This window comes from Mycobacterium sp. NPDC050041 (genome assembly GCF_049541695.1).
Taxonomy (GTDB): domain Bacteria; phylum Actinomycetota; class Actinomycetes; order Mycobacteriales; family Mycobacteriaceae; genus Mycobacterium.
On record NZ_JBMVDG010000001.1, the window covers coordinates 1014245 to 1068721 of the forward strand.

General features: G+C 68.4%; 56 protein-coding genes (2 of these 56 only partly in view). 32 read left to right on the top strand and 24 right to left on the bottom strand.

Annotated features, from left to right (window positions below; translation table 11 throughout):
- On the top strand, positions 1-1372 hold the 3' portion of the coding sequence (eat, locus tag ACPCHZ_RS04930) for an ethanolamine permease (RefSeq protein ID WP_423483695.1). Its footprint begins 29 nt before the window's first position; the window shows 1372 of its 1401 coding nt (coding positions 30-1401); its start codon lies off the left edge, out of view; it ends in the stop codon at positions 1370-1372.
- Here eat and ACPCHZ_RS04935 read toward each other — a convergent pair.
- Positions 1365-2150: a TetR/AcrR family transcriptional regulator gene (locus tag ACPCHZ_RS04935; RefSeq protein WP_423483696.1), complete on the bottom strand. Its 786-nt coding sequence runs from the start codon at positions 2148-2150 to the stop codon at positions 1365-1367. The two genes, eat and ACPCHZ_RS04935, sit on opposite strands and share 8 nt — an antisense overlap.
- 147 nt (positions 2151-2297) lie before the next feature.
- On the opposite strand from ACPCHZ_RS04935, the gene ACPCHZ_RS04940 reads away from it, so the two are divergent.
- The gene (locus ACPCHZ_RS04940) at positions 2298-3395 is read left to right on the top strand and encodes a ferredoxin reductase (RefSeq protein WP_423483697.1); all 1098 of its coding nucleotides are present in this window, start codon (positions 2298-2300) and stop codon (positions 3393-3395) included.
- A 36-nt stretch (positions 3396-3431) separates the two neighbouring features.
- Complete coding sequence (locus ACPCHZ_RS04945; protein WP_423483698.1) at positions 3432-4826, top strand: fatty acid desaturase family protein; 1395 nt, start codon at positions 3432-3434, stop codon at positions 4824-4826.
- 33 nt (positions 4827-4859) lie between these two features.
- Here the strand turns inward: ACPCHZ_RS04945 and ACPCHZ_RS04950 are convergent, their stop codons facing one another.
- Positions 4860-5228: a hypothetical protein gene (locus ACPCHZ_RS04950; RefSeq protein WP_423483699.1), complete on the bottom strand. Its 369-nt coding sequence runs from the start codon at positions 5226-5228 to the stop codon at positions 4860-4862.
- Between the two features lie 190 nt (positions 5229-5418).
- On the opposite strand from ACPCHZ_RS04950, the gene ACPCHZ_RS04955 reads away from it, so the two are divergent.
- A complete protein-coding gene (locus ACPCHZ_RS04955) occupies positions 5419-5640 on the top strand; it encodes a hypothetical protein (protein ID WP_364978193.1) in 222 nt (73 codons plus the stop codon).
- 75 nt (positions 5641-5715) lie between these two features.
- Here the strand turns inward: ACPCHZ_RS04955 and ACPCHZ_RS04960 are convergent, their stop codons facing one another.
- The 3 genes from ACPCHZ_RS04960 to ACPCHZ_RS04970 form a co-directional block, all read right to left on the bottom strand.
- Positions 5716-6294: a dihydrofolate reductase family protein gene (locus ACPCHZ_RS04960; protein WP_423483700.1), complete on the bottom strand. Its 579-nt coding sequence runs from the start codon at positions 6292-6294 to the stop codon at positions 5716-5718.
- A 96-nt stretch (positions 6295-6390) separates the two neighbouring features.
- Positions 6391-6777 carry a YybH family protein gene (locus tag ACPCHZ_RS04965; RefSeq protein ID WP_423483701.1) on the bottom strand — a complete coding sequence of 129 codons (387 nt, stop codon included), beginning with the start codon at positions 6775-6777 and terminating at the stop codon, positions 6391-6393.
- 107 nt (positions 6778-6884) lie between these two features.
- Positions 6885-8969: an AMP-binding protein gene (locus tag ACPCHZ_RS04970; protein WP_423483702.1), complete on the bottom strand. Its 2085-nt coding sequence runs from the start codon at positions 8967-8969 to the stop codon at positions 6885-6887.
- 155 nt (positions 8970-9124) lie between these two features.
- Here ACPCHZ_RS04970 and ACPCHZ_RS04975 point away from each other — a divergent pair, with 155 nt between their 5' ends.
- Together ACPCHZ_RS04975 and ACPCHZ_RS04980 are read left to right on the top strand one after the other, a co-directional pair.
- Positions 9125-9562 (top strand): hypothetical protein, encoded by a 438-nt coding sequence (locus ACPCHZ_RS04975; RefSeq protein WP_423483703.1) that lies wholly within the window; start codon positions 9125-9127, stop codon positions 9560-9562.
- A gap of 98 nt (positions 9563-9660) precedes the next feature.
- Positions 9661-10149: a DinB family protein gene (locus tag ACPCHZ_RS04980; protein WP_423483704.1), complete on the top strand. Its 489-nt coding sequence runs from the start codon at positions 9661-9663 to the stop codon at positions 10147-10149.
- 34 nt (positions 10150-10183) lie between these two features.
- On the opposite strand, the gene ACPCHZ_RS04985 is transcribed toward ACPCHZ_RS04980, so the two are convergent.
- Positions 10184-11467, bottom strand: coding sequence for a lipase family protein (locus ACPCHZ_RS04985; RefSeq protein WP_423483705.1), 1284 nt, complete (start codon positions 11465-11467; stop codon positions 10184-10186).
- Between the two features lie 138 nt (positions 11468-11605).
- Between ACPCHZ_RS04985 and ACPCHZ_RS04990 the strand changes: the two genes are divergently transcribed.
- The 5 genes from ACPCHZ_RS04990 to ACPCHZ_RS05010 are packed head-to-tail and all read left to right on the top strand — an operon-like array spanning position 11606 to position 14341.
- Positions 11606-12241 (top strand): TetR/AcrR family transcriptional regulator, encoded by a 636-nt coding sequence (locus tag ACPCHZ_RS04990; RefSeq protein ID WP_423483706.1) that lies wholly within the window; start codon positions 11606-11608, stop codon positions 12239-12241.
- On the top strand, positions 12238-13524 hold the full coding sequence (locus tag ACPCHZ_RS04995) for a glycosyltransferase (protein WP_423483707.1): 1287 nt from the start codon (positions 12238-12240) through the stop codon (positions 13522-13524). Before ACPCHZ_RS04990 ends, ACPCHZ_RS04995 begins: the two co-directional genes overlap by 4 nt.
- A gap of 7 nt (positions 13525-13531) precedes the next feature.
- Complete coding sequence (locus ACPCHZ_RS05000; RefSeq protein WP_423483812.1) at positions 13532-13762, top strand: F0F1 ATP synthase subunit C; 231 nt, start codon at positions 13532-13534, stop codon at positions 13760-13762.
- Positions 13763-13794: 32 nt separating this feature from the next.
- Positions 13795-13986 (top strand): hypothetical protein, encoded by a 192-nt coding sequence (locus ACPCHZ_RS05005; protein WP_364978229.1) that lies wholly within the window; start codon positions 13795-13797, stop codon positions 13984-13986.
- A 22-nt stretch (positions 13987-14008) separates the two neighbouring features.
- Positions 14009-14341: a hypothetical protein gene (locus ACPCHZ_RS05010; protein ID WP_423483708.1), complete on the top strand. Its 333-nt coding sequence runs from the start codon at positions 14009-14011 to the stop codon at positions 14339-14341.
- A gap of 39 nt (positions 14342-14380) precedes the next feature.
- On the opposite strand, the gene ACPCHZ_RS05015 is transcribed toward ACPCHZ_RS05010, so the two are convergent.
- Complete coding sequence (locus ACPCHZ_RS05015; protein WP_423483709.1) at positions 14381-16294, bottom strand: alpha/beta hydrolase; 1914 nt, start codon at positions 16292-16294, stop codon at positions 14381-14383.
- A gap of 301 nt (positions 16295-16595) precedes the next feature.
- Between ACPCHZ_RS05015 and ACPCHZ_RS05020 the strand changes: the two genes are divergently transcribed.
- From ACPCHZ_RS05020 to ACPCHZ_RS05040, 5 genes are all read left to right on the top strand, one after another.
- Positions 16596-18365 (top strand): NAD(P)/FAD-dependent oxidoreductase, encoded by a 1770-nt coding sequence (locus tag ACPCHZ_RS05020; protein ID WP_423483710.1) that lies wholly within the window; start codon positions 16596-16598, stop codon positions 18363-18365.
- Between the two features lie 62 nt (positions 18366-18427).
- Positions 18428-23971, top strand: a complete 5544-nt coding sequence (locus ACPCHZ_RS05025) for a type I polyketide synthase (protein ID WP_423483711.1) — start codon at positions 18428-18430, stop codon at positions 23969-23971.
- On the top strand, positions 23968-24816 hold the full coding sequence (locus ACPCHZ_RS05030) for an ABC transporter ATP-binding protein (RefSeq protein WP_423483712.1): 849 nt from the start codon (positions 23968-23970) through the stop codon (positions 24814-24816). The genes ACPCHZ_RS05025 and ACPCHZ_RS05030 overlap by 4 nt, the downstream gene beginning before the upstream one ends.
- A gap of 14 nt (positions 24817-24830) precedes the next feature.
- Complete coding sequence (locus ACPCHZ_RS05035) at positions 24831-25673, top strand: ABC transporter permease (protein WP_423483713.1); 843 nt, start codon at positions 24831-24833, stop codon at positions 25671-25673.
- An 8-nt stretch (positions 25674-25681) separates the two neighbouring features.
- Positions 25682-27043: a cation:proton antiporter gene (locus tag ACPCHZ_RS05040; RefSeq protein WP_423483714.1), complete on the top strand. Its 1362-nt coding sequence runs from the start codon at positions 25682-25684 to the stop codon at positions 27041-27043.
- Positions 27044-27062: 19 nt separating this feature from the next.
- Here ACPCHZ_RS05040 and sodC read toward each other — a convergent pair whose 3' ends face one another.
- Complete coding sequence (gene sodC, locus ACPCHZ_RS05045) at positions 27063-27902, bottom strand: superoxide dismutase[Cu-Zn] (RefSeq protein WP_423483715.1); 840 nt, start codon at positions 27900-27902, stop codon at positions 27063-27065.
- Between the two features lie 119 nt (positions 27903-28021).
- Here sodC and ACPCHZ_RS05050 point away from each other — a divergent pair, with 119 nt between their 5' ends.
- Positions 28022-29680, top strand: coding sequence for an ABC-F family ATP-binding cassette domain-containing protein (locus ACPCHZ_RS05050; protein WP_423483716.1), 1659 nt, complete (start codon positions 28022-28024; stop codon positions 29678-29680).
- Positions 29681-29739: 59 nt separating this feature from the next.
- On the top strand, positions 29740-29883 hold the full coding sequence (locus tag ACPCHZ_RS05055) for a hypothetical protein (protein ID WP_423483717.1): 144 nt from the start codon (positions 29740-29742) through the stop codon (positions 29881-29883).
- Positions 29884-29903: 20 nt separating this feature from the next.
- Here the strand turns inward: ACPCHZ_RS05055 and ACPCHZ_RS05060 are convergent, their stop codons facing one another.
- Both ACPCHZ_RS05060 and ACPCHZ_RS05065 read right to left on the bottom strand, forming a co-directional pair.
- A complete protein-coding gene (locus tag ACPCHZ_RS05060; RefSeq protein WP_423483718.1) occupies positions 29904-30467 on the bottom strand; it encodes a TetR/AcrR family transcriptional regulator in 564 nt (187 codons plus the stop codon).
- Between the two features lie 62 nt (positions 30468-30529).
- The gene (locus ACPCHZ_RS05065; protein ID WP_264012575.1) at positions 30530-31555 is read right to left on the bottom strand and encodes a fused (3R)-hydroxyacyl-ACP dehydratase subunits HadA/HadB; all 1026 of its coding nucleotides are present in this window, start codon (positions 31553-31555) and stop codon (positions 30530-30532) included.
- A gap of 152 nt (positions 31556-31707) precedes the next feature.
- Here ACPCHZ_RS05065 and ACPCHZ_RS05070 point away from each other — a divergent pair, with 152 nt between their 5' ends.
- Entirely contained in the window at positions 31708-32331 is a 624-nt protein-coding gene (locus ACPCHZ_RS05070) for a flavin reductase family protein (protein ID WP_423483719.1), read from the top strand.
- Positions 32332-32346: 15 nt separating this feature from the next.
- Here the strand turns inward: ACPCHZ_RS05070 and ACPCHZ_RS05075 are convergent, their stop codons facing one another.
- Positions 32347-33549 (bottom strand): FAD-dependent monooxygenase, encoded by a 1203-nt coding sequence (locus ACPCHZ_RS05075; protein WP_423483720.1) that lies wholly within the window; start codon positions 33547-33549, stop codon positions 32347-32349.
- A gap of 114 nt (positions 33550-33663) precedes the next feature.
- Complete coding sequence (locus ACPCHZ_RS05080) at positions 33664-33948, bottom strand: hypothetical protein (RefSeq protein WP_423483721.1); 285 nt, start codon at positions 33946-33948, stop codon at positions 33664-33666.
- Positions 33949-34105: 157 nt separating this feature from the next.
- Here ACPCHZ_RS05080 and ACPCHZ_RS05085 point away from each other — a divergent pair, with 157 nt between their 5' ends.
- Positions 34106-35239, top strand: a complete 1134-nt coding sequence (locus ACPCHZ_RS05085) for a cellulase family glycosylhydrolase (RefSeq protein WP_423483722.1) — start codon at positions 34106-34108, stop codon at positions 35237-35239.
- Positions 35240-35250: 11 nt separating this feature from the next.
- Here ACPCHZ_RS05085 and ACPCHZ_RS05090 read toward each other — a convergent pair whose 3' ends face one another.
- Complete coding sequence (locus ACPCHZ_RS05090; RefSeq protein WP_364978277.1) at positions 35251-35835, bottom strand: TetR/AcrR family transcriptional regulator; 585 nt, start codon at positions 35833-35835, stop codon at positions 35251-35253.
- A gap of 77 nt (positions 35836-35912) precedes the next feature.
- On the opposite strand from ACPCHZ_RS05090, the gene ACPCHZ_RS05095 reads away from it, so the two are divergent.
- Complete coding sequence (locus ACPCHZ_RS05095; protein WP_423483723.1) at positions 35913-36752, top strand: alpha/beta fold hydrolase; 840 nt, start codon at positions 35913-35915, stop codon at positions 36750-36752.
- Here ACPCHZ_RS05095 and ACPCHZ_RS05100 read toward each other — a convergent pair.
- Both ACPCHZ_RS05100 and ACPCHZ_RS05105 read right to left on the bottom strand, forming a co-directional pair.
- A complete protein-coding gene (locus tag ACPCHZ_RS05100) occupies positions 36744-38114 on the bottom strand; it encodes a phenylacetate--CoA ligase family protein (RefSeq protein ID WP_423483724.1) in 1371 nt (456 codons plus the stop codon). The two genes, ACPCHZ_RS05095 and ACPCHZ_RS05100, sit on opposite strands and share 9 nt — an antisense overlap.
- Positions 38115-38189: 75 nt before the next feature.
- Positions 38190-39026: an adenylate/guanylate cyclase domain-containing protein gene (locus ACPCHZ_RS05105; protein ID WP_423483725.1), complete on the bottom strand. Its 837-nt coding sequence runs from the start codon at positions 39024-39026 to the stop codon at positions 38190-38192.
- Positions 39027-39121: 95 nt separating this feature from the next.
- Here ACPCHZ_RS05105 and ACPCHZ_RS05110 point away from each other — a divergent pair, with 95 nt between their 5' ends.
- Complete coding sequence (locus tag ACPCHZ_RS05110; RefSeq protein ID WP_423483726.1) at positions 39122-40120, top strand: glycoside hydrolase family 6 protein; 999 nt, start codon at positions 39122-39124, stop codon at positions 40118-40120.
- Positions 40121-40123: 3 nt separating this feature from the next.
- Here the strand turns inward: ACPCHZ_RS05110 and ACPCHZ_RS05115 are convergent, their stop codons facing one another.
- Positions 40124-41365, bottom strand: a complete 1242-nt coding sequence (locus ACPCHZ_RS05115; protein ID WP_423483727.1) for an MFS transporter — start codon at positions 41363-41365, stop codon at positions 40124-40126.
- Positions 41366-41501: 136 nt separating this feature from the next.
- A complete protein-coding gene (locus ACPCHZ_RS05120) occupies positions 41502-42170 on the bottom strand; it encodes a response regulator transcription factor (RefSeq protein WP_423483728.1) in 669 nt (222 codons plus the stop codon).
- 129 nt (positions 42171-42299) lie between these two features.
- Between ACPCHZ_RS05120 and ACPCHZ_RS05125 the strand changes: the two genes are divergently transcribed.
- Together ACPCHZ_RS05125 and ACPCHZ_RS05130 are read left to right on the top strand one after the other, a co-directional pair.
- A complete protein-coding gene (locus ACPCHZ_RS05125; protein WP_364978301.1) occupies positions 42300-42581 on the top strand; it encodes a GlsB/YeaQ/YmgE family stress response membrane protein in 282 nt (93 codons plus the stop codon).
- Between the two features lie 93 nt (positions 42582-42674).
- A complete protein-coding gene (locus ACPCHZ_RS05130; protein ID WP_423483729.1) occupies positions 42675-43037 on the top strand; it encodes an STAS domain-containing protein in 363 nt (120 codons plus the stop codon).
- A 10-nt stretch (positions 43038-43047) separates the two neighbouring features.
- Here the strand turns inward: ACPCHZ_RS05130 and ACPCHZ_RS05135 are convergent, their stop codons facing one another.
- Genes ACPCHZ_RS05135 through ACPCHZ_RS05145 form a run of 3 tightly spaced genes read right to left on the bottom strand, consistent with a single transcriptional unit; the run spans position 43048 to position 45098 of the window.
- Positions 43048-43623, bottom strand: coding sequence for a carboxymuconolactone decarboxylase family protein (locus ACPCHZ_RS05135; RefSeq protein WP_423483730.1), 576 nt, complete (start codon positions 43621-43623; stop codon positions 43048-43050).
- Positions 43620-43940 (bottom strand): hypothetical protein, encoded by a 321-nt coding sequence (locus ACPCHZ_RS05140; RefSeq protein WP_423483731.1) that lies wholly within the window; start codon positions 43938-43940, stop codon positions 43620-43622. Before ACPCHZ_RS05140 ends, ACPCHZ_RS05135 begins: the two co-directional genes overlap by 4 nt.
- A gap of 30 nt (positions 43941-43970) precedes the next feature.
- Positions 43971-45098: an MFS transporter gene (locus tag ACPCHZ_RS05145; RefSeq protein WP_423483732.1), complete on the bottom strand. Its 1128-nt coding sequence runs from the start codon at positions 45096-45098 to the stop codon at positions 43971-43973.
- A 184-nt stretch (positions 45099-45282) separates the two neighbouring features.
- On the opposite strand from ACPCHZ_RS05145, the gene ACPCHZ_RS05150 reads away from it, so the two are divergent.
- The 3 genes from ACPCHZ_RS05150 (at position 45283) to ACPCHZ_RS05160 (ending at position 48917) form a co-directional block, all read left to right on the top strand.
- Positions 45283-46110 (top strand): class I SAM-dependent methyltransferase, encoded by an 828-nt coding sequence (locus tag ACPCHZ_RS05150; RefSeq protein WP_423483813.1) that lies wholly within the window; start codon positions 45283-45285, stop codon positions 46108-46110.
- Positions 46111-46234: 124 nt separating this feature from the next.
- Positions 46235-47584, top strand: coding sequence for an ammonium transporter (locus ACPCHZ_RS05155; protein ID WP_423483733.1), 1350 nt, complete (start codon positions 46235-46237; stop codon positions 47582-47584).
- 58 nt (positions 47585-47642) lie between these two features.
- Complete coding sequence (locus ACPCHZ_RS05160; protein ID WP_423483734.1) at positions 47643-48917, top strand: HNH endonuclease signature motif containing protein; 1275 nt, start codon at positions 47643-47645, stop codon at positions 48915-48917.
- 13 nt (positions 48918-48930) lie between these two features.
- On the opposite strand, the gene ACPCHZ_RS05165 is transcribed toward ACPCHZ_RS05160, so the two are convergent.
- From ACPCHZ_RS05165 to ACPCHZ_RS05175, 3 genes are read right to left on the bottom strand one after another with little or no spacing between them, the layout of a single operon-like run.
- Positions 48931-49197, bottom strand: coding sequence for a F0F1 ATP synthase subunit C (locus ACPCHZ_RS05165; protein ID WP_264012553.1), 267 nt, complete (start codon positions 49195-49197; stop codon positions 48931-48933).
- On the bottom strand, positions 49128-50456 hold the full coding sequence (locus tag ACPCHZ_RS05170) for a glycosyltransferase (protein WP_423483735.1): 1329 nt from the start codon (positions 50454-50456) through the stop codon (positions 49128-49130). The genes ACPCHZ_RS05165 and ACPCHZ_RS05170 overlap by 70 nt, the downstream gene beginning before the upstream one ends.
- Positions 50453-51082 carry a TetR/AcrR family transcriptional regulator gene (locus ACPCHZ_RS05175; RefSeq protein ID WP_423483736.1) on the bottom strand — a complete coding sequence of 210 codons (630 nt, stop codon included), beginning with the start codon at positions 51080-51082 and terminating at the stop codon, positions 50453-50455. Before ACPCHZ_RS05175 ends, ACPCHZ_RS05170 begins: the two co-directional genes overlap by 4 nt.
- A 148-nt stretch (positions 51083-51230) precedes the next feature.
- On the opposite strand from ACPCHZ_RS05175, the gene ACPCHZ_RS05180 reads away from it, so the two are divergent.
- Both ACPCHZ_RS05180 and ACPCHZ_RS05185 read left to right on the top strand, forming a co-directional pair.
- Positions 51231-52151, top strand: a complete 921-nt coding sequence (locus ACPCHZ_RS05180; protein WP_423483737.1) for an ATP-grasp fold amidoligase family protein — start codon at positions 51231-51233, stop codon at positions 52149-52151.
- A gap of 14 nt (positions 52152-52165) precedes the next feature.
- On the top strand, positions 52166-52435 hold the full coding sequence (locus ACPCHZ_RS05185; protein ID WP_423483738.1) for a 50S ribosomal protein L12: 270 nt from the start codon (positions 52166-52168) through the stop codon (positions 52433-52435).
- Positions 52436-52465: 30 nt separating this feature from the next.
- Here the strand turns inward: ACPCHZ_RS05185 and ACPCHZ_RS05190 are convergent, their stop codons facing one another.
- The gene (locus tag ACPCHZ_RS05190) at positions 52466-53059 is read right to left on the bottom strand and encodes a TetR/AcrR family transcriptional regulator (protein ID WP_423483739.1); all 594 of its coding nucleotides are present in this window, start codon (positions 53057-53059) and stop codon (positions 52466-52468) included.
- A gap of 79 nt (positions 53060-53138) precedes the next feature.
- Here ACPCHZ_RS05190 and ACPCHZ_RS05195 point away from each other — a divergent pair, with 79 nt between their 5' ends.
- The 3 genes in view from ACPCHZ_RS05195 to ACPCHZ_RS05205 are tightly spaced (at most 4 nt apart) and all read left to right on the top strand, a layout consistent with a single transcriptional unit that may run on beyond the window.
- A complete protein-coding gene (locus tag ACPCHZ_RS05195; protein ID WP_423483740.1) occupies positions 53139-53570 on the top strand; it encodes a nuclear transport factor 2 family protein in 432 nt (143 codons plus the stop codon).
- On the top strand, positions 53567-54430 hold the full coding sequence (locus tag ACPCHZ_RS05200) for an NmrA family NAD(P)-binding protein (RefSeq protein WP_423483741.1): 864 nt from the start codon (positions 53567-53569) through the stop codon (positions 54428-54430). Before ACPCHZ_RS05195 ends, ACPCHZ_RS05200 begins: the two co-directional genes overlap by 4 nt.
- 4 nt (positions 54431-54434) lie before the next feature.
- A protein-coding gene (locus tag ACPCHZ_RS05205; RefSeq protein WP_423483742.1) for an alkaline phosphatase D family protein crosses the window boundary here: on the top strand, positions 54435-54477 show its beginning. The gene runs 1673 nt beyond the window's last position; only the first 43 of its 1716 coding nucleotides appear in the window; it begins with the start codon at positions 54435-54437; its stop codon lies beyond the right edge, outside the window.

Below are 54477 nucleotides of genomic sequence, written 5' to 3' on the forward strand. Positions count from 1 at the left end.
CCTCGCCAAGCGCACCCTCAAGCAGGGCACCGCGGGATGGCTGCTCCTCGCCGGTCTCGGCGTCGGGTATGTGATCTCGGGGGACTACTCGGGATGGAACTTCGGCCTCGCCGAGGGTGGGTTCGGCGGATTGCTGATCGCCGGTGTCGTGATCGCAAGCATGTACCTCGCGATGGTGCTGGGGATGGCCGAGATGTCCTCGGCGCTGCCTGCCGCAGGCGGTGGCTACACCTTCGCCCGTCGCGCACTCGGGCCATGGGGTGGATTCGCCACCGGCACAGCCATTTTGATCGAGTACGCGATCGCACCGGCCGCGATCGCCACCTTCATCGGCGCCTACGTCGAATCCCTCGGACTGTTCGGCATCACCGACGGCTGGTGGGTGTATCTGGCCGTGTACGTGCTGTTCATCGGCATCCACCTCAGTGGTGTCGGCGAGGCCCTCAAGGTCATGTTCGTCATCACGGGCATCGCACTCGCCGGGCTGATCGTCTTCGCCATCACGGCGATCGGCAGATTCGACACTGCCAACCTCACCGACATCGCCCCCACCGATGCGGCGGGCGCCTCGTCGTTCCTGCCGTTCGGCTACCTCGGGATATGGGCGGCAGTCCCGTTCGCGATCTGGTTCTTCCTCGCCATCGAGGGTGTGCCGTTGGCCGCCGAGGAGGCCAAGGACCCGGCCCGCAATGTGCCCCGCGGGATCATCGCGGCGATGGCCGTCCTCGTGGTCACCGGAGCCACCGTGCTGGTGCTCGCGGCCGGGGCCGGCGGTGCCGAGGTGATCAGTGCCTCCGGCAATCCCCTGGTGGAGGCGCTGGGCGACACCACGATGGCCAAGGTGGTCAACTACATCGGCCTGGCGGGGCTGATCGCCAGCTTCTTCTCGATCATCTACGCGTACTCCCGCCAGCTGTTCGCCCTGTCGCGCGCCGGCTACCTGCCGAAGCGGCTGTCGGTGACCAATTCCCGCAAGGCGCCGACCCTGGCGCTGATCGTCCCCGGCATCATCGGCTTCGTCCTGTCGCTGACCGGCCAGGGCGCAATGCTGCTCAACATGGCGGTCTTCGGCGCCGCCCTGTCCTACGTGCTGATGATGATCAGCCACATCGTGCTCAGGAGGCGCGAGCCGGAGATGCCGCGGCCCTACCGCACCCCGGGCGGCGTCGTCACGACGGGTTTCGCGCTGGTCATCGCGGCGCTGTCGGTGGTGGCCACCTTCCTGGTGGACAGCACGGCGGCCACCTGGTGTCTGGTCGTCTTCGCCGCGTTCATGGCCTATTTCGGGTTCTACAGCCGGCACCATCTGGTGGCCAATTCGCCCGACGAGGAGTTCGCGGCGCTCGCCGACGCGGCGAAGGACGTCACCTAGGGTCGGTGGCGACCGCGCGCACGAAGGCGTCGGCGAAGAAGTCGCACGTCGCCTCCAGTTCAGGCAGGGCGACCTGAGGGAAGTTGACCAATCCGGGCCGCATGATGGCGTGCACGGAGACGGGGCTGATCAGCTGCTGGATGAGCAGGGAACGGGGTAGATCCCGTACCCGGCCCGCGGCGACTTCGCGATCCAGCCAGCTCTCGAGAACCGCGATCAGCCGCAACGCGCCGTGCTCGATGAGTGCGCCCGCGCCGGTGCCCGCCGGACGGGCCAGCGTCTCACCGAGCACGGCGGCCAGCACCCGCGGCTCTCGCAGGTAGAGGTCGGCGAGGGTTCGATGAATGGTGCGGACCGTCTGCCTCAGGTCAGTGCTCGCCGATCCGATGACGTCTTCCATGTCGAGCGCCGGGATGTACCGGTCGTAGACCGCGCGCAACAGGCCTTCACGTCCGCCGAACGTCGCATACAGGCTGTGCACCGAGCACCCGGCATCCTCGGCGATCGCCTCGAGCGTGGCGGACGAAACGCCGCCGGCGCCGATCAGCGCGGCCGCCGATTCGACTGCGCGCACCTTGACCGGCGGGCGCCCACCGGGGTCGACGCCGATGTCACGCACCGCGTCATCGAGGGGGCGACGCGACCCGCCGAGCTGACGCAGCAGTGTGCTGCGCGAAACCCCGAGAGCATGCGCGATCACGACGATCGGCACATCGGCGACGTCGCGGCCGAGGCGTTCCGCGGAACGCAGCGTGGCCCGGATGACGTCTGCGGGCACTGGACCCGACCGATTTGTCTCCCGATCTGACACAGATAGTCAACCTCCCTGTATTAGTGTTTCAGATCACATCGGAGCGGTAACACAGGGTGCTGAGTCGGCCGCTGGGTCGATTCTCGCCGAGTTGAACACGAGAAGCGGGGAATCATGGCGGAACGCGGTGCCGAGCCTCCCGTCCCACGGGGCCGTCGGTTGTTCCTCCGCGCGGTGCGCTACCTGTTCAACCCGTTGCGCCCTGACGACTACCTCGAGATGGTGAATCCGCTGTGGACCACCAAGGAGCTGCGAGGCAAGGTCGAGCGCGTCGAGCGGCAGGGATCGGAAGCGGTCAGCGTGCTGATCCGGCCGGGGTACGAGTGGCCGGGTCACAAGCCCGGCCAGTACGTGCGGCTGGGTTTGGTGATCGACGGTCGTTACCACTGGCGCGCGTATTCGCTCACGTCTGACCCGCAGCCGGAGGACGGCTTGATCAGCGTCACGCCCAAGAAGGTCGACGAGGGCGTGGTGTCGCCGTATCTGGTGGAGAAGATCCAGCCGGGTGAACTGGTGCGGCTCGGCGAAGTGGAGGGTGTCTTCACGCTGCCCGAACCGGTGCCCGCCAAGATGCTGTTCATCAGCGCAGGCAGCGGCATCACCCCGATCATCAGCATGTTGCGCAACCTCGATCACCGGGGCGAGATCGGCGACGTGGTGGTGCTGCACTCGGCCCGCACACGCGACCAGGTGATGTTCCTGGAGGATCTGGAAGGCCTCGACCGCCGCCACGACGGCGTGCGGTTGGACCTGCGGCTCACCGCTGATCGCGGCCGTATGTCGGCCGAAGATCTGGACGACGTGTGCCCGGACTGGCGCGAACGCGACGCGTTCTGTTCGGGTCCGAGCGAACTGCTCGACGCGATGATCGAACACTGGGAGCACCACGGCGACAAGGACCGGCTCCGCTTCGAGCGGTTCCAGCCGAAGATCGACGCCGACGCCGCCGAAGGGGAGGGCGGTCAGATCACGTTCCTCAACAGCGACACGACCGCCGATTGCGACGGGGGGACTCCCATCCTGGAAGCGGGCGAACAGGCCGGCCTGGAGCTCGCGTTCGGTTGCCGAATCGGCATCTGCCACACCTGCGTCGGGACGCTGAAGTCGGGGAAAGTTCGCGACCTGCGTTCCGGGGAAGTCACCGAGCCCGTCGACCAGGACGTCAGGATCTGCATCCACGCTGCCGAGGGTGACGTGGAGTTCGCACTGTGACCGTGAAGGAGCACTGTGACCGTGAAGGAGTCAACTGTGACCACAACCATCGAGAGCCCACTCACCCGCCTCAGCGAGCAAGATCTCGAGAAGCTCGCCAAAGAGCTGGACGCGATCCACGACGAGATCTTCGCCGAACTCGGTGACCGCGACCGGCACTACATCAAGACGGTGGTCTCGGTACAGCGCCAGATCGTCGTCGCGGGACGGGTTCTGCTGCTCGGCTCGCGGTCACGAACGGCGTGGGTACTCGGCACCGCCTGCCTCGGAATGGCCAAGATCCTGGAGAACATGGAGCTCGGCCACAACATCCTTCACGGCCAATGGGATTGGATGAACGATCCCGACATCCACTCCTCGGTCTGGGACTGGGACACCGCATCCTCGGCGCAGGCGTGGAAGCACTCGCACAACTACATTCATCACACGTATACCAACATCCGGGGTAAGGACAAGGATCTCGGCTACGAGATCATGCGGATCGACCCCAACCAGGTGTGGCGCCCGGCCAACCTCGGCCAGCCTTTCTACAACCTCCTGCTCACCCTCCTGTTCGAGTGGGGCGTCGCGATGCACGACACCGACGTGGAGGCGTTGTGGCGGGGCGAGAAGACGATGGCCGACCTCAAGGAGGACTTCAAGAGTATCGCCGGCAAGGCGCGCCTGCAGATCATCAAAGACTACGTCGGCTGGCCCCTGATCAGCGCCGGCGCATTCGCCTTGACCAAACTGGCGCTGGGCGACCGCATCGACCAGCCCACGCATTCCCGTGTCGGACGTCGGCTCCGGCAGATCTCGAGCAAGGGCCGGATCGGTTCCACCGCAACGACGCTCGACCGGCTGCTGCCCGGGGTCGAGAGCACCTTCCTGCGAACCCTGGCCGCAGACGCGCTGGCCAACCTCATCCGCAACGTATGGGCCCACGCCATCATCTTCTGCGGCCATTTCCCGGACCAGACCTACACTTTCAGCGAAGAGGAAGTCGAGAACGAGACCCGCGGCGGGTGGTACGTCCGCCAGCTGATCGGCGCGGCGAACATCGAGGGCAGCCCGCTTTTCCATGTCATCAGCGGCAACCTCGGCTACCAGGTGGAACACCACCTGTACCCGGACATGCCGAGCAGCCGGTACTCCGAGATTGCGCCGAAGATCAAGGACATCTGCGAGCGCTACGAATTGCCCTACAACTCGGGCCGATTCGGCAAGCAGTGGTTCACGGTGCACCGCACCATCTTCCGGCTGGCGTTTCCCGGCGGAAAGCCGAGGCCGAAGCCCGGCCCGTATCGCAGCGGCGAGCGACGGGCGGGGCCGCAGGGTCCGAGTGAAGCCAGCCGCTTCCGCGAGCGGGTGCCCGCCGAGCATCCTGACGCCGGTCCCGAACACGAGTCCGGTGGCGTCGCGGTCGAACCACCGCCGCGCGGCGAGGACTGACCTTTCTCGTGCGGCCGAGGGCGCCGCGCGTTGTCAGGAACCGTTCACGGGTCCTGCCAGGGCGGCGAACTGGAAGGCCGCGAAGATGAGAGCGACGTGGACGACGCAGCCCAGCGCCGGGACGAGGGCCGCCCTGCGCCGCCTGGCGAGGAATACCGTCGACGTGACGATGTCGGCGAGCAGAACCGCCACGTTGCCGTAGAACGCCAGGAACATCGCGACGCCGACCCACTTCTCGTCGCCGCACTCGACGTACGCGCACGAATCGGTGCTCATCGCGATGCCGAAGCTGAGCACGACGAACAGCAGTGCCAGCAGAACGTGCAGCAGCAGCAGCGCCACCGTGCCGGCGATGTCTCCGGTCTTTCGCTGCCGCTGGTCGGCGTCGAGAGTGTCAGACATGCATCCGAGTATTCCGTGCGCGCGGGAGGTGGTCCTGCGCCAATCGGCCCGCGCTCTGCGCTGCGTGGTCAGCAGGTCGACGTCGACCACGCCCGGCCCGGTGGAATCAATGGTCCGATCCTGCCGTTACAGAGAGGGTCCCGGGCGTTCGGCCTGTCGACAGAGCTGTACAGAGGGAAGAGGCGGGACGATGAAGAAATTCGGACTGGCAGGGATTGTTGCCGGCGCATTGTCGGCGGCCGTGATCGGCTTCGCAGGGCCGGCACAGGCTCAGGTACCTGACCTGGCCATCAGCGGACACGGCCACGGCTATCACTACGGCTACGACCGTGACGATCGCTACTACCCATGGCTCGATCAGCTGTACCCCACGGTGAGGGTGCCGCACGTCGACACGTCCGTGCACAACTGATCGGTCACAGTGCAGAGAGGGCGCCCGCTCCGGTGGGCGCCCTTTCTGCTGAGAAAGGTTGTAGCGCCGCGCCTGTCAGCGATGCAGGGTGGGCCGGTAGACCAGCTCCTGGATACCGCCGTCCAGCGCCCGGCTCTCGATGAGTTCCAGGTCGAAGTCCTCCGCGCCCGCGAAGATCGGATCGTCGCCGGTCTGACCGGTGATCACAGGAAAGATCGTCACCTGGAGGCGGTCGACCAGGCCGGCGGCCATCAGCGCCCGGTTCATCGACAGGCTTCCGTGCGAGCGCAACGGCACCGCGGACTCCTGCTTGAGGCGGGCGACCACATCGACGGCGTCACCGCTCACGACGGTCGCGTCCGGCCAGTCGAGAGGTCCGGCCAGGGTGGTCGAGACCACTGTCGCCGGCAGATTCCTCATTCGCGTCACCCATGGGTCGAGCACCGCCTGCTCGGTGCCCGAGGACAGCATCTCCGCGAACATCTGATAGGTCGTGCGCCCGAGGACCATCCGTTGCTCGGTCTGATACAGCGCGAGGCGGTGATCGAGGAGTTCGGGGCCCTGCTTGCCCCAGTAACCTCCCCAGTCGCCGCTGCTGACGCCGCCGAAGCCGTCGAGGCTGGAGAAGACGTCGAAGGTGTAGGTGGCGGTCACGGCTCTCCTCGAGTGGGTGCGTTCGGCTGTTCCTCGATATAGACGAATGTCCCGGCCGGAACTCATCGGCGTGGAACCACCCGAGGCCGCATCGGTCTACAGCCGCGACGCCTGGTACTGCGCTATCTGCCACCGCCCGCTGTTCCGGGTGAGCACGACACCGATCGTGAGCTCCGCCGCGGGCCGGTCGGGGTAGGTGAACGTCGCGCCCAGGTAGCCCACCGCGACACCGTCTGCCGGACTGCGGCTTTCGAGAATACGGTAGGTGACCGCCATGCCGGCGGGCTGGGAATCGTAGTACGCGGCGACGGCGTCAGGTCCGACGCCGTAGGGACGCAGACCCTGGAAGACGGCGTCTTCGGTGAACACGGCGGCCACCCGGGACGGGTCGTGGGCGTCGATGGCGGCTTTCCACTCGTCCATGACGTCGAGGATGATCGGCTCTGCGTTCATGTCTTTCCCCATCTCCTGGTCGATGCCCATGAGAACGCTGTGAAGGGCTGGCGGCAGTCCCCGTACGCAAGACGGGTTGGCTCACTCCTGATAGGCGCACACTCGCACAGCGGCAGCGGCGGCCACGTCTGCCGGCACTAGCCAACTGGCCAGCCGCCCCCCAGCGGAAACTGTCCGTCGACCAGGTGGCGCTTGAGCACCTTTCCCGTCGTGGTGCGCGGAAGTTGTTGAACGAACGTGACGTCGCGCGGAATCGAGAAGCGACTCAGCCGATTGCGGACATAGGTCTTGACCATCTCCTCGTCCAGTGACGCGCCTTCGGCGCGGACGACGAACGCGGAGAGGCGCTGACCGTACTCCGGGTCGGACACCCCGACCACGGCGACGTCGGCCACCTGCGGTAGCACGGCAAGCGCCTCTTCGACCGGACGCGGGAAGACGTTCTCACCGCCGGAGATGATCATGTCGTCGTCGCGTCCGGCGACGAAGAGCCGCCCACTGGCGTCGAGGTACCCGAGGTCGCCGGTGTCCATCAGCTGATCCTCGATGGCGGGGGAGGCGGCATTGGTGTAGCCGTCGAACAGCATGTCGTTGCCGACGAATATCCGTCCGACGGCGCCGACCGGCAGCGGATCGCCCTTCTGATCGAGGATGGCGATCCGGGTACCCAGAGGCGGCCGGCCCGCGGTGGTCGGTGCGAGGCGCAGGTCTGTGGGATCGGCGATGGTCGCCCACGACACCTCGGTCGAACCGTAGAAGTTGTAGAGAACGTCGCCGAAGGTGTCCATGAACTTGACGGCGGCTGCGCCGGCGATCGGCGACCCGCTGCTCGCGACCACTTTCAGCGACGACGTGTCGTATCGGCCGATCACGGCGGCAGGCAGCTCGAGGATGCGTTGCAACATCACCGGCACCAATACCAGCGCGGTACAGCGATGCCGCTCAATCATCTTCAGGCATTCTTCGGCGTCGAAGCGTTCCATCAGCACCACTGTGGCGAGCAGCGGAGTGCTCACCTGTAAAGCGGCGAGGCCCCAGGCGTGGAAGAGCGGAGCGGCCAGCAGCATCACTTCGTCCCGACGCAGCGGCATCCGGGACAACATCGCGGCGATGGCGCCGAAGCCGGGTGGGGTGGGTCGACGCGCGCCCTTGGGTGTGCCGGTGGTGCCGGAGGTCAGGACGATCAGCCTGCCGGGTTGTTTCGGAGGCGCCACCGGTCCCACACCCGCCCCGGCGGAGATGAGATCCTCGACCGAACGCCGTTGCGGGTCAGCAGAATCGGCGTGCGTGGCGATTCGTTTCATGTCGGCGGGAAGGTAGCGGACCTGCGGCTCGAACTCGTCGTCGACGAACATGGCGTCGACTCCATGGTGGCGGACGATGTCTTCGATCGTGCGCGCCGCCAGGCCGGTGTTGAGCAACACCAGGTCGGCGCCCAACTTGCTCGATGCGACCATGCATTCGACCATCGCCGAGTGATTGCGTGCGAGGACCGCGAACGTGCTGTCCTTCGTGTAGCCCTCGCCGACGAGGCCCGAGACCAGGTATGAGGTGCGCCGGGCCACGTCCGCGTAGGTCGACATCCCGTACCGGTCTACCGACGCGGTGTTCTGCGGTGATCGGGCCGCGGCCGCCCCGAGGCCACCGGCCAGCGTGAACCCCCATCGGGCGAGCGAATTCAGCTGTCGAAGACCACGGTCGGGTCGCGAAGCGCGAACCACCCCGCTGACGAGCATGGTCTTGGCGATGCTGAGATGCAGGGAAGGTCCGTCGCCCATGTTGGCCAGCACTGACGACGGCTTGCCGGAGAGGTGGTCGGAGATCCGCGCCAGACCCTCCCCGACCCAGCGCGTCACCGCGCTGTCACTGGCTTTCGCGATGTCGGGGTGGAGCAGGCCGACCGCGAAGATCCGCACCGCGATCCGGGTGCCGCCCGCCTCGGGGTTGAGCCGTATCGACACGAAGCTCCGACTCGCCTGGATCGACTCCAGCCGCACCTCCAGGCCCGAGCGGCGTACCGTCTGGCGCATCTCATGGACGACGACCCCGCCGCGGGGTGTGGACAGCCGGACCTCGAACTGGCGGGCGGCGCCGGTCACCTGCTCGCAGGATCCGACTCCACGGAAGAACCGCGGGTAGGAGTCGGGCGCCTCCAGGATCCGCCAGACGTCCGGACATGCATGACCCAGCGTCGTGTCGAAAGCGATCACGTCATGTGCCACGCGGGTCCTGCCAGGTCTTTCATCGGCCGACTGAGAGACATATTGTGGTGTATCCGTCGCGGCCGCGGACCTGTTTGGTCGACAGGTGCGGGGCCGACGTCCCCGCCCGCGGTGCCGCGTGCTAACGCGAACGTGGTCGTCGCCGATAGGAGAGCATGACCTCGTTCCGAACTGCCGCTGCATTCGCCGTTGCGCTGAGCGCGCCCTGGTGGTGGGTCGCTGCCGCGCAGGCCGAGCCCTTCGCCGAACTCGGTCCGGTTCCGGTGGTGGCGTCCCCGACCTGTGGAGGTAGCGTCCGTGCCGAGGCCCAGGTGTCACCGGTGCAGGTCGACGGTCGGGTCGAGAACGGGGTCCGCGTCGCGATCCACTACGACGCCGGCGTCTACGACGGTTCCTGTGCTCTCACCGTGACCGCCGCCTGGCAGAATCTGGACACCGGAGCTTCCGGAAGCAGTCCCATCACGGCGGTGTCGACGATCGACGGGCACTACGGTTTCATCGGCTATGCCAACACCACATTCGGGACGGGCAGCGGCACGGTGACGGTCACGCTCAGTTCGCACCCGGGCGCCGAGATGCGCATCACGACGTAAGACACCGAATCTCACTCGACCGACTGCGAGCCAACAGAGTGGGCCGCCTGCGTCTGCAGCGCGCCCTCGACATTCGCAACTGATCGGAGTGAAGCAACATGCCCATTGACAGGATCACCAGCGGCACCGAGCGAGCGGTGATCGAGAACATGCTCGACCGCAACCGCCTCGCGCTCATCGCGACCGTGCGGGATCTGTCCGACGCGGACGCCCGCCGGCGACTCGTCGCGTCGCTGACGACGCCGATCTCACTGATCAAACATGCCGCGGCAGCGGAACGCATCTGGTTCCAGCGGTTCTGGGCGGAACTCGACGCGGCCGAGTGCGACGGATACTCGAACCGGGACGAGGGCACCTTCGCCGTGGCCGACGACGAGTCGCTGGCCGACGTGATCGGCGAATTCGAGCGTGCCAGTCAGCGATCCCGGGAGATCGCCGCCCGCTTCGCACTCGATGACGTCAAGCGCAATCCCCTCGAGGGAACGGTCAGCATGCGATGGACCCTGCTCTCGATGATCGAAGAGTTCGCCCGGCACGCGGGTCATGGCGACATCCTCCGCGAACAGATCGATCAGCCCGTGCTCTGACGGCGCAATCCCCCTGCATCACAATGCGTTCGAGTCAGAACCGTCCGCAGTTGGGCGCGGTGGGTGGTCCACCGATGAGGCGGGCCTCGACCCATTCGAGCGCGCGGTGCGCGTCGACGACGATGGGAAATGCGTGGTTGACGATGAGCTTGTTGAACAGCGGCGGTTGCTCGTTGGTGAAGAACTCGGCGTCGGCGCCCAGCGCGCACCAGTCCCGGCCCATTTGCGCCGCCGGTTCGTGGGGCACCAGCGGGTCGTAGCGATTGCTGACGATCAGCACCGGGGCGGCCGGTTTGAGGTTGCCGATGCGCTGCTGCTCGAACAGACCCTTGAAGGGTTCCCTGGTGGGCGCGACAGCGGTGTCCACGGTGAAGTAGCGCTGATTGTGGCGGAACAGGAAGTTGGCCATCGTCTCACCGAGGCACTGATTCTGGGTCTTGGCGATCAGGTCTTCACCGTCGGGGGTCAGGGCGTGGTGGATGGCGTCGGCGTGATCCGGATAGGACGCGATCGCCGAATTGATGACGTAGCCCAGGATTCCGGCGACGGCGCTGCCGTCGAGGAACGGCAGCATCACCGACAGGTCGGCCGGCGGTGCGCCGGCGTAGGTGCCGACGATGGGCAGTTCGGGTGCGTAGGTGGCGGCGAGTTCGGCCGCCGATGCGGTGGCCGCACCGCCCTGCGAGTATCCGTAGAGGGCGATCGGTCCCGCCGGGTCGAGGCCGGAGTCGGGAAGGCCGCGGGCGGCACGGGCGGCGTCGAGGACGGCGTGCCCGGATGCGAGGCGGTTGACATAGGTGTGCACGCCGGGGGTGCCGAGCCCTTCGTAGTCGGTCACCACGACGGCCCATCCGCGTTTGATCATGCGCTGGATGAGCAACAGCTCGTATTCGAGGAACGTGTCGAGAACCCGGTTCTGGTAAAGGTATTCGTTGATCAGGCGAGAGGGTGCGCACTGGTCGCCCTGACCGTGGGTGCCCACCGCGAAGGACACCAGCGGCCTCGGCCCGGGGCCGGTCCACGGCAGCGTCGGCCGGATGTAGGTGCCGGTGACCGGTATGGCCCCGCCGCGAGCGTTGGTGCTGCGGTACATGATTCGGGTGGCAGTTGCGGGGAGCGCGGCCGGGAAGTCGACGGCGGCGGGGATGCGGGAGGGCTCGGTGCGTAGCACCTCTCCCGGCGGGCCGGGTGGTAGCGGGTCGGGCGGCAGATAGAAGTCGCCGACGTAGCCGTTGTCGGCGCCCGCCGTCGGCGCCGCAGTGAGGAGGCCGCAGATGGCGACTATGACGATGAAAAGGATCCCCCCGGACCTGTGCATTACTGGACGGTAACAACGCGACCGCCGCCAGGGAAGACTTTTCTCTATATTTCTAGAGAAATGGCTGTCGGGTGCGGCCACATGGACTCGATCGTCCGGCGGTTGCCGTCGCCTGACCGATCGGTCTATAGTCTGACCATGCGGTCGAACAGCGAGCTGACGTTCACCGAACGAGCACGCCGGGACCAGATCGTGGCGGCGGCCATGGAGATCATCGGAACCGGCGGCTACGCGCAGGCTTCCGTGGCCAAGATCGCCGATCACATCGGCATCGCTAAAAGCGTTGTGCTGTATCACTTCGCCTCGAAGTACGACATCATCGAGGCGGCGGTGGCGGCGGTGATGTCACAGGCCGCTTCCGCGATCATCCCCGCTGTGCGCGCCGAATCCACCGCGGCAGCCAGGCTCACCGCGTACATCCGGGCCAACGCCCGCTTCATCGCCGAGAACCGCATCGCGGCGGTCGCGCTGCTCGACATCGTCACCAGTTACCGGTCGAGCGACGGCCTGCGGTTCGACCAGGCGGCGGCGAAGTCGGTCGGCGACGATCCGCCCACCGGCGACCTGGCGCTGCTCGACCCGGCGACGATCTTCACCGAAGGACTGGACAGCGGCGAGTTCCGCCCAGTGTCAGCGCAATTCATGAAGAACGCGTTGCGCGCAGCACTGGACGGTGCGGTGTGGGAGATCGCCCGTGACGCGGAGTACGACGTCGTCGGCTACGGCGAGGAACTCGTGACCGTGTTCGGACTCGCAACGAGGGCGCGGACATGACGCGAATAGTGATCGAAGCATTCGGCACACGTGGTGACGTGGCGCCGCTCACCGGACTCGGCGCCCGGTTGCGCGACGACCTCGGGGTCGACGTGGCGATCGCCGCGCAGCGACCCTATGGGGACATGATCGCCGCGGCCGGCCTGGAGTTCCGGCTGTTGCCGAGGGACACCGAAGAGGCCACCCGCACGTCGGGTTACGGGCAGGCGCTCGTCGACGGCGCACGCATGCGCCCCTCGAAGGCGGTGCTGGCCGCCATGCGTGACGACCTCGCCGGCGTCGGAGAGGCGATGGCGCACGCCGGCCGCGACGCCGACCTGCTGCTCCTCGAGGGACCTGTCGGGTCCCTGCTCGGCTATCACGTCGCCGAGGCACTGGGTGTCCCGAGCATGGGCGTGGCCCTCCAACCCGCTAGTGCCACAGCAGAGTTCGCGCCTCCGCCGCTGACGGCGCGATCCTTCGGCCGGATGGGCAACCGGATGGCGTGGCACATGGCAGGCGGCATCGGAGAGAAGGTCTACACGCCGCTGATCGACGACTTGCGGCGCAGCCTCGGTGTACCGCCCCGCTCCCGCCGCGCGTATCAGGCGCAACGTGCAGCCCGATGGCCGATCCTGTACGGATTCAGCCCGCACGTGGTGCCGCGGCCGCGGGACTGGCGCCCCGGTCTGGACGTCACCGGCTACTGGTGGCCGGCAGAAGCGCGAGGCTGGCGGCCGCCGGCCGAGCTGGTCGAATTCCTCGAAGCCGGGCCACCTCCGGTGTACGTGGGGTTCGGCTCCACCGCGACCGCGCACGGCGAGAAACTCTCCGAGACGATTTCCCGAGCGCTGCACGGCGCGGGTGTGCGGGGCGTGGTGCAGTCGGGATGGGCGCGTCTGCAATGCGCAGGTGACGACGTCCTCACCGTCGACGATATCCCGCACGCCTGGCTGTTCCCGCGAATGGCGGCGATCGTCCATCACGGTGGCGCGGGCACGGCTGCCGCCGCCCTCCGCGCTGGTGTGCCGTCAGTACCGGTGGCCGGGATCGTCGACCAACCGTTCTGGTCACACCGGCTGCACCGTCTCGGCGCGGCCACCCGGCCGCTGCACCGCCATACGCTGACCGCCGACGATCTCGCCACAGCCATCACGGCGGCGACGACGACTGTGGCATACCGCGAACGGGCGGAACAGCTTTCACACCTTCTCGCCGACGAGGACGGAGCCGCCGACGCTGCCGGTCTCATCGCGGCGCAACTGAACACGCACCCAACGCAGGAGACACGGAATGGCCGCTGACGAACTCATGGGCAACGCACTCCTGGCCGGGGCGATCGTCCTCGCCGGCGGTGCGATCGGCGCCGGTGTCGGCGACGGCATGGCCGGTGCGCAACTCATCGCCGGTGTGGCCCGCCAACCCGAGGCGCTGACCCGGCTCTACACCCCGTTCTTCATCACCATCAGCCTCGTGGAGGCCACCTTCTTCATCAACGTCGCCTTCATGGCGCTGTTCGTTTTCGCCACGCCCGGCGGCTAGGTGCGCCGGATCCGGCGGGATACGGTGATTCGGTGAAAAGCGTCTTGCTGGTGGCGGTCGGGATCCTGGTGACCTTGGCGGGTGTGCTGTTCACCCTGCAGGGGATCGGGTTGGTGGGCGGCAGTCCGATGAGCAACACAACGACGTGGTCGATCGCCGGCCCGCTCATTGCCGCGGCGGGTATCGGCGTGACGTATGTCGGCTGGCGCGTCAGAGGATCGTGAGGCCTGGATGAAGGAGCGATGGATGAGCGTGATGATGGCGTCGGCGTCCCACGGGTGGCTGACCAGAACGGTCATGGCGGCGGCGATCGCCGGTGCGGCCCTGATCGGCGTGTCCGTCCCGGCGAACGCAGCGCCTGCCGGTACCGGCCTGCCCGCCTCGATGAACGACCCGGGATGCGACACGTTCGGGTGGCGGCATCCGATGTGCGCCGGCGGCGCGTGGGATTCGGAGTCCGCGTCCGAGGAGTGGGGCCCGGCGGACACCGGGACGAATCCGTTCCCCGGCGGGGGTGGACAGATGGTGCCCAACATCGACGGCAGCCTCAGTCTGCCGGGCACGCCGGGGGCCATCTAGCGCCTGAGGACCCCTCCGTCGGTCACCTGCGCGGAGTGGTCAGGCGGCAACCCGCAGGGGAATCCAGTACTGCCAGCCCTGCGGCACACCGGCCGACGATGCATCCCGCGGCGCGAACCGGTCGGTCCGCCTGGCCGTTGCAGGCAGCTCACCGGAGTCGATCACCACGGCCGAGGCGTCACCCTTCTCGGTGGGGATGTGAATCGTGCTGCCCGTGTCCCCGTAGATGCCGTGGCAGTCGGCACCCAGGCAGCGGCCGGTCGTCGGATCGATGGTGCCCTCGAACATGTCGTTGATCCACCCGGCCATCAGCCACTGGACGGCCGGAGGATTCTGCGGTTGCGGGATCCCGGCGACGAGGTACGCCGCCGCCTGGATCAGCGGGTTTCCGCCGAGCATCCCATCCATGTGGACACCGCCGTTGATGACCACGCCGTTGAACTTCCCCGGCCGCGCCTCGGTGAGTTCGTCGTTGACCGAACTGAACGCGTTCAGGAGATTGGTCGGCGCGCCGATTTCGTACATCGGCACGTAATCGGCGGGGTCGCCGCTGGACTCGAGGGTTTTCAGGCGTTCCATCGCCCGCGGCATGATCGGGTGGAACGGCACCGCGTCCAGCATCACCACGCCGGCAAGGTGATTGGCCTCGTCCTCGGCGTTCGCGGGGTCGTCGCGGCGGGCCACCAGGCCCTCGGCGTAGTGGCCGGCGACACCCGGCACGAAGCCACCGCCGAGCGAGTGCCCGACGAGGACGAAATCCTTGGGCACGGTCATGGTGGGTGCGTCGGCCTTGAGTGTGGCCGTCGTCAGGCTGGCGTTCAGCGCTTCGCGGTCGTCGTCGAGGAACAGCTGCGCGACCGCCTTGTGCATGTTGTCGCCGCCCAGCCACATGCCGTCGTCGGCGAACGGGTTGGAGGTCACCGTGGTCACGACGACGACGCTGTTGGTGCGCTGCGCCAGGTAGGACGCGGTGTGGCTGTACATCGGCCCGCTGGCGAGGATGCCGTGCTGCAGGTAGATGATCCGCTGCGGAGGCTTAGCCGGATCGGCGTCGGCGGGGAAGTACCAGTCGGCCGCGACCTCGTTACCGGGCGAGACGACCAGCGTGGAGCTGCTGACCTTGACCGAGTCCCGCAACTCCTGCGGCACCTGGGGCGGACCGTCGACGGCCTGCACCACGGCGCCGAGGAGGTTGAAGATCGCCGATCCGACGGCCCTGACCAGCGGAGGGTAATCCGGTTGGTCCGGCCCGAGGATGTCGCCGATGATCGGGATCTTCCGCGACGCGTCCGCAGGCGCGGTGTCGGCGGCGGCGGACGTCTGCAGCGTGGTCACGGGTTCGGTGCCCTGGCCGGTCTCGGTCTCGGTGTCGATGTCGAGGTCGGTCTCGGTGACCAGCCCGCTGGGGGTGGTCTCGGCGGCCTCGGTCTGCGCCCGGTCCGGCACTCGCGGCGTCAGACGCACAGTGATCTCGCGCCGGACGCCGGCCAGTGCGGGGCGGGTGTCCGGTTCCTTTGCGGTGACGGTCGGCGTCGCCACGGATTCGGTGCCGGGTTCGGGGCCGGCCTGTGCGTCGGCCTCGACGACGCGGCGGGGCTTCCGGTCGGTCCGCGCGATTCGACGGGTTTCCTGCCCGGCGGATGCGGCGTTCTCCGCCCTCGGGTCGTCGTCGTCGCGAACCCTCTCGCGCACCGAGGCCTCGCCGCGCCGGAGGTGACCATGGCGCCTGGGTTCTTTTGCCGTGGCGGAATCCCGTTCGCCGAAGGCCGGGCGTTTCCGCTGCTCGGCCGCGGCCGTCGTCTTCGATGCGGCGTCGCTGGTCGACGATGTCGCGGTACCGCCGGCGTCCGTTTTTCCTTCCTCGGCGCTGGCCGCGCCCGCCCCGGCGAACATCGCCGCCGACACGCCGACGGTCAACACACCGGCACCCACCCATGCCGAGACCTGACTCATGAATCCCCCTCCGACCCGAATACGACCCGGCCGGATGCTATGTGGGACGCGTGAAAAGCGTTGCGGTTTCGTCAATTCAGTGCGGACGGCCGGAGAGCGGTCGACGCGCTGACCGGTCTGATCGCCGCGGGGCTGAACAGCCCCGAGGCGGACGACGTGAGACCTGTCGAAACCCGGGCGCACAGGAAACTGACGTCTTCGTGACAAACCCGCTCACCAGGCGTTTCAGCCGAGATCGGCTGTGTAACGTCGCCGTCAGGGGGTAACTGTTCGACCTGGCGTCGGAAAGGAAGGTGTCGGCGTGGAGGTGCGAGCGCAGGTGTCGCGGCTGGATTCCGAGACCCGGGCTGCACTGGCCCGCAAGATCCGATCCCAGCTCTCCGATGGCGTCGGTTCCTCCGCCGACCACGACCTCGTGATCGTCGGAGGCGGGGTCGCAGCACTCACGTTGGCTCTGGAGATCCGCTTGGCGAGGCCCAGGACACGCATCCGGATCATCGAGCCGGCCGCACATCCGGTCCCCGAGATCACCCACACCGTGGGTGAGTCGACCGTCGAGGTCTCCGCCCACTACCTGCGCGACCGGCTCGGCCTCGGCGACCACCTCGGCACCGCACAACTCCGCAAGATGGGGCTGCGGATGTTCTTCTCGCACGACGGCAACACCGACATCGCCCGGCGGGTGGAACTGGGCAGCTCGTCGTTCGTGCCGCAGGTGACCTACCAGATCGACCGCGGCAGGCTGGAGAACGAACTCGTCCGCCGGTGCCTGGCGGCCGGTGTCGACATCGCCCGCGGCCGGGTCCGCCACGTCGAGTTCGGTGCCGACGGCGGTCCGCACACGGTCACCTTCCAGGACGGCGACCAGGCCTCCCGCACCACGGCCCGTTGGGTGGTCGACGCCTCGGGACGCAACCGGACACTGCCGCGTCAGCTGGATCTGAGGCGGGCGACCGAGCACCACTGCAACGCCGCATGGTTCCGCGTCGCGGTGGAACTCGACGTCGGCCAGTGGAGCGACGACCCGAGCTGGCAGTCGCGCCTGGTCGAGGGTGACCGCGCGATGTCCACGAACCACCTGATGGGCGAGGGCTACTGGGTGTGGCTCATCCGGCTCGCCTCCGGCGCCACCAGCGTCGGCATCGTCGCCGATCCCCGGTTCCATGCCTTCGACGACTTCAACACCCTCGCCAAGGCCACGGCGTGGATCCGCGAACACGAGCCGCAGTGCGCCGAGGAATTGGCCAAGCACGAGGACCTGATCAAAGACTTCAGGGTGATGAAGCACTACAGCCACGGCGCCACCAAGGTGTTCGACGGCCGGCAGCGCTGGGCCGTCACCGGTGACGCGGCGATCTTCCTCGACCCGCTCTACTCCTCGGGGCTGGACCTGGTCGCGATCGGCAACGGCCTCATCACCGACATGGTCATCCGCGACCTCGACGGTGAGGACGTGGTGGCGAGGTCGGGGATCAGCGACTCCCTGTTCCGGTCACTGACCGACATGTGGCTCGCGGTGTACCAGGACCAGTACACGCTCATGGGCACGCCGACGGTGATGTCGGCGAAGATCATCTGGGACGTCGCCTTCTATTGGGGATTCGTCGGACTGCTCTACCAGAACGGCCGCTTCGTCTCCGTCGCCGACGATCCCGCGGTGGTGCCGCACCTCGAAGGGCTGATCGCACTCAGCAACCGGGTCCAACGGTTCTTCCGCGAGTGGGCCGCGGTGGAGGGCGGCGGTTCCCCGGTGCAGTTCGTGGATCTCTACTCGCCGTTGAACTTCATGGTGGCGCTGCACACGGCGATGATGGGAACCGCGCCGAACTTCGCCGAGCAGTTCGACGCCAACGGGCGCTTGCTGCGTCAGCTGGCGGGTCAACTGGTCGAGACCGTGCTCGCGGCCAAGTCCGGCATGTTCACCGACGACGCCGCGGTCGCGCAGGTGCAGGCGTGGCAGCGCGACTCCCTGCTGCGCGAGCTTCGATCCGTCTACCGCCGCGAGCAGCAGGACAATCCGGTCAGCGCGGAGTGGATCCACACCGCCGTCGCCGAGCTCCGTCCGAGTTGAGTCGCGACACTCCCGCGTCGGCGCGATTCACCGTGTTTCACCAGGAGGCGTGAGGGGCACGCATGGAGATGCTCAGTGATCGAGGCACGCCAACGCCGTTGGCGGTGGTCGGGATCGGATGCCGCCTGCCCGGAGGCGCCGACTCCCCGGACGGCTACTGGAGCCTGCTGACCAGCGGCACCGATGCCACCCGTGACGTACCCGAATCGCGGTGGAGTGCCGAACGATTCCACGACCCGAATCCCTCCAAGGTGGGCAAGATGGTCACCCGGCGGGGTGGCTTCCTCGCCGACATCGACCAGTTCGATCCCCAGTTCTTCGGAATCTCGCCGCGCGAGGCCCATTCGATCGACCCGCAGCAGCGGCTGATGCTGCAGACCACGTGGGAGGCGTTGGAGGACGCGGGAATTCCCCCCGACCGGCTGGCCGGCCGTGACGTCGGGGTGTTCATCGGCGGCTTCACCCTGGACTACCAGCTGCTGCAGAATCAGGGCCGCGCCAGCCGCTACCAGTTCAAGACCCATTCCGCCGCCGGGATGATGATGACGATGCTGGCGAACCGGATCTCGTTCGCCTTCGACTTCCGCGGGCCGAGCATGACGATCGACACGGCGTGCTCGAGTTCGCTTGTCGCGGTGCACCTGGCGGCACAGAGCATCTGGAACGGCGAGAGCGACCTCGCCGTGGCCGGCGGCGTGAACATCATGATCGGCCCGAACACGGCGATCGCGGAGTCCAAGAGCGGATTCCTCAGCCCCGACGGCCGCTGCAAGGCCTTCGACGAGTCCGCCGACGGCTACGCGCGCGGAGAGGGCGGCGCGGTCGTCGTCATCAAGCCGCTCGATCAGGCGCTTCACGACGGCGACGAGATCTACGCACAGATCCTCGGGACCGCGGTGTCACAGGACGGCCGCACGGACGGCATCACCGTGCCCCGCGCGGAGGCGCAGTCGGCGGCCATCACGTCGGCGCTGCGGCGGGCGGGCGTGCACGCCGGCGACATCGGGTACGTCGAGGCGCACGGCACCGGAACACCCGTCGGCGACCCGGTGGAGATGCGCGCACTCGCCGCCGCGCTGACGGCGGACCGGTCCTCGACCGATCCGCTGCTGATCGGCTCGGTGAAGACCAACATCGGGCACCTGGAAGCGGGCGCCGGGGTGGCCGGACTGATCAAGACGGCCTTGGTGCTCAAGCATGGCTACGTCCCCGCACACCTGCATCTCCGCAACCCCACCAGCCAGGTCTCCCTTGCCGAGCTGAAGCTCGACGTGCCTCGAACGGGGCGCGCGTTTCCCGGCCACGACCGACGCGTCGCGGGGGTCAACTCGTTCGGGTTCGGTGGCACCAACGCCCACGCGGTTCTCGCCGAGCCGCCCGCGCCGGTGGCCGAGCCCGCCCCGGACCCGCTACGCGGCCCGCCGCTCACCCTGCTGCCGATCTCGGCGCGCAGCGAGGAGGCCCTGGTGGCGACGGCCCAGCAGCTGGCCGACCATCTGAGCGCGCACCGCGACATCACCCTGCCGGACCTCGGCTACACGCTGTCGCGACGACGCGCCCACCTCAACCATCGCCACACTCTGGTCACGGCCGACGTCGCCGACGCGCGACACCAGCTGCTGGCCCTCGCCGAAGGCGGTCAGATCTCCTCGGCCCGCACCGCGTCGACGACGCCCAAGCTGGCGTTCGTCTGCACCGGGATGGGTCCTCAGTGGTGGCGGATGTGTCGGGACCTGCTCGACGTGCTGCCCGCCTTCACCGACAGCATCGCGCGCACCGATCGTGAACTGTCCCGCCATGCCGACTGGTCGCTCATCGAGGAGCTGCGCCGCGACGAGGCCCAGTCCCGAATGGGCGAAACGGAGTTCGCGCAGCCCGCGAACTTCGCCATCCAGGTCGCGCTGGCCGCGCAACTCGAACAGTTCGGGATCACCCCCGACGCGATCATCGGCCACAGTGCCGGTGAGGTTGCCGCACATCATCTCTCGGGGCTGCTCGGCTTCGAGCAGGCCGTCGAGGTGATCTATCACCGCAGCAGGCTCCAACAGCGCACCAGCGGCCTCGGCCGCATGCTCGCCGTCGGTCTCGACGCCGAATCGCTGATGGCGGCCCTCCACGAGAAGGCGCGCGACGAGTTCGGCCGGCGGGTGTCCGTTGCCGCGATCAACAGTCCGTCCGCGGTGACCATCGCCGGTGACGGCGATGTGCTCGACGACATCGCACGCCGGCTGGACGAATCCGGGGTCTTCACCCGGTTCCTCACTGGCAAGGTGCCTTACCACACCCATTACATGGAGGCGATCAGAGACGATCTGCACGACGCCTTCGAGGGGCTGTCGTCCGACCCGGCGACCGTGCCGCTGTACTCGACGGTCACCGGCGAACTCCTGGACAAGTACGACGCCGGTGCCGCCTACTGGTGGCAGAACACCCGCGCCACAGTCCTTTTCGAGCCGGCGGTCCGGCGCATGATGGAAGACGGCTACACCCACTTCATCGAGCTGGGCCCGCATCCCGTGCTCGCGGCGTCGATCTACGAGATCGCCGGGACCGAGAAGGCCGTGGTCCTCGCGACGCAGCGGCGCAACGACGACGACGTGCGCACATTCATGGCCGGTGTCGGTGCGTTGCACGACCATGGCCACGACATCGCCTGGGACGCACTGTATTCCCGCACGCGTCCGCTGAAGCTGCCGTCCTATCCGTGGCAGTCGAGGCGGTTCTGGAACGAAACCCAGGAAGCGGCGGAGGCGTTGCACTACAACCCGGTTCACCCGTTGCTCGGGCAACCGGTGAACGCGGTGCATCCGGCCTGGGAAGTCGAGTTGAGCACCAGCCTCGTCCCGTTCCTCGCCGATCACCGTGTTCAGGGCAGCGTCGTCGTACCCGGAGCGGTGTACATCGAGATGGCGGCGGCGGCGGCCCGGGAGACCTACGGTACGGACCTCGGCGTCGACGACCTCGTGCTGCACCGTGCCCTGATCCTCGATGACACCTGTGACCCCATCCTGCGCACGACACTCAATCAGGACACCGGCGCACTGGAATTCGCGGCCTTCACCGCATCGGCCGACGGAGACCTCAAGTGGACGATCACGGCGACCGCGGAGCTCAACACGCTCCCGCGATCAGCTCGGGGCCGCGACGTCATTACGGGCGGACAGCCGGTCACCGAGATGTGCGGCGACGATTTCTACGCCCTCACCCGGGCGATCGGCTTCGACTACGGTGACGCGTTCCGGTCGATCAAGGAGCTCACCGCCGGCGACGGCTGGGTGGTCGCCGACATCCGCATCCCGGCGCCGGTCGCCGGGGAACTCGACGACTACCGCTTCCACCCGGCGCTGGTGGACGCCGCCTTCCAGACACTCTTCGGCGCACCGCTTCTCAACCGCGACGGGAACGACAGCACCTACCTGCCGAGCAGGATCCGGCACAGCGCGGTGTACGGCTCGCCCGAGGAAGACATGACCGTTCGGCTCCGGGTCGTGTCGGCCACCGCGGAGGAGATCGAGAGCGACATCGCGATCGTCGACCGCCGTGGCGAACTGCTCGCCGTCTTCGAGGGCTTCACGGTCGCGTCTCTGAGCGCCTCGTCGCGCATGTCGCCCGAACGCATCGACAAGGGGCTCTACGAACTGCACTGGGAACCGAAACCCGAAGCGGTCCGGGACACGGACCCCGCCGCGATGACGCCGACATCCTGGCTGGTGTTCGTCGACGAGTCCGGGGTCGGCGCCGGCCTCGCCGACCGGCTACGGCGGAGCGGCCATGGCGTGCGCACCGTCGCGCACCGGGACGTCGAGGCGGTCACCGAGACCGACGGCGGATACGCGATCGACTCACGTAGCCCCGAGCAGCTGGCGCGGCTGTTCGATCTGCACCTCGCCAAGGAGGGCGCCCTCGGGGGCATCGTCGACTGCTGGCCGCTGGACGTCGATGCGGACACCCCCGAGAAGGGTCAGCACCTCGGCGTCCTGACGATCCTGCGCCTGACCAAGGCTCTCGCCGCGCACGACACCGTCACCCCCCGGCTGCACCTGATCACCGCCAACGCGCAGCCGGCACTCGGCACCGAGCCGTTGGCCGTCGACCAGGCCGCGATCTGGGGGCTCGGCAGGGTCATCGGGCATCAGGAGTTCGTGGAACGTTGGGGAGGACTCGTCGACATCGACATCGCCGACGACATCGACGCCACCACCGCCCGCGTCTGCAGGCACATCCTCGACGCGCAGTCCGAGGACCAGGTCGCGATCCGCGGCGAGGTCACGCTGGTCCCGCGGCTGCGTCTCAGCACGACGCTCACGAAGCCGTTCCCGACCAAGCTGGCCGCCGAAGCGACGTACGTCGTCACCGGTGGCACCGGAGCGCTCGGCCGCACCGTGGCCACGTTCCTCGCCGAACGCGGCGCGCGGCACATCGTCCTGCTGAGCCGCAGCGGACTGCCTCCCCGGGATCGCTGGCCGGCCATCACCGAGGGCGACGCGCACTTCGCCACCGTGCAGACCATCAGAGCGATCGAACGTGCCGGTGCGCGGGTGGACACCCCCAGTGTCGACATCACCGACGCCGACGAGCTGAACTCCTGGCTGGCCGGCGTCACCCGCGAGAGCGGCCGGCCGGTCCGTGGAGTCATCCACGCCGCGGGATCGGTACACGACCAGCTCCTCGTCAACGTGAGCGAGGACGATTTCCTCAAGGTGCTGGCTCCCAAGATCACTGGTACCCGCGCGCTGCACTCGGCGTTCGCCGACCAGGACATCGACTTCTTCGTCATGTTCGGCTCTGCCGGATCGGTGATCGCCTCGCCCGGCCAGGGCAACTACGCCGCCGCCAACGCCTTCCTCGACGCCTTCGCGCACCAGCGCCGGGCGCAGGGTCTACCCGCGCTCACCATCGGGTGGGGACCGTGGTCGGTGGGCATGGTCGAGGACCTCCACCTCGAAAAGGTCTACGCCATGCGGGGGATCGAATTGATCACCCCCTCGGCGGGCGCCCGGATCCTCGACCGACTCATCAACCAGGCGACTCCGAACGTCGTCGCGATCACGGCCGACTGGAGCCGCGCACGGCAACTCCTCGGCGGGCACCTGCCGAAGATGTACGCCGACCTCGACGCCGCCATCGCCTCGGCCGCACACACCGGCCCGGACGGCTCGATACTCGACGTGCTCTCGAGCACACCGGAGCCGGAGCGTCTCGGTGTGGTCGTCGGCCGGGTCGAGCGCCTCGTCGCAGCCGTCTTCGACTGCGCGGTCAGCGACTTCGCGAACGACGACATGCTCGACGACATCGGGCTGGACTCCATGATGGCGATGGATTTCAGGGTCAGGATCAACACCACGTTCTCGATCGACCTCCCCGTGCTCGAGATCCTCAAGGGCGTGAGCGTCGACTCACTGGCCGAACGGGTGCTCGCCGAGCTCCGTTCGATTCACGGCGACGTGCCCACCGCCACCGGCACCGGTGCGGCGCCCGACGCGGCCGACGTCGAGAGCCAGGCGGAGCCGACGACGGACGACGACGTGGACCGGCTGATCGACGAGCTGTCGGATGCCGAGCTACGGGAACTGCTGGCCGAACTCGAGGGTGGCGCCGCCCCATGACGGTGGCGAACTCGACCGCGATACACGTCCGGGGGCTGTCCAAGGCCTACGGACGCACCCAGGCGGTGCACGACCTGGATCTCGACGTCGGCTACGGCGAGGTCTTCGCCATCCTCGGACCCAACGGCGCAGGCAAGTCCACGACCATCGAAATCCTGGAGGGCAACCGCACCCGCGATTCCGGAGACGTGCGGGTGCTCGGAGCTGACCCGGGGACGGCGGGTCGGAACTGGCGGGCCAGGATCGGCATCGTGCTGCAGGAGGTCAGCGATGCCGGGATGCTGACCGTGCACGAGACCGTACGCATGTTCACGAGCTGTTACGGCACCGCACGCGAACCCGCAGAGGTGCTGGACCTCGTCGGCCTCGGCGCCGTCGCGGACTCGCGGGTGCGGGCGCTGTCCGGCGGGCAACGTCGCCGCCTCGACGTCGCGCTCGGCATCATCGGCAGGCCCGAGTTGCTGTTCCTGGACGAGCCGACCACCGGGTTCGACCCGGAGGCCCGGCGCCAGTTCTGGCAACTGATCAAGCTTTTGGCGGCCGACGGCACGACCGTCCTGCTGACCACGCACTACCTCGAGGAGGCCGCGGCGCTCGCTGACCGTGTCGCGGTGATCGCGGGCGGAAGGGTGGCAGCCGTCGACTCGCCGGTCAAACTGACCGAGCACGTCAGCTCGGCGGCGACGGTCCGCTGGGTGGAGCGAGGCGAGCTCCGGGAACTGACAACGGATTTCCCGACCGAGCTGGTCCGGCGCCGCAGTGCCGACGGGGTCGAGCTGGCCCAGCTGACGATCACCCGGCCGACGCTGGAAGACGCCTACCTGCATCTGATCGGTCAGGCGTGATGTCCCTCGAGCCCATGACCGGAACCACGCCCGCGCGGCACCGTGCCCCGAATCCGGAGCCGGTGCTGCCCTCGGCGGTCCGTATCGGCTTCTCGCGGGTGATCCCGGAACTGAAGATGTTCTACCGCAGGCCCGAACAGGTGGTCCTGACGTTCTCGATGCCTGCGGTGATCTGCCTGCTGCTGGGTTCGATCTTCACGGCGAAACTGCCCGGCACGCAGACCAGTACGGGCGCCGTCATCGCGGCCAGCATGCTGGCCTACGGCATTCTCTCGACATCGTTCGTCAACCTCGGCGTCGGCATCGCCGCCGATCGCGAGACCGGAGCATTGCGGCGACTGCGCGGCACACCGGCCACCGCGTCGTCGTACTTCATCGGCAAGATCATGCTCGTCGCGATCGTGAGTCTGGCCGAGGCCGTGATCCTGCTGGCGGTGGGGGTGCTGGTCTTCGGGCTGCACCTGCCCGCCAACGTGTCCGGGTGGTTCACCCTGTTGTGGGTCTTCGTGCTCGGCATCATCAGCTGCTCACTGCTGGGGATCTTCGTCAGCAACCTTGTCAGCAACGCACTTTCGGCTGCTGTCATCACCAACGGCCCGGCTGTCGGCCTGCAGTTCCTGTCGGGAACCTACGTACCGCTCATGGTGTTGCCGACCTGGATGTTGATCGCCGGATCGATATTCCCCGTCAAGTGGCTGGCGCAGGGCTTCCGCTCGGTGCTGCTGCCGCCGGACATGGTCGCCTTCGAACCGGCGGGCAGTTGGGAACACGGCCGGATCTTCCTGGTGCTGGCCGCATGGAGCATCACCGGTCTGCTGGCGTGCCTGTCGGTGTTCCGTTGGTCGGACCGGCGTTAGGAGTCACGTTGCCCTCATTGCTCTCGATCACCGCCCACTTCTTCCTGCAGATCGCGGTGATCCTGATGACCTACCGGCTGCTCTGGCCGCTGTTCCGCCGGCTGGCCCAGGTGCAGGTGGTCGCGATCATGGTCGCCGGATTCCTGCTCGGGCCTTCGGTGCTGGGCTGGCTGTGGCCCGCGGCGCAGCAGTGGCTGTTCCCCACCAAGCTGACCATCGGGGCCGAGACGTTCACCCATCCGAACCTCACCGCGATCTACGTCGTCGGCCAATTGGGCCTCGTGCTCTACATGTTCCTGGTGGGGGCGTCGTTCAAGCTGGACATCCTCGGCGCACATGTGCGGCAGGCGGGTGTCACCGCGGCCGCGGGTATCGGCGTCCCGCTGGTGCTCGGTGGGCTCGTCGGATGGTGGATGGTCGGTCTCGGCGGATACTTCACCGACAAGGTGGTGCAGTGGCAGGGCGGCCTGTTCGTCGCGGCCGCCGTCGCCATCACCGCGTTCCCGATGCTGGCGTGGATCATCTACGACTCGGGTCTGCTCAACACCCGGCTGGGGACGATGGCACTGTCCTGCGCCGCGGTCGACGACGCGTGCGCCTGGGTGCTGCTGGCCACCGTCGTGGCGACGGCCAAGGGCAGTCTGTTCGGCGCGTTCCTCGCCATCGGAGGTGGGGTCGCCTATCTGGTGTTCATGGTCTATCTGGGCCGCCCGCTGCTCGCGCGGCTGGAGACGTGGACACCGCCCCGCGGTGACGTCGAACGCACCGGCGGGCTGCCGATCGCGCACCTCAGCATCATCCTCATCGTCGTGCTGATGGCGAGCTGGTTCACCGACGTGGTCGGGATCTATTCCGTCTTCGGCGCTTTCGTGGCGGGCGCCGTCATGCCGCGCGGTGCACTGCTCGACGCGATCCGCGAGCGCTTCGAGCCGCTGGTGGGATATCTGCTGCTGCCGGCGTTCTTCATCTACTCGGGGCTCAACACGCAGCTCACCCTGATCCTCGACCCGTCGACGCTGCTGATGGCGGGGCTCGTGCTGGTGGTGTCCTTCGCCGCGAAGTTCGGTGCCATCGGCCTGGCTGCGCGCTCGCAGGGGATGAGTTGGTACGAAGCCGGTTCGATGGGCGCACTGGCCAACGCCCGCGGCCTGATGGAACTGATCCTGCTCAACATCGGACTGGAAGCCGGGCTGATATCGGGGAAGCTCTACACCATCCTGGCGCTGATGACGATCATCACCACGTTCATGTCCACTCCGCTGCAGCGACTGTTCGAACGCCGGCTTCGCAAGACGGGGTTGAAGTTCGGCCCCGAAGGGGAGGAGCCACACGGCGACGTGCCGCGAGCTTCGTACGCATCGGACGTGTAGTCGCGGCGGCGCCGCGGCTCTAGCCGGGCGGCGGGGGTGTCTGAGTCGTCGTCACCGGGGTCGTCGTGGCCGTCGTCGTGACGGTGGTGGTCGGCAGCACCGTCTCGGTGACCGGCGGCGGCACGATCACCGTCGGGTTGATCACCGTCGTCTCGGTAACGGTGCTCGGAGTGGTGGTGGTCGTTGTGGTCGTGGTGGTGGTCGTGGTCGACGTCGTGGTCTCCGCCACCGCCTCGATCACACCGCAGGCGATGCGTCCGCCCGCATCGCCGGTGGCGAGCGTGTTCTGATCCGGGCCGGCGGTTCCATCCGGTTGGCTGTAACGATCCGGGATGTGCCCGAAGTTGTCCTCGTCCTCGTGGATCATCAGCGCCGTGCCCGCTCCGTCCAGGAGATCCTGGGCGGTGAACGAGTCGGTGGTGGTGACGAGCTCGGCCGACCCGTCCGAGCGCACCTCGAGTGAGGTCAGATCGCCGCTCGCCGGATGACCCGTATGGCCCGGAGCCTGGAAGTGACCGCCCGCGGACAGGAAGTCGCCCGGTTCTCCGCCAGTGGGAGCGACAGAATCGGCTTCGCATTTGCCGACGGAATGGATGTGCATTCCGTGGAAGCCTGCGCTCAGAATCCCGCTCTCGACGGTTTCGACGGTGATTCTCGCGAAGCCGTTCGCGAAGTCGAGCGTCGCGTTGGCGACCGGCGTTCCGTCGGCAGTCCTCAGCTGCGTCGACAATCTCTCGGTCCCGGCGGGCGCGGGTCCGGTGGTCGAGTTCTCATCGGTCTGGTCGGCGGCGCGGCATCCGCCCAGCACAGCAATCGGTGCCGCAAGAAGGGCCGCCGCGACGACGAATCGGTTTGCCATGGCGGATGGATTACCCCCGAATGTGACCGGCGACACATGTCGCAGAAGCTGATGGTGCGCGTCGGGGTCGATTCGGTTGCGCGCCGATCCCGCGACCCGGTGATGCGACGATGAACCACATGACCGCAACGCTCGTCGCGAAGAACGTGGCAGGCGGGTTCGCCCACCGCACCCTCTTCGAGGGGCTCGACCTCACCGTGGCACCCGGGGACGTCGTCGGAGTCGTCGGCGCCAATGGCGCCGGGAAGAGCACGCTGCTGCGGATCCTGGCCGGGGACCTCGAACCGCTCGACGGCACGGTCAGCATCGCCCCGGCCGACGCGTTCGTCGGGTGGCTGCCGCAGGAGCACGAGCGGGTCCCTGGGGAGACGGTTGCCGGCTACATCGCGCGCCGTACCGGCTGCACCGATGCGACGCGGGCGATGGAAGAAGCGGCAGCGGCCCTGGCGGACCCAGACCCTGCGCACGCCGATCCGGCCGCTGTCTACTCTGCCGCGCTGGATCACTGGCTCGTCACCGGCGCAGCCGACCTCGACGAGCGGGTGCCTGCCGTGCTGGCCGACCTCGGGCTCGACTCCGATGCGGTGCGGCCCGAGGCGACGCCGATGACCGCCCTGTCCGGCGGGCAGGCGGCGCGGGTCGGACTCGCGGCGCTGATGCTGTCGCGGTTCGACGTCGTCCTGCTCGACGAGCCGACCAACGATCTCGACCTGGACGGGCTGGCCCGTCTCGAGCAGTTCGTCCGCGAACTCCGCGGCGGTGTGGTGCTGGTGAGCCACGATCGGGAGTTCCTGGCTCGCACGGTGACTCGCGTCCTCGAGCTGGATCTGGCGCAGAACACCACCACCGTCTTCGGCAGTGGTTACGAGAGCTACCTGGAGGAGCGCGAGGTCGCGCGCAGGCATCGGCGCGAGCAGTACGACGAGTTCGCGGACAAGAAGGCCGATCTGGTGGCGCGCGCCCGAATCCAGCGGGAGTGGTCGAGCCAGGGTGTCCGCAATGCGATGCGCAAGGCTCCCGACAACGACAAGAACCGGCGCCGCGCCGCCACCGAGTCCAGCGAGAAGCAGGCGCAGAAGGTCCGCCAGATGGAGAGCCGGATCGCGCGCCTCGAGGAGGTCGCCGAGCCGCGCAAGGAATGGACGCTCGAGTTCACCATCGGCGCTGCGCCGCGGTCGAGTTCGGTCGTCGCGACGCTGGACGAAGCCGTGGTGCAGCAGGGCGATTTCGTGCTCGGGCCGGTGTCGCTACAGGTCGACGCCGGTGACCGGATCGGTATCACCGGCCCCAACGGCGCAGGGAAATCGACGCTGTTGCGTCTGCTGCTCGGCCGCCGTCGACCCGATCAGGGCCGTGCGAGCATGGGCGCCAACGTCGCGGTCGGCGAGATCGACCAGGCGCGAGCCGATTTCACCGGCGCCGGGCGACTCGTCGATCGCTTCGAGGAGCGCGTGCCGACATGGTCGACCGCCGACGTGCGGACGCTGCTCGCGAAGTTCGGGCTGCGCGCCGATCACGTGGAACGCCCGGTCGACGCGCTCTCGCCCGGTGAGCGCACCCGCGCCGGTCTGGCTCTGCTGCAGGCACGCGGTACCAACGTGCTGGTGCTCGACGAGCCGACCAACCATCTCGACCTCGCGGCCATCGAGCAGCTGGAGCAGGCACTCGACACCTTCGAGGGCGCGCTGTTGCTGGTGACGCACGACCGCCGGATGCTGCAGAACGTCCGGCTGGACCGGTCGTGGCGGGTGGACGGCGGCCGGGTCACGCAGATGTGAGGTGGTAGAGCGGACCGCCATTCGGGTAAGCCATGGGTTCGACGGGAAGGAACCCCTCTATGACCACGCCCGACCACGCGGAGAACACCGGAGACAATCTGCGTCACGCCGCGGAAGTCCAGCAGCAGGCGCTCGACGCGGACACGCAGACGCAGGACCCTAACGGCCAGCCCGTCGCCACCCCACCCGACTTCAACACCTGACCAACCGAAATCGCCGCAACTCAGGCGGAATAGGGACCGACGAGGAGCTGCCGGATCAGCGGCCTGGTCCAGCGGATGATCTCCTGCTGGGTGAGATCGGCGACAGCCGGATTGGCGAGCACGTAACGCGTAGTGGCCAAACCGATCACCAGCGCGCCCACAAGGCCTGCGCGCTGGGCGGGATGATCCGGCGCAACAGCGGCGAACGCCGGCGCCACCTGGGTGGCGAAGACCCTGCGCATGGTGTCCGCCGCCGTCTCGCTCGTCATCGCCGCACGAAGCAGGGCGACGAAGGTGGTGTCGCGTTCCCACACCGCGAAGAAGCGAGACAGCAGGACGTCGGCGATCTCATCGTGGTCCACGGCGCTGAGGTCGGGCAGGTCGATCGTGAACTCGGCCGCCTCGGCGAAGAGCTCCTGTTTGGTTCCGAAGTACCGGATGATGAGCGCCGGATCGATGCCGACATCCGCGGCGACGGCACGCAACGTGGTGCTCTGGTAGCCGTCGGATCCGAATCGGAGCCGAGCCGCCGCCAGGATGTCGGCGCGCGTCTGCGCAGCATTGCGCGATCGGCCGGTGCTCATCCGGCAACGATAAGCGGTCGCCGCGAGCGAACCGCCCATTGCCCGCGGCGGCGCGGAGCCGGTCAGCGGAAGCGGACGTCCATCGTCGCCAGGCCGAAGATCTTCCGGCCGCCCGACTTCGCACCGACGATGACGGTGCCGCTGCGGGTCGCCGGGTCCAGCGACTTGATCCGGCCGCTGAACTCGATGTCTGCCCCTTCGGCGGACGACACGACCGCGGGCGCGGACAGCCGGATCGCATAGCGGGTGACCGCACCCGGGTCGCCGGACCACGCCGAGGCGAAGCCCGCCCCGAGGCCCATGGTGAGCATTCCGTGGGCGATCACATCCGGTAGACCCGCCAGCTTGGCGATGTCCTCGTCCCAGTGGATGGGGTTCGCGTCGCCGGCCACGCCCGCGTAGTTCACCAGGTCGCCCCGGGACAGCCGGGCGTGGTGCACCGGGAGCTCGTCGCCGACCTTCACGTCGTCGAAGGAGGGCGTCCCCGGCGTGCGGTCGGCGTCGCGGGTGGAGATCCGGACCTCGCCGTCGGGACGCTCGGTCTTGCGGTACTCCTCTTCGCCGACCCCGAAGATGTTGACGTCGTGCATCATCGCGTTGTTCACCGCGGTCTTGATCTCCGGGTTGAGATCCTCGGCGGTGACGCCCACGACGGTGGTGTGCAGGGTGTGCACCCGCTCGCCCGCGGCGTCGGTGAACGTGTTGGTCACGGTGATGAGGTCTCTACCGGCGATCCGGCGCACCGAGGTCAGTTCCACGTCGATGTGCAACTCGTCGCCGGCCACGATGGGGCGGTGCTGCTCGAAGACCTCTTCGGTCTGCATGTAGGTGTCGTAGCCGACGACCACCTGCTCGAACATGTGGCGGTTGCATTTCATGCCCGGCGTCGAGGTGAAGGTCAGCGGCGCCACCAGGTCCGGATAACCGAGCTTCTCGGCGGCCGCGACGTCCCAGTGCGCAGGGTGGTAGTCCTGCACTGCGCGGGCGTAGTCGCGCAACGTCTCGCGGCCCACCAGGTAGGTGCCGTCCATCTGGTAGTAGTGGCCGACCCGCGCCTCGAGCGGCGAAGGTTCTGCTGCTGCGGTCATGAATGTGCTCAACTCTTCCATCGGCTTGGTCGCTGAGGCCGACCACTGCACACTAACGCGCGGGCTCAGGCACCCTTCACGCCGCTACGCTGCGCAGGTGACGGCGGCGTGGCACTCTTGCGCCTCTCGACAGCGCGATCAGAAGAGGTGACATGGCCGGGACAGGGGCCCATTACTACCGGACAGCCGACGGAACGGGGCTCCCGCACGATCCGTTCAACGCCATCGTCGGACCCCGCCCGATCGGCTGGATCTCCACTCAGAACACCGACGGGGTCCGCAACCTCGCCCCGTACAGCTTCTTCAACGGCTTCAACTACCATCCTCCGATCGTCGGATTCGCCTCGATCGGCTGGAAGGACAGCGTGTCCAACATCGACGCCACCGGCGAGTTCGTCTGGAATCTCGCCACACGGGAACTCGCGGGCGCGATGAACGAGACCTCCGCCACACTGCCGCCGGGCGACGACGAGTTCGTCCGCGGCGGGCTGACACCCGTCGCCTCGACGCTGGTCGCGGCGCCACGGGTGCTGGAGAGCCCGGTCAACTTCGAGTGCCGGCTGACGCAACTCGTCCAGTTGCAGGACACCGAGGGCGAGGCGGTCGAGACGTGGCTGGTGCTCGGTCAGGTGGTCGCCGTGCACATCGACCGGCAGTGGTTGGTCGACGGCATCTATGACACACCCGGTCCGCGGCCGATCCTGCGGGCGGGTGGCCCCGCCAATTACTCCGAAATCGGACCAGACGGCGTCTTCACCATGGACCGGCCCGGCTAGCGGCGGTGACTGCCGTCATCTGGGGCTCGGGTAGTCGGGCAGAGCCTGGGAGTCGCCTCCGATGTTGCCCGGACCCCTGCTGCTGACTGCGGCGACGGCCCGGCCGACGGGACCCGCGGCTATGCCGGCGCCTGCGTGGAGAATACGAATCCCGTTGCGCGTCCGGGGGTTGGCGAGTCGTAGCACGCCGGCCCGTACGTTGGGCGCGGTGTCGACGAACGGCCGCATCGCGCGCTGGTAGTCAGTCAGCGCGGCGCGAATATCGTTGCTGCGGGCCAGTTCTCCGGCGAGGACGTAGGCGCCGATCAGCGCGAGGCTGGTGCCGGCGCCACCGAATGTGGCGTTGCAGAATGCGGCGTCGCCCAGCAGCGCGACGCGGTCCTTGCTCCACGACGGGGTGCGCACCTGTCCGACAGCCGAGAAGTACATCGGCGCACCGTCTTCGAGTGCGGCGAGCACACGCGGAGCGGCACCGCCGACGTCGGCGAAGGTGCTGCGCAAGATGGTGATCTGACCGTCCCGGTCGAGGTCGTCGAATCCCCGCACGTCGCTGATGAAACTGAGGATGGCGCGGGTGGTCCCTAGGTTGTCGGGCCGCAGGTGCACTCCGCGATGCTGTGTCGCATGCTGCCAGTTCCACCACTGGTCGTCGGACTCGTGCCGGGGGATGGTGGCATAGGCGAAGTACATCCCGAGTTCGTTGACGTCGACGGACGAGACGAAGCGGCGTGAGCGCGAGTGCAGGCCTTCGGCGATCACCACGAGGTCGGCGTCCAGCGCGGCGCCGTCGTCGAGCATCGCGGTGACGTGGCTGCCGTGATCCGTGACGTCGGCGATCCGGGTGTCGAAGAGGTAGTCGGTGGTCGCCTCGGTGTGCTCGATCAGGATGCGCGACAGTTCACCGCGCAGGATCTCCAGTTCGGCGGTGGGACCGTCGCGTCCGCCGGGCGATGCCACGGGAAACGACGCCGCCGCCGATCCGTCCGCCCTGACGAACCGCGTGCCGACTTCGCCGGTGCCTGCGGCGCGGATGTCGTCCTCGATGCCCATCCGTGCGGCCACCTCCCGCGCGGCGCCGCGGATGTCGACGTTCTGGCCCTCCTCGCGGCGGCGGGGGAAGCGCTCGACGACGGTCGTCCGCCAGCCGCGGGCGGCCAGTTGGTGGGCGAGCGCGGGGCCGGCGATGCCGGCGCCCGAGATGACAGCGTGGGAGACCATGAAGCGCAGCGTCCTGTCTGGAAGGGCGTGGCCGGCGGAGCTGGGCCATGGGACAGCGGACCTCTGTTGTGCCCGTTGCGGGCGGAAGCAAATCAGCGGCGACGGTGGCGCTCGTCAGCCACGCCGGCCGGACCGTCCTCTGGCGACCTGCCGCAGAACGACGAGGCCGGTGACCGCCATGATCGCGGCCAGTACGAGGAGGAACACGCGCGAGTCTGCGTCGATGACCGCGTTGGCGACGGCGAAGGCGGCGGTGAGCAGCATCGCCACCGCACTGAACGTGTGGGATCGTCGGGCCGCGCCGGCGTCGGGGGACGCGCGTCGTCGCACCAGCGCGCCGATGGCGATCGCGGCGAGTGCGATGGCGGCGACGGCGATCAGCACCGCGACAGGCGTCATCCGGGACCCGATGTCTGTCCGGTCATCCGTAAGACGATACGGACGACCCGCGGCACGCACCGCACTCGGCCGGAAATCGATAACGATTCGAAATCCGTTGTGTTGCAGGACGCATTCTGGCGGCCGTCGGCCCCGTGACGAACACTAGAGTCACGTCGTGCAACGGCGAACTGCTCTCAAGCTCCCGCTGTACCTCGCAGCAGCTGCGACGCTGACCAGGGTGCCTCTCGCTTCTGCTGAGGCGCCCCGATGGTCGGCTGACCGCGCCAACGCCTGGTACGCCGCCCAGGGTTGGCTCCTCGGCGCCAACTACGTCACCTCGACCGCCGTGAACCAGATCGAGATGTTCCAGGCCGGCACGTACGACCCGACCCGCATCAACGCCGAGCTCCGGCTGGCTCAGCGCCTCGGATTCAACACCGTCCGGGTGTTCCTGCACGACCAGCTGTGGGCCACCGACCGGGAGGGGTTCAAGCGCCGGCTGACGCAGTTCGTCGGCATCGCGGCCAGCAACGGCATCAAGCCGCTCTTCGTCCTGTTCGACTCGTGCTGGGACCCGCTGCCCAAACCCGGGCGACAGCGGGCGCCGGTCGTCGGGGTGCACAACTCCGGTTGGGTGCAGGGTCCGGGGGCGCATCGCCTCCAGGACCCTGCCTACACCCGCGTGCTGCAGAGCTACGTCACGGGCGTGGTCGGCATGTTCGCCAACGACCCTCGCGTGCTGGGCTGGGACGTGTGGAACGAGCCGGACAACCCGGCCCGCGATTACCGCAAGGTCGAACACGAGGACAAGCAGGAACTGGTGGCCGCGTTCCTCCCGCACGTGTTCCAGTGGACCCGCGCAGTCAATCCGGTGCAGCCGTTGACCAGCGGCGTCTGGCAGGGGCACTGGCAGGATCCCGGCAGCCGCAGCAAGATCTGCAGCATCCAGCTCGAGCACTCCGACGTCATCAGCTTCCACAGCTATGGCGATCCTGCCGAGTTCGAGGCCCGCATCGACGAACTCGCGCCGCTCGGACGGCCGATCCTGTGCACCGAATACCTGGCGCGGGGCCTGGGCAGCACCGTGGAAGGGGTGCTGCCGGTGGCGAAGCGGCGCAACGTCGCCGCCTACAACTGGGGGTTCATCGCCGGACGGACGCAGACGTACCTGCCGTGGGATTCCTGGAAGAAGCCCTACGCCGAGCCACCGGAGCGGTGGTTCAGCGACCTGCTCTATCCCGACGGACGGCCACATGACGAGGACGAGATCAAGGTGATCCGCCAGCTCTCCGGAGCCAAACCCATCTGACGCTTCGATCCCTACGCGCGCACGTCCGCGAGTGCGGCACTCACGGCGGACTGCACGCCGTCGCCTGCGGCGATCATCGGCTCGATCGAGCGCAGCGTGCGGCACAGCACGAACGCTCCCTCCAGCGCCGTCAGCGTCACGAGCGCGAATCGCCGGCTCTGTTCGGCGGTGATGTCGAGTCGGCCGAACCAGTCCGCGAGCCCGGCCAGCCAGCTCTCGAAGACCTCGGCGGCCTCCAGGCGGAGCCGCTCGTTGGTGCTCGCCACCTCCAGGGCGATGGTCTCGATCGAGCAGGCCTCGCTGTAGTCCTGGGTCTGCAACAGCTCGCCGGCGTTCATGAACAACTGCGGGATGCCGGTCGCCGGGTCGGCCTGCGCCAGCTGCGCGCCGACGAATTCGCCGTACCGGACCCCTTCGCTGCGAATGACTTCGGCGCTGATCGATTCCTTGCCGCCGGGGAAGTGGTGGTAGATCGAGCCGAACGGCGCCCGCGCCGCACCGGAGATCTGCTTGAGGCCGGTCGCGGACATGCCCTGGCGCCGGTACAGCTCCGCCGTCGCCTCCAGTATCCGGTCGCGGGTGCCGAGATCCGCCATCACAACTCCTCCTTGCGCAAGGGTCCCGGCACAGCATATCGTCAGCCTGAGTAGAACGATCTATCTAGGAGGCCTGGATGCCCATAGTCGACGTGCCGGCCGGCCCCATCGCGTACGAGGACACCGGTGGGCATGGGCCCGTCCTGGTCTTCGGCCACGGCCTGCTCATGGACGGCAGGCAGTGGCGCAAGGTGCTGCCTCTGCTGCCCGGGTACCGCTGCATCACGCCCACCCTGCCCATGGGCGCCCATACGACGCCGATGAACGACGACGCGGTGCTGACCGAGGACGGGATGGCCCGCATCCTCGCCGACTTCCTCGACGCCCTCGACCTCGATGACGTGACCCTGGTGCTCAATGATTGGGGCGGAGGACAATTCGTGATATCGGAAGGCCGGGACAAGCGCGTGGGCAGGCTGGTGCTCGCGTCGTGCACTGCCTTCGACAACTACCCGCCCGAGCCGGCGCGCCCGGCCGCGCTGCTCTGCCGGTTCCCCGGCGGCGGCTGGCTGCTGAGCAGGATGTTCGGCACCCGCTTCTTCCGTCACAGCCGGCGTGCCTACGGCGCCATGAGCAAGAAGGGGCTGCCGGACGCGCTGTACGACGAGTGGTTCCGCCCCGCTGTGCAGGACGCCGCGATCCGGCGCGACCTGGTCAAGTTCGCGACCGGAGCGCCGTCGCGCCGGCGTCTGCTCGAGATGTCGGAGCAGCTGCGGGCATTCACCCGGCCGGTGCTCGTGGTCTGGGCGCGGGAGGATCTGATGATGCCGCTCGAGCATGCCGACCGGCTGGTCGAGCTGTACCCCGACGCGACGAAGGTGATCGTCGACGACTCCTGGACGCTGATCCCCGAGGACCAGCCCGAAGCGATGGCGGACGCGTTGCGGGCGTTCGTTCCGCTGACCCGGTCAGCGTGACGCCAACGGGACGAAGCGCTTGAGCTTGCCGCTGGTCGAGTGCCGGCCCAGCGTGTCGACGGCCCGTATCCGGATCGCCGGGTCCGCGACGCCGTGCCGCTGCATCGCCGCCACCAGCGCCGGCGCCAGGGACGAGACGTCGACGCGGGCGATCACCAGCACGTCCGCACCGCCCTCGGTCTGTAGCACCTGGTACTCCGCGACGCGGGGATCGGTGCCGAGCACATGGCGAAAAGCGCTGGCGGGCACGAACTGTGAACCGTAGACGAAATCGTCGTCGCGCCGGCCGCTGATGTCGGCGACCCGGGCGAACGCGCTGCCACAGGCACACGGCTCGGGCATCATCGTGATCTGGTCGCCGAGGTCGTACCGGATGAAGGGGAACGTGCGGTTGGACAGACCGGTGGCCAGGGTGCGTACCGCGGGCTCATCGGGCGCCACCGGCAGACCATCGCCGTCGACGCGTTCCAGGATGACCTCGTCCTCGCAGACGTGCAGTCCCTGCCCCTGCCCGCAACCCACCGCCTGCACACCGATTTCGGTCGAGCCCCAGAGGTTGTGCAGCGGTGCGTGCCACGCATCGACGATGGCGTCACGATCCTCCGGCAGCAGCGGCTCGGAGTTGGTGCTCACTCGCGACGGCCGGATCCGCAGATCACCGGTGAGGGTGGCGCGAGCCAGTCGGCCGATGACGCTGGCGTAGCCCACGAGGTGGGTGGGGGCGTGCTCCTGCACCGCCGCGAGCACCTCGTCGAACGGCGCTCCGGCCTCGATCACGACCGTGTCCATGCCCGCGACGGTGGGCACGTCGAACAGCGGCGTGCTGGCGTGCGGGGGCACCCCGGCGGTCAGCACCGCCAGCAGCGCCCTCGGCATCGGCTCGCGTCGACGTTCCGCTCGCGCCTGCATGCGCCATGCAAGGCATGCGGTGGTGACGAAGAACTGCCAGTCCCAGACGTACACCCCCCGCACGCCGCTCGAGCCGCCGCTACTGAACACCTGGTGGTCGTCAGCGGTGTAGGAGAACCATGTCTGCTCGCCCAGAAGGCGTTCCGCGGCTGCGCGATCGAGGTCTGGCGTCGTCACGATCGCATCCCAGTGGGTCTGCGCCTCGGATTTCGTCAGCATCGGGATCGATGCCAGGTCTGCGGCTGTCACCGCCGCGACATCGACGCCCCGCAGCCGTTCGGAGTAGAACGCGGAGCGTTCGCGGGCATACGTGAGCAGGGACCGCAGCCTCAGGTCGCGGTGCTGCCGGATCTGCTCGGCCGGCCAGTCGAGACGGCCCACGTGATCGTCGAGCGCCGCCTGCACAGCGTCGAGGTGGGCGGCGCGGATGCGCTGATAGGCCGACCGTCCCATGGCGGTTCCTTCCTCCGTCCCCGCAACGCTATGGAGGCCGGGTGTTCCTGTCCGGCGAACGGCAGCGCCGCCGACTCACCGCTGCGGCACCCGCGGATGATGCTGCACCGCGTACACCGTCTGGGTGCCGCGGACCCCCTTGAACTCCACCTCCTGAGGCGCGCCGAAACCGAAGGCTTCGACCTCACCGACCGACTCCTGAAGCGCGGCGGTCACCAGGATCTGGCCACCGTCGGCGAGATCGGCGACGCGCGCCGCCACGGCGACGTCGAGGCCGAACAGGTCGTCGCCGCGCCGCACCGATGTGCCGACGTGCGCGCCCATCCGCACCCGGATGCCGTCCCACCGCCCGCCGTCCCGCATCAGGGCGTCCTGGACGGCGATGCAGCACCGCACCGCGTCGACCGGCTCGGGAAAGGCGATCATGAACCCGTCTCCCTGGTTCTTCACCACATAGCCGCCGTGGTCGGTGACGAGCCCCGCGATCAACCTGTTGTGCCGTTCCAGCAGCTGCACCCAGGCGCGGTCGCCCATCGCCTCGTTGCGCCGGGTGGACCCCTCGATGTCGGAGAACACCAGGACCACCGTTCCCGCGGCGGTGATCTTCGCGAGGTCGGGACGTTCCACGCGGGCCCAGCCCGCGAGGTCCTCGATCGAGCTGCGCACCTGCCCGCCGATGCCCTTGCGGAGGATCGCGTCGGCGGTGTGCACGGTGTTCGTCACCGCCCTGACCGCCATGGGCGCGACGCCTACCGGCTTGCGCCGGCGTGGGGTCGTGTCGTCTCCCCGCGGTCGGCGTTCGAGAGCCCTGCGGGTCGCCGCCAGGCTGCGCCGCGACACCAACAGCACGATCCCGAGCGCGATCAGGCCGGCGGTCTCGACCGCGATGACGATCAGCAGCGCAACGGTCACTCGACGATTATCGACGGGCCGGGCACGCCATCGGCCCGCACCGCGCACAGGGAGATTGGCGCGAAGTGTTTCGAACCACTAATTTCCCTGGGGTGATGTCCTCAGCTGTTGGCGCGGTCGCGCGGTGGTTCACCCCCTTCCTGGCAGTGGCGGCCGTCGCCGGGATGGCTCTGGTCGCCGACCCGGCGCCGGTGGGACCCGGCCCGGCCGTGCGCCTGGTCAGTGATGCGAACCCGCTGGCCGGAAAGGCCTTCTACGTCAACCCGGCGTCGAAGGCGAGGCGCGCCGCCGACGGCGTCGATCCGCCGAACCCCCAGCTCAACGCCATCGCCGACACCCCGACGGCGTACTGGATGGACCACCTGTCGACCCCTTCGGTCGACGCGAAGTACATCGCGACCGCCCAGGCGGCGGGCACCGTGCCGATCCTGGCGCTGTACGGCATCCCCAATCGCGACTGCGGGAGCTTCGCCGCGGGCGGCTTCGGCTCCGCCGATTCCTACCGCGGGTGGATCGACGGCGTCGCCGCCGCCGTGGGCTCCGGACCGGCCGCGGTGATCCTCGAACCCGACGCACTCGCCATGGCCGACTGCCTGTCGCCCGACCAGCAGCAGGAGCGCTACGACCTGATCCGTTACGCCGTCGACACCCTCACCCGCAATCCCGCCACGGCGGTGTACGTCGACGCGGGTCATCCGCGCTGGGTGGCGGCGGACGTCATGGCGGGCAGGCTGAACGACGTCGGGGTGGCCAAGGCACGGGGGTTCAGCCTCAACACCGCGAACTTCTTCACCACCGAGGAGAACCTCGGGTACGGCGGGGCGATCTCGGGGATGACCGGCGGCAAGCCCTTCGTCATCGACACCTCACGCAACGGTGCCGGTCCGGTGGAGGGCGACGATCTGTACTGGTGCAACCCGAGCGGACGCGCGCTGGGCGCCGCGCCCACCACCGCCACCGGCAACCCGCAGGTCGATGCCTTCCTGTGGGTCAAACGACCGGGTGAATCCGACGGCTCGTGCCGCGGAGCACCGAGCGCGGGAACCTTCGTCAATCAGTTCGCGATCGACCTGGCCGGCAACGCGGGGCGGTAGCCCTCACGCGCACACTGCGGCCGTCGGCCGGGACCTCTGCTTCGCGGTGATCGTCAGCACCGCCACCAGTCCCGCCGCGGCCGCGACGTAGAACCAGCCCAGCGGCGCCTGCGACCGCTCGGGCAGCCACGCCATCAACGCCGTCGCCAGCGCGATCGACCCGTAGCAGAACGTGCTGATCAATCCGGTGATCAGGCCGATGTTGCGGGAGAACACCCCCATCGCCAGACCCTTGGTCAGCGGGTCCAGCACGCCGATGCTGAGCAGCGCGACCGCTGCGCCGCCGGTGATCGCCAACGCGGACAACCCGACGCATTGCGCGGAGGCGAGCATGATCGCCCCGGCCAGCGCGAGCACCGCCGACGCGGCGATGGTCAGCCGTCGCGTCGTCGTCCGCCGGGCCAGCGCACTGCACGTCGCCGCCCCGGTGAAGTTCGCGGCACCGACGCCGAGTGCGACGAAACCGTAAGCGGCAGAGGAGAATCCGAGACCGTCCTGGTACAGGAAGGGGCCGACGACTGCGAACACCGTCTGTGCCGCCGCGACGACACCGAACATCATGGCGAAGGCGACGAAGCCGCGGTGCCGCAGCGCCTCGGCCAGCACACCTGCCGCGACGCGCAGGTCCACCGGCGACCGGCGTTCCCGCTGCAGCGTTTCCGGCAGGACCACCGTCACCAGCAGCGCGACCGCCGCCGTCAGCGCGGCCAACACCACGAAGACCAACCGCCACGACCCGAACTGCGATATGAAGCCGCCGATGGCCGGCGCGACCACGGGAGCCGAACCCCACGCCGCGCCGAGCAGGCCCAGAACCGACACCAGTTTGGCGCCGCGGAAGCAGTCCGCCGCCACCGTGGCGGCCAGCAGCAGGCAGGTGCCCCCACCGAAACCCTGTAGCAGGCGCAGCCCGATCATCACCGGCAGATCTGTCGCCAGCGCGCCCTCGATGCTCGTCACCGTCATCAACCCGATGCCGGCCAGCAGGACGCGCTTGCGGCCGATCGCGTCGGCGAGCAGGCCTGCGGGCAACACCACCAGTGCCATCCCCAGCACGTAGGCGGTGACGGTGTTCTGCACCATCGTGTTCGACGCCGCGAAGTGCTCGGCGATCCTCGGCAGAGCGGGGGTGTAGATGTCGAAGGCGACCTGTTCGAGCGGGCTGACGAGGAGCAGCACTGCGATGATCCGCCGTGCGGCGGAAGCGTCCGGCTCCCTCCGGGCCTGGGCTGTCAGCTGCGGCATCGGGCGCTCCGTTCTCGGTCACACCGGTGATGGTGTCGACCTCAAGTTACGAAGCTCGAGCGACGATGTCGTGGTTGTGTGCACTACCTCCGCAACCTGCGAATAACGCCTTGTGCGCATTGTGCTCGCAGGATGGTCAGGGACCGCCCTTCCAGTGCTCGATGCGGTTGTGGTCGGGCGTGAAGCCGTGTTTGACGCCCCACAGCACGGCCTGGGTGCGACTGGCCACGCCGAGCTTGCGGTAGATCGTGCGGATGTAGGACTTGATGGTGTTCGGGCTGAGGTAGGTCAGGGCCGCGACGTCGGCGTTGCTCTTGCCCTGGGTGATGAGCGCAAGGATCTCGGCCTCCCGGTCGCTGAGCCCCTCCCCGCGGCCCGGCCAGTCGAGCCCGGGAGCGCTTCGCACGCGCGGTGGGGGATCACTGATGACCGTCTCACCGGCGTGCACCGCCTCGATGGCGGCGACGAGTTCCCGTGCGGGCAGCGTCTTCGAGAGATAGCCGTGAGCACCGTGTTCGCGGGCGCTGGCAATGAGGTCGGGATGAAAGTTCCAGGTGTACACCACGACCCGGCGCGCACGCGGATTCGCCACCAGGTGGCCGATCTCCTCGTGGTCGGACTCGGGCTGGGCGAAGGAGTCATAGAGCACGATGTCGACCGCGTCCTCCAGGCCCATGTTCGCATCGATCTCGGCGACGACGACCCGGTCGCGGTAGCGGTCGAACATGTTGGCCACGCCCATCAGCACGACGTCGTAGTCGTCGACCAGGGCGACGGTGATCGGTGCCTTCGGCGGCGATGCCATGACGCCAGATTACCTACTTAGGGGTGTATCAGCATCACCCTTAGGGTGTTCGACTGATGTCAGTGTCAGGCAGCCGCCCGACCGCCCGATCCCAGCGCACACCGCGCTGAAACAGAAAGGCTGACAGCCATGATCGGTCTCATCATCACCGTCCTCGTGATCGGACTCATCGCCGGCGCCCTCGCGCGCCTGCTCGTGCCGGGCAAGCAGAACTTGTCGATCCCGATGACCGTCCTGCTCGGCGTCGTCGGGTCATTCGTCGGTGGCTTCCTCGGATACCTGCTCTTCCACAAGGACGGTGCAGACGGATTCCTGCAGCCGGCCGGTCTCATCGGCTCGATCATCGGCGCCGTCATCGTTCTGGTGATCTGGCTGCGCGTCGGTGGACGCCGCTCCGTCAGCCACCGGTAGGCCCGCGGCATGACGAAGAGGCCGGCCTCGGCACGACCGGGGCCGGCCTCTGCCGCTCCGCCTCTCACCCATCAGCGTGTCGAAAGGGGAATCATGAACCGCCAGCACGCTGTACGCACCGGATTCGGACTCACCAGGGAGTGGATCGAAGACCTCGTGGTGATCTCCGTTTCCGGAGACCTGGACATGCTCACCGCGCCCGAGCTGAGCGAGGCGATCGAGGCGGCGTTGCGCGAAGTGCCCGCGGCCCTGATCGTGGACCTGTCGGAAGTGGACTTCCTGGCGGTCGCGGGAATGAACCTGCTCCTGGACACACAATGCGACATGCCACCGGCGGTGCCATTCGCGGTGGTCGCCGACGGTCCCGCCACCCGCCGGCCGCTGGCGCTCACCGCAGTGGACGCCATCGTCCCGGTCCACCGAACACTCGACGAGGCGTTGAACCACCTCGACTAGTGGTCGGTGCTCAGCGGTATCCGCGCTTCAGCAGGTGTCGCGCCCCGGCCGTCATGGCGTCGGGCGGTGCGATCGCGAAGTCGAACGCGTTGGCCAGCCGGGCGGTGATGTCGAACGCCAGACACACCGCCAGCGCGTCCTCGATCTGCGCGGCGGAAACCCCTGCCGCCAACACATCTCGGATGTCATCGGCATCGACGGTGTGTTCGCGAGCTAGCTTGTGGAGCATCCGCAGCGTCGCCCGCAACGGCTCCTCGATCGGCGCCGTGTCCAGATCGGCGAGTGCAGCGGTGACCTTTGCCGGATCGCCGAACCACATCTGCGAAGTGGCGGAGTGCGCGGCGACGCAGAACGGCGATTCATCGGCCTGTGCGACGACCGCGGCCATCAACTCGCGATCGCCGACCGACCAGGACGATGTCCCGCGCATCGCCTCATGGGTCAGATCCCCTGCCCCGTAGAAATCCTTTCGGTACAGCGCCAGCTTGACGGCGTCGACCACCGGGTGACGCGACACCAGCCGGATCACGGCCAGCAGGGCTTTCGTGCCGAAGGGGTGTCCGCGGTCGAGGATCTCGAGTCTCATCGCCGGCCCGGTCCTTCTCCGGTGGCCTCGGCGAGCGCGGCACGAGCGCTGGTGTACTGGCGGTCCGCCTGGCCGATCGCCGCGCACACCACGATCTCGAAGATCTGGTCCTCGCTCAGACCCGCGGCACGGACAGCGGAGATGTCCTCATCGGTCACCGAACGGGCGTCGAGCGCCACCTTGTCGACCAACGACCGCATCGGTTCGTCAAGACCGGTGTCGTCGAACGCGGCCCGGCGGAGTTCGGGCGTCGTCGTCGCGTCGCTGCCGAGCACACGGGCGATGAGCTCGCGATGCAGGCGGCTGATGTCGGCCACGATCCTCGAGCGTCCTCTCGGTGCGCGCGCTCACGGGTTCTCCGATCTTCGCGCGAACAGCGCCGCGATGGAACCCAGCACGGCCATCACGACGAACGCGGTCGCGGCTCCGAAGGTCTCGATCAGCGCTCCCGCGGCGGGAGCGCCGAGCGCCTGGCCGAACGCGATCATGAAGAACGCCAGGCCGACGCCGAAGGACGTCGAATCGGGATACACGCGGGTGCTCCAGACCAGGACGAGTCCGGTGAGGCCGATATAGGCCGCCCCGAAGACCGCGACCCCGACCATGACGGCGACGACGTTCGACGGGGCGAGCGCGAGGACCACCGTCGCCGCCGACATCGCCAGCGTGGTGATCACCCATGCCCGCCGGAGGCCGATGCGCTGAGTGAGGTCGCCGCCGAGCGCTCCGACGATGCCTGCGGCGCCCAGGACCGTCCACGCGATCGACGCGACGGCGACACTCGCCGATCCGGTCGTGCTGATCAGGTCCCGGCCGAAACTCCACACCGCGATGCTGCCGAGCCCGGTGAGCAACGACGCCGCGACCAGGCCGAAGGACCCGCCGCGCCATCGGGGGCCGGTCCTGCCTGCGGTCGCGTCCGCCGTGCCGCGGACGGTGACGGCCACCCACACCGTCACGGCGGCGGCGATGACGGCGTAGGCGCCCCACGCAAGCCGCCAGTGGTCGAACAGCGCGAAGGCGATGGGTCCGGAAACAACGACGCCGACACCGGTTCCGGCGTTGACGATGGTCTGCGCGCGGTCGCCGGCATCGCCGCTGATGCGTTGCGACACCGCGGCCGCCAGTGGAGGCGAGGCGATACCCGTGCTGGTCCCGGCGATCAGGACGCCGGCGGCCAACACCCATGCCGACGGCGCGAGCGCCACCAACGACATCCCCGCCGTGGCGACGACGCCGGCGCCGACCGCCACCACCCGCGGTCCGGCACGGTTGGTCACAGCGGCGCTCGCGGCGATCGCCGCGCAGTAGCCGACGTAGCTTCCCGCCGCGATCACGCCGACCGCCGTCGACGTCAGGCCGAATTCTTCAGTGAGCACCGGCGTGAACAATCCGTATCCGAAGCGCGCGAGCCCGTAGCAGCACGCGATGAGCGCGGCGCCCGACGCGACGAGCGGGTAGCACGATCGGTTCACGGCTCGGGTGGCCTCTTTCGTGTCCGGTTCGAGCAGGTGCGACGGCGGTGCGCGAATCGTACGGCCGCAAGGCGGCGTCCCGGACGACGTGCTGTCGTGATTACGCTCCTGAACGAGCAGGGCGACACCTCCGGGAGGGGAAGACGTGAGCACTGACGGCAATGGCGGGTCGGCGGCGACACCGGTGTCGAATGTCTCCGACACCGCACGGTGGGTGGCCGTGTATCGCGCCGTCGAGTCGGCGCGCCCGGATGCGGTGTTCGACGACCCCCACGCCGATCGGCTCGCCGGTGAGCGGGGACGCCAGATCGTCGCGTCAGTGCCCCGGATGATGCGTTCCGGATGGTGGATGGTCGCGCGCACAAAAACCATCGACGACCTCGTATTCGACGCCATCCAGGCGGGTTGCGACCGGGTGCTCAACCTTGCCGCCGGGCTGGACACCCGGCCGTACCGGTTGGATCTGCCCGCCGAGTTCCGCTGGATCGAGGCAGATCTGCCGGGTCTGGTCGCCGAGAAGGAGCAACTCCTCGCCGGTGAGACGCCGCGGTGCCATCTGACGCGGTACCCGGTGGACCTCGCCGACCCCGAGGCCCGGGACCGGTTCCTGATCGAGGCGCTGGCCGGTGCGACCAAGGCACTGGTGCTCACCGAGGGCCTGCTCATGTATCTCGAACCGGCCGACGTCGACGACCTGTCCCGAGCCTTGACCCGCCCCGAGGTCGCGTGGTGGCTGCTTGATCTGGCAGGCCCGGGGCTGAAGAAGGCGATGAACGAGAGGAGCGGCGGTCTGTTGCGCAACGCGCCGTTCAAGTTCGCCCCGCCCGAAGGCGTCGGCTACTTCGAGGCCCGTGGTTGGCGGGTGGGCGAAGTCGAGTCGGTGTTCGTCGTCGCACACCGGCTGCGCAGGCTGCCGTGGTTCCTGAGGTTGGCGGCCCGCCTGCCTCACCCCGACGCTCACCGGCCGCCGCGCAACAGGCCGTGGAGCGCGGTGGTTCGTCTCACCCGTTGACGCGAAGCACCACCGCTGCGCGACTGCCGCGCAATCCGTGACGAAACATGCCGGAAACATCGCCGTCGCTTGAATGAAACGCGCGGCCGACATTCTCGTCCGGAACCGTCGAAGGAGCCGGACAGTGGACCAGATCGACCCCGCCGCAACCGCCTGGCTGTTGGCCAGCACCGCCCTCGTGCTGCTCATGACGCCGGGTCTGGCGATCTTCTACGGCGGCATGGTCCGCACCACCGGTGTGCTCAACATGATCATGATGAGCTTCATCGCCATCCCGCTGGTCACGGTGTCGTGGCTGCTGTTCGGCTACACACTGGCGTTCACCGGTGACGGCCCCGGCGGTCTGATCGGCGGCCTGTCGCACATCGGCCTGAGCGGCATCGGTCCGGACACCCTGCACGGGCAGGTCCCCGAGTTGTTGTTCGTCACCTTCCAACTGAGCTTCGCGGTGATCACCGCGGCTCTGGTCAGCGGCGCGATCGCCGACCGGGCGAAATTCGCCGCCTGGGTGGTGTTCGTGCCGGTCTGGGCGGTGGTGGTGTATGCCGTTGTGGCGCACTGGGTGTGGTCGCCGAACGGCTGGTTGTTCGAGCTCGGCGTGCTGGACTACGCGGGCGGGCTCGTCGTCGAGATCGTCTCGGGAGCTTCCGCGCTCGCGCTGGCACTGGTGCTGGGGCCGCGCATCGGATTCAAGAAGGACGCGATGCGCCCGCACAACCTGCCGTTCGTGCTGCTCGGCGTCGGTCTGCTGTGGTTCGGGTGGTTCGGATTCAATGCCGGCTCGGCGCTGGCCGCCAACGGAACGGCCGCCGCGGTCTTCTTGAACACCCTGGTCGCCGGGTGCCTGGGCATGCTGGGCTGGCTGACGGTGGAACAAGTGCGCGACGGCAGGCCCACCACGTTCGGAGCGGCCTCGGGCGTGGTCGCCGGTCTGGTCGCGATCACTCCGTCGTGCGGCACGGTCAACACGGTCGGTGCGGCGGTGGTCGGACTGGTCGCGGGCATCGTGTGCTCGTTCGCGATCGGCCTCAAATTCCGCCTTGGCTACGACGACTCACTCGACGTCGTGGGCGTGCACTTCGTCGGCGGCGTGGTCGGTGTGCTGCTGATCGGTCTCCTCGCGACCGACGTGATGACCGGCGGTCCGCGCGGCCTGCTCTACGGGGGTGGGCTCTCGCAGCTCGGGAAGCAGGCAATGGCCGCCGTGGTGGTCGCGGCGTATGCGTTCATCGCGTCCTACGTGCTCGCCAAGCTGATCGACCGCCTGATGGGCTTCCGCATCAGTGCCGAGGACGAAACGTCCGGCGTCGACCTGTCCCAGCATGCCGAAACTGCCTATGCCGAAGGCGTTCACGGTCACGCCGCACCGCGCCGGCCTGGCCAGTTCGGCGCGCCGGGCACGCTGACACAGCGACCCGAGACCTCTCACGAGAACGCGGCGGAGCCGCCCCCCGGGACGCGCGGCGACGACTAGGTCGCAGCGGACCGCGCAGCCGGTCCGACTTGTCGGACCCCTCTGCGATGATGGGTTCATGTCCTCGAGCGCAACGTCTTTCGCTCCTTCGGTGATGCCGAAGGACCGGTTGGCGGAGCTGTTCGATGAGATCGCGGAGTTGTGCGGTCAGCGCAATGCGATCGACGGGCGGTTGGTGGAGATCGTCGCCGAGATCGACCGCGACGGGTTGTGGGGCATGACGGGCGCGCGGTCGGTGGCGGCGATGGTGGCGTGGAAGACCGGCTCGTCACCGAGGAACGCTGAAATCGTCACCGCCGTCGCGCAGCGGTGGGAGGAATTGCCGCGCTGCACCCAACTCTTGCGCGACGGTCGGGTGTCACTCGATCAGGTCGGGGTGATCGCCGAGAAGGCCGGGCCGGGTTCGGATGCGCATTACGCCCAGTTGATCACCGCAGCGACGGTGAACCAGTTGCGCACCGCGATCAAGCTCGAACCCCCACCCCAACCGCAACCGCAACCCGACCCCAGGCCTGAACCCGCACCGTCGTACAGCAAGTCCACCGACGACAAGGGCACCTGCTACCGGATCTGGCTGCCGCACCTGGAGGCGGCGAAGCTCGACGCCGCGGTGGCGTCGCATCTCGACGGGATGGTCGCCGACTGGAAACGCGACCACGCCGACAGCGACGGCGACCCCGTTGGCGCGTCGGAGCAGGCGCCGCCGATGCCCACGACGGCCGATGCGTTCATGAGTCTCGTGGAGGCCGGCTGGGACAGCGAGGTGGCGCGGCGCCCGCACGGACACCGCACCACCGTGATCGCCCACGTGGACGTCAAGGAACAGGTCGCGTCATTGCATCTCGGTCCGCTGCTCAGCGACGCCGACCGCCAGTTCCTGCTCTGCGACGCCACCTTCGAGGTGTGGCTGGAACGCCACGGGCAGCCCATCGGCTCCGGACGGGAGACCCGCCAGATCAGCCGCCGGTTACGGCGTGCCTTGGAGCACCGTGACCGGTGCTGCGTGGTGCCGGGTTGCGGCGCCACCAGGGGTCTGCACGCCCATCACGTCAAGCATTGGGAGGACGGTGGGTTCACCGAACTGGACAACCTCGTCCTGGTCTGCCCGTATCACCACCGGATGCATCACCGAGGCGGCATCACCATCACCGGACCCGCGCAGCACCTCGTCGTCACCGATTGTGATGGGCAACAGCTGAGTTCGGCGTCACTCGCCCGACCCCCGACGAAACCGCCACCCGATGTACCTCCCTGTCCCGGGCCCACCGGTGAACGGGCGGACTGGTGGTGGTACTCACCATTCGAACCACAGCCACCACCGTCGATCAACTAGGTCGCAGCGCGGCCTACAGTCCCGGAGTGGCGAACACGAACAGCGCCATGAACGCGACGTTGATGAAGAACGCGGCCTCCACGAGACCGACGGTGATCAGAAACGGCGTGAACATCCGTGACTGCGCTTCGGGTTGACGCGCGACTCCCGCGACGAGTTGTGCGCCGGCCATGCCGTCGCCGATGCCGGCCCCGATCGCGCCGCCGGCCATCATGATCCCGCCTCCGGCGAGTGCTCCCGCGGTGATGATCGCTCGGACGAGTTCCGGGTCTGCGGCCATGTGTGCTCCTGGTGAGTGGACGGGTCGAGCAGGGTTTCGACAACGGCGACCGCGTGCGCTGCACCGTCCTCGCCGGCGATGCGATCGGCGAGTCGTGCCGTGGAGAGGCGCAATTCGCGGCTGTCGACCGCGACATGGATCGCCTCGGCGAGGTTGTCCGCGGTGAGGGTGCGTTGCGCGATGGTCGCGGCGCTGGCGCCGAGGTCGGCCAGCCGTCGCGCCCAGAACGGCTGATCGCCGACGTGTCCCGGCACGGCGATCGTCGGAACGCCTGCCCGGAGCGCCGCTGCGGTGGTCCCGGCGCCGCAGTGCTGGACGACGGCACTCATCTGCGGGAAGAGCCACTCGTGGGGTGCGTCACCGATCGTCAGGACGTCGTCGTCGTGAACCGCGAGACCCGCCCAGCCGGACTGGACGACTCCGCGTACACCTGCCTGCCGCAGTGCGCGAGCGATGATCTCGGCCAGCTCTCGGGCGCGAGGCGCGGTGACCACCGTGCTGCCCAGGCCGACGAACACCGGGGCCGGGCCGGCGGACAGGAAGTCGGTCAGCACCGGCGGTGGCTGCCAGTCCGGATCGGGCGGCGGCCACCAGTACCCCACCACATCCAGGCCGCGTCGCCAGTCGGCGGGCCGCGGCAGAACGGTGGGTGAATAGCCGTGCAGGACAGGCCATCGCGTGTCGGTGCGGTGGCGTCGAAGTGTGCGCGCGCCGACTTCACGGAGCCCGAGGTCGCGGCGGAATCCGGTGACGACTTTGCCGTAGAGGCGGTCGACCACCCACGCGCCGGCGTCGGCGGCGAACCGGTTGCCTCTCGCACCGGCCGACCACGCGCCGAGCACGGAGGGCGGGTACGCCGCGGTGGCCGACAGCGGCTGCAGGCGCACTCCGAGTGACGGGATTCCCTTCGCCTCGGCGAGGGGATGACCGGCCAGCTCGGCGAGCGGCGCGAGCAGCAGGATGTCGGCCGGGACATCGCCCAGGGCAGCAAGGACGAGCCGGCCCGAGTCCCGGACCCCACGCGGTCCGAAGATGGCGGCGAAGGTTTCCCTCGAGGTGGCGTCCGCGTGGTCGGCGCCGGGGGTGAAGTCGGCGGGCAGTTCGCGGAACTCCAGCCCGCAGCCGGTGACCATGCCGGCGAACGGGGTGTACGCGGCCATCACCACGCGGTGACCGGCCTCCCGCAGGCGCACCCCGATGCCGGTGAGCGGCGCGACGTCTCCCCGGCTGCCGACGGCGGCGATCGCGACGGTGCTCACCGCGCGCCACCGACGGCGCGACCGAAGATCTCGACGAGGTCTTCGCCGTACCCACGTGCGTCGTATCCGGGATCGCGCAGGATTTTGTCGACGACGGCGGTGACGGCGCCGCGCACGGCGATCGCCATCGACTCGGCAGGGAATTCGCCGAACTCGCCGGCCCGCTGACCCGCCTGCAGGATCGCCAGCGGGTCGAGCCGGGCCAACTGTTCGGACAGCTCGTCGCCGAGCCCCAGCTCCTCGAACCGACGCCCGTCACCGGGCTGGAAACTCGTCGCCGTGGAGGTCAGCGCGACGAGCGCCACCCGGTGGGTCCCGAAATACCGGATGGTGGAACGGATGTAGGCGTTGAGCTTGCCCGCAGCCGTTGGCTCGGCGTCCACCGCCGGAACGACCAGGGCGAGCATCGTGCGGTACATGTGCTCGACGATGGCGTCGACGAGATTGTCCTTGCTCCCGAAGTGGTAGAGCACCGCGCTCATCGCGATCCCCACCCGATCCGCGATCTTGCGGATCGACGCCTGCGGATAGCCGACCTCGGCGATCACCTCGATTGCGCAGCCGACGATCTGTGCTCTACGCGCCGTCCTGGTGAAGGACTCCGGTCGGGCGGAAGTGGATCGCATGTCCAGACCGTAGATCGCCCCGCCCGGTATTAGAAGAGGCGATCTGATATCAGATCATACGATCTAATTCTGCTTCGTCGACGCCGCTCATGACTGACCGGGGCGGTCCGCCGCGCGCGGGGAGCGCGCGCGGCCGTAGCCTGACCTGGTGATTTCGGCGCCGCGGTTCCGCAGGGAGCGGCAGGGCGTCCGGCGGCGCGAACGCAGCAGAATTGTTCGCGCGGTTCGCCTTTGGCGCACCCGCAACCCGCAGACCTTTCGTGAGAAGGTGCGGTACAAGATGCTCCGCGACCACCGCGCACTCGTGGTGACCTTCGCGGACAAGGCGGCGGTACGCGATCACGTCGCGTCGATCGTGGGGGGACGTTACCTCCCGCGGGTGTACGCGATCGTCGACGACCCGACGGCGTTGTGCGACGTCGATCTGCCCGACACGTACGTGGTCAAGCCCACGCACGGCAGCGGTGCGGCGATCGTCGTCTCCGGCAGCGCTCCGGCCGAGGCGCGACTGCCGTCCGAGCCGGGGAGCTGGGTGTACTGCCACGTTCGGCCGGAGGCTGCGCCGCGGGAGCACATCGTCCGGATCGCGCAGGGCTGGGTGTCCCAGCTCTACGGCCAGGGTCCGAACCGCGAGTGGGTGTACGGGCAGATCGTGCGGCGGATCATCGTCGAGGAGATGCTGGCAGGTGCCGACGGCGCGATCCCCGACGACTACAAGTTCTTCGTCTTCCACGGCCGCTGCGCGTTCGTTCAGGTCGACGTCGGACGGTTCGGCTCGCGGACGATGGACTTCTTCCGACCTGACTGGCGGCACCTACCCTTGCGCGGTGGACCGCCGTGGGCACATCCCGAGCCCGCTGCGCCGAGCTGCCTCGCCGAGATGATCGAACTGTCCGAAAGGCTGGGCACCGGAACCGATTTCGTTCGTGTCGATCTGTACGAGGTCGACGGGCGCATCGTCTTCGGTGAGCTCACCAGCTTCCCGGCAGGCGGTGACAGCCCGTTCGATCCGGAATCGTTCGACCTGGAATTCGGCCGCCCGTGGACTGTGCCCCGCCGCTACCGGTAGGCCAGACTGTTGCGATGGGCATGTTCAGTTCTTCTGACAGTGGCGACGAACTGCGGGATCGCGTCGCGCAACTGGAGCATCGCGTCGCGTTGCTCGAGCGGGCGGTGCGTGGCTACGGCATCCCGATTCCCGTCGCGTATGAAGGCGCGCCGACGGAGGCGCAGGTGAGCCCGGCCGTGCGACAGCTGGCGTTCGACGGCAGGAAGCTCGAAGCGATCAAAGCCCTTGTGGAGGAGACCGGCATGGGACTCAAGGACGCCAAGGACATCGTCGACCGGCTGTGAATCGACCGGCTGTGACCGATCGAACCGTGGCTAGGATCGCGCTCCCAGCGCCCGCACGAGCATGTCGGTGAGCTTGTCGAGGTAGCCCGGCTCGGCGTCGGCATCGCGGACGGTCAGCCGCCAGTACACGGGCGCGCCGATCAGATCGAGGGCGATGTCCAGGTCGGTGTCTGGCGCCAACTCTCCGCGGCGCATCGCCCGCTGCAGGATGACGGTGCCGCGGTCCCGGCGTGGCCGGCCGATCATGCTCTCCACCAGATCGCTCAGTTCCGGATTGCGTGCCATCTCCGCGACGAGGTCGGGCAGGATCCGGGAGAAGCGGGGGTGTGACAGCCAGCGTGCCACCGCGTCGAGCGACTCCCTGAGATCGCCGCGCAGCGAACCGGTGTCGGGCGCCGGAGCCTGATCCACGCTGAACTCGGCCAACACCGCCAGCGCCATCTGCTGTTTGGACGCCCAGCGCCGGTACAGCGCGCTCTTCCCCACGCCCGCCCGTTTCGCGACCGCCTCCATCGACAACCGCGCGTATCCGAGGTCGGCCATCTCGTCGAGGACTGCCTCGGTGATCGAGGCGGTGACCGCCGGCTGGAGGACCGCGGCACCGGTGGGCGGGCGACGGGACATGGAGTGGACGATACCGCCCTGTCCCGCGTATCGTCAGCGACGGAACGGTACCGTATCGTCCAGACCGAGGAGGCCGGATATGCAACCCGTCGAACTCGTCGACCGCGCGCTCGATCTGCTGGTGAGGCAGGACATGGCCGGATTCTCCGACCTCTGGGCCGACGACGGCGTGATCGAATTCCCCTTCGCCGCGCCGGGTTATCCCGAACGCGTGGTCGGCCGCGAAGCCGTCGCGGAGTACATGCGCGGCTACCCCGAGCTGCTCCGGATCGAGGGGTTCCCGCACAAGCTCGTCCACCAGACCCTCGATCCGGCCGTGGTGATCGTGGAGTTCGAAGCGGCGGGCACCGTCGTCGCCTCCGGGGCGCCGTATCGGATGCGGTACATCGCCGTGCTTACGGTGCGTGACGGCCGGATCCAGAACTACCGCGACTACTGGAGCCCGCTGGCGGCGGCCGAGGCCATGGGCGGGACGGAGCAGTTGGCGTCCTTCGGGGGCGTTGCGCGATGACCGACGTCCTGGTGCTCGGTGCGACCGGGACGACCGGGCGCCGTGTCGCGGCCATCCTGACCGATCGCGGCGTCCCCGTCCGGTCCGCGACGCGGAACCCGACGTCGCCGGGTCATGTCCGATTCGACTGGACGGACCGCGCCACCCACGCGCCGGCGCTCGACGGAGTCGCCGCGGTGTACCTCGTCGCGCCGCCGGGCGAGGCCGATCCGGCGCCCTTGGTCGAGCCGTTCCTGGAGGAAGCACTGCGCCGCGGCGTGCGCCGCGTCGCGCAACTCAGTTCGTCCGCACTCTCCGAAGGAGACCCCGGCCTCGGAGCGGTGCACCGGCTCGTCCGATCGGCGATGCCCGAGTGGGCCGTGCTTCGCCCCTCGTGGTTCATGCAGAACTTCACCGGCGAGCACCTCGTCGCGCAGGGAGTCCGCGACGGCGAGATCGTGACCGCCACGGGCGACGGCCGGGTGGCGTTCATCGACGCGGACGACATCGCGGCCGTCGCCGCACATGCACTCACCGACCCGGTGGCGCACAACACCGACCACATCCTCACCGGCCCGCGGGCGCTGGGCTACGACGAGGCGGCGGCGATCGTCGCCCGACACCTCGGCCGCCCGGTCCGGCATCGGTCGGTGCCGGCGGACGAGCTTGCCGAGCGCATCGCGGCAGGCGGAATACCACTGGAGTTCGCCCGGATACTCTCCGCGCTCGACGTCGACATCGCCGGTGGCGCCGAAGACCGCGTCACCCGCACGGTCGAAGAGGTCACGGGCCGCCCCGCGCGGACATTCGAAGAATTCTGCGCCGGAAATCTTCCGATGTGTGCGACCGATGCAACCGAGGTCCGACGGTCCGTAGGGTGAGGGAGTGCCTCTTGTGCTCGGTCCAGCGCTCCGCCATGTCGGCGAGA

What these genes read in the sequence shown, in the direction of transcription:
- ACPCHZ_RS05095 (WP_423483723.1), top strand. Translation starts at nt 35,913, where the DNA reads ATGCCCATAGTCGACGTGCCGGCCGGCCCCATCGCGTACGAGGACACC.
- ACPCHZ_RS04990 (WP_423483706.1), top strand. Translation starts at nt 11,606, where the DNA reads ATGCGGTCGAACAGCGAGCTGACGTTCACCGAACGAGCACGCCGGGAC.
- ACPCHZ_RS05110 (WP_423483726.1), top strand. Translation starts at nt 39,122, where the DNA reads ATGTCCTCAGCTGTTGGCGCGGTCGCGCGGTGGTTCACCCCCTTCCTG.
- ACPCHZ_RS05015 (WP_423483709.1), bottom strand. Translation starts at nt 16,294, where the DNA reads ATGAGTCAGGTCTCGGCATGGGTGGGTGCCGGTGTGTTGACCGTCGGC.
- sodC (WP_423483715.1), bottom strand. Translation starts at nt 27,902, where the DNA reads ATGGCAAACCGATTCGTCGTCGCGGCGGCCCTTCTTGCGGCACCGATT.
- ACPCHZ_RS05120 (WP_423483728.1), bottom strand. Translation starts at nt 42,170, where the DNA reads ATGGCATCGCCGCCGAAGGCACCGATCACCGTCGCCCTGGTCGACGAC.
- ACPCHZ_RS05090 (WP_364978277.1), bottom strand. Translation starts at nt 35,835, where the DNA reads ATGGCGGATCTCGGCACCCGCGACCGGATACTGGAGGCGACGGCGGAG.
- ACPCHZ_RS05080 (WP_423483721.1), bottom strand. Translation starts at nt 33,948, where the DNA reads ATGACGCCTGTCGCGGTGCTGATCGCCGTCGCCGCCATCGCACTCGCC.
- ACPCHZ_RS04950 (WP_423483699.1), bottom strand. Translation starts at nt 5,228, where the DNA reads ATGTCTGACACTCTCGACGCCGACCAGCGGCAGCGAAAGACCGGAGAC.
- ACPCHZ_RS04955 (WP_364978193.1), top strand. Translation starts at nt 5,419, where the DNA reads ATGAAGAAATTCGGACTGGCAGGGATTGTTGCCGGCGCATTGTCGGCG.
- ACPCHZ_RS05070 (WP_423483719.1), top strand. Translation starts at nt 31,708, where the DNA reads ATGGCCGGGACAGGGGCCCATTACTACCGGACAGCCGACGGAACGGGG.
- ACPCHZ_RS05055 (WP_423483717.1), top strand. Translation starts at nt 29,740, where the DNA reads ATGACCACGCCCGACCACGCGGAGAACACCGGAGACAATCTGCGTCAC.
- ACPCHZ_RS05025 (WP_423483711.1), top strand. Translation starts at nt 18,428, where the DNA reads ATGGAGATGCTCAGTGATCGAGGCACGCCAACGCCGTTGGCGGTGGTC.
- ACPCHZ_RS05075 (WP_423483720.1), bottom strand. Translation starts at nt 33,549, where the DNA reads ATGGTCTCCCACGCTGTCATCTCGGGCGCCGGCATCGCCGGCCCCGCG.
- ACPCHZ_RS04980 (WP_423483704.1), top strand. Translation starts at nt 9,661, where the DNA reads ATGCCCATTGACAGGATCACCAGCGGCACCGAGCGAGCGGTGATCGAG.
- ACPCHZ_RS05030 (WP_423483712.1), top strand. Translation starts at nt 23,968, where the DNA reads ATGACGGTGGCGAACTCGACCGCGATACACGTCCGGGGGCTGTCCAAG.
- ACPCHZ_RS05160 (WP_423483734.1), top strand. Translation starts at nt 47,643, where the DNA reads ATGTCCTCGAGCGCAACGTCTTTCGCTCCTTCGGTGATGCCGAAGGAC.
- ACPCHZ_RS05010 (WP_423483708.1), top strand. Translation starts at nt 14,009, where the DNA reads ATGAGCGTGATGATGGCGTCGGCGTCCCACGGGTGGCTGACCAGAACG.
- ACPCHZ_RS05060 (WP_423483718.1), bottom strand. Translation starts at nt 30,467, where the DNA reads ATGAGCACCGGCCGATCGCGCAATGCTGCGCAGACGCGCGCCGACATC.
- ACPCHZ_RS04965 (WP_423483701.1), bottom strand. Translation starts at nt 6,777, where the DNA reads ATGGGCATCGACCAGGAGATGGGGAAAGACATGAACGCAGAGCCGATC.
- ACPCHZ_RS05130 (WP_423483729.1), top strand. Translation starts at nt 42,675, where the DNA reads ATGAACCGCCAGCACGCTGTACGCACCGGATTCGGACTCACCAGGGAG.
- ACPCHZ_RS04940 (WP_423483697.1), top strand. Translation starts at nt 2,298, where the DNA reads ATGGCGGAACGCGGTGCCGAGCCTCCCGTCCCACGGGGCCGTCGGTTG.
- ACPCHZ_RS05135 (WP_423483730.1), bottom strand. Translation starts at nt 43,623, where the DNA reads ATGAGACTCGAGATCCTCGACCGCGGACACCCCTTCGGCACGAAAGCC.
- ACPCHZ_RS05190 (WP_423483739.1), bottom strand. Translation starts at nt 53,059, where the DNA reads ATGTCCCGTCGCCCGCCCACCGGTGCCGCGGTCCTCCAGCCGGCGGTC.
- ACPCHZ_RS05125 (WP_364978301.1), top strand. Translation starts at nt 42,300, where the DNA reads ATGATCGGTCTCATCATCACCGTCCTCGTGATCGGACTCATCGCCGGC.
- ACPCHZ_RS05035 (WP_423483713.1), top strand. Translation starts at nt 24,831, where the DNA reads ATGACCGGAACCACGCCCGCGCGGCACCGTGCCCCGAATCCGGAGCCG.
- ACPCHZ_RS05185 (WP_423483738.1), top strand. Translation starts at nt 52,166, where the DNA reads ATGGGCATGTTCAGTTCTTCTGACAGTGGCGACGAACTGCGGGATCGC.
- ACPCHZ_RS04995 (WP_423483707.1), top strand. Translation starts at nt 12,238, where the DNA reads ATGACGCGAATAGTGATCGAAGCATTCGGCACACGTGGTGACGTGGCG.
- ACPCHZ_RS05165 (WP_264012553.1), bottom strand. Translation starts at nt 49,197, where the DNA reads ATGGCCGCAGACCCGGAACTCGTCCGAGCGATCATCACCGCGGGAGCA.
- ACPCHZ_RS05195 (WP_423483740.1), top strand. Translation starts at nt 53,139, where the DNA reads ATGCAACCCGTCGAACTCGTCGACCGCGCGCTCGATCTGCTGGTGAGG.
- ACPCHZ_RS05200 (WP_423483741.1), top strand. Translation starts at nt 53,567, where the DNA reads ATGACCGACGTCCTGGTGCTCGGTGCGACCGGGACGACCGGGCGCCGT.
- ACPCHZ_RS04985 (WP_423483705.1), bottom strand. Translation starts at nt 11,467, where the DNA reads ATGCACAGGTCCGGGGGGATCCTTTTCATCGTCATAGTCGCCATCTGC.
- ACPCHZ_RS04975 (WP_423483703.1), top strand. Translation starts at nt 9,125, where the DNA reads ATGACCTCGTTCCGAACTGCCGCTGCATTCGCCGTTGCGCTGAGCGCG.
- ACPCHZ_RS05065 (WP_264012575.1), bottom strand. Translation starts at nt 31,555, where the DNA reads ATGACCGCAGCAGCAGAACCTTCGCCGCTCGAGGCGCGGGTCGGCCAC.
- ACPCHZ_RS05175 (WP_423483736.1), bottom strand. Translation starts at nt 51,082, where the DNA reads ATGCGATCCACTTCCGCCCGACCGGAGTCCTTCACCAGGACGGCGCGT.
- ACPCHZ_RS05050 (WP_423483716.1), top strand. Translation starts at nt 28,022, where the DNA reads ATGACCGCAACGCTCGTCGCGAAGAACGTGGCAGGCGGGTTCGCCCAC.
- ACPCHZ_RS05000 (WP_423483812.1), top strand. Translation starts at nt 13,532, where the DNA reads ATGGGCAACGCACTCCTGGCCGGGGCGATCGTCCTCGCCGGCGGTGCG.
- ACPCHZ_RS05115 (WP_423483727.1), bottom strand. Translation starts at nt 41,365, where the DNA reads ATGCCGCAGCTGACAGCCCAGGCCCGGAGGGAGCCGGACGCTTCCGCC.
- ACPCHZ_RS05100 (WP_423483724.1), bottom strand. Translation starts at nt 38,114, where the DNA reads ATGGGACGGTCGGCCTATCAGCGCATCCGCGCCGCCCACCTCGACGCT.